Genomic DNA, 56,015 nt, shown 5'->3' with positions numbered 1-56,015 from the left:
GCGGGTCCGGGGCGGCCGTGAAGACGACGCGCGTCCCGGCCCTGCGAGCGGCCTCGGCCAGGGCGAGCGAGCCGTCGTCCGCGTAACGGACGTGCAGGACGTCGATCCGGGGAGCCCGCGAGGCGAAGAGCGCGGTGGCCCACCAGGCCATGGCCTCCCGGTGTCTCCCGAACTCGTCCGGGCGGAGCTCGTCCTCGCTGTCCACCGGGATCCTGAGGACCCAGTGCCCCGGGGCGCGCCACCGCAGCAGCACGGGGTCCGCCTCCAGCTCCGGCGTACAGGCCGTGACGACGGTGATCACGCGGGCGACGGTCCCGGTGCCCGCGAGGGCGTCGCCGAGGGAGCCGAGGAGGACGCCCAGGCCTCCGCTCATGCCTTCGCCCGGACGGTCGAGCCTTCCCAACAGCATCGACTGGGCGACGACGAGGCCGGGGCGCGGCTCGGACGGCACGCGGTCGGCCGAGGGCCGCCGGTTCAGCAGGGTGAGGAGAACCCGCTCGTACGCGTCCCCGGCCTCACGGACGCCGGGTATGAGGGACTGTCCGCCCGTCGCGAAGAGGAGACGCCACGCCGCGTGGCGGGTCCGGCGACCGGGCGCCGCGGCGACCTCGCGGAGCTCACCGAGGCGGAGGGGGCGCAACGCGGTCGCCGCGGCCAGGTCCAGCATGGCCGCGACCGCCGCCTCGGAGCCGGCGCCCGTGCGGATGCCGAGGCGCAGGGCGGCCGCCGACCTCGTCGGGCCGAACCGCCGGACGGTTTCCGGCCACACGTCGAAGACGGCGGCCCGCGTGCGGTCGCAGCCGTCGAGCAGCCGGACGCACTCGGCCGGCGTCGGCACGCCGCCCGTGCGCACGCGTCGTCTCAGCCGTGCGAGCGCCAGGTCGCGCGGTGTCGCGAAGACGGCGGGGCCCGTCACGGCGGCACCTCCCCCGTACTCGGCCCGCGTCAGTTCCGCGAGGAGGTGAGGCGTGCCGGACCATCCGGGAGCGTCACCGGGCACGGGCGGGTGCCAGTGGGCCGCGCGGACGGCCAGGAACGGCTCGGGCGGGTCCCCCGCGACCGCACGCGAACCTGCGGGCAGCGGGTGGTGGCCCGCGGCCAGCACGCGAGCCCGGACGGCGTGGGAGCGGTTCATCGCTTCTCCTCGTCGATGACGTTGGGCGCTCGGTTCTTCGCCGACGACGGGGGCTCCGGATGCGCCCACGGCGTACGGCGCGGGTTTGGGGCGGCCACGCCCGATGCCGGTGTCCGCGCATCCGACCGGCGCGGGACGGGCGAATCGCTCGGCATGGAGTCATCAGCAGCCCCCCGGGGGCGCGCACCACGCGTCGTCGTCGTCAGTCCTCCCTTCGCCTCCCACGCCCAGCCGCTCTCCGTGCTCGCGGGCGAGCTGGCCCGCCAGGGCGCCGACGTCTTCCTCGCGTCCGGGCAGTCCTTCGAGGGGTTCGCGGCCCGCGCCGGGGTGGCGTTCGTGCCGCTGACCGTGACGCGGAACGCGAACACCGGCGTGGCGCACGGCACCCGGCAGGCGGTCGGGGAGGCCGAACGGCTGGAGGAGTTCCTCGACTCGACGCGGCGCGGGGCGGTGTCCGCGCTGCTCACCCAGAGCCGTCACCGCGGCCGGGACATGTTGCCCGATCCCGAAGGAACGCTGGCAGAGCTCCGCGCGCTGGACGCACGACTGCGGCCGGACTGGTACGTGGTCGACCAGTTGAGCTACCCCGTCACCCTGGCCATGCACTGCCTCGGCCTGCGCTACGCGACGTTCTGCCCGGGCCATCCCACGTACGTCCCGCCCGACGAGGACGTGCTGTTCGGCGTGCCCTACGCGTGGCCACGAGAGATCAGGCCCCGGGAGGAGCAGCTCGCGGAGCTGCGCGCGGCGGCCGGAGCGGTGGAGGCGGAGTTCACCCGGCGGTTCGCGGCCACGGCGCGCGTCCACGCTCCGGAGTCCCGGCCTCCGGGCCGTGCCTTCGCGCTCACCTCCCCGTACGCCGTGGCGTTCTCCTACCCGGAGTTCCCGTGGTTGCCCCGCTACCCGGCGAACGGCCCGTCGCTCCTCTACGGGGGACACAGCGTGCCCGGCACCGAGCCTGGTCCGGGCCCTGAGTGGGAGAAGGTCGTGAAAGGCCTGAGGGACCGGTACGACCGACTCGTGCTGATCGCCCTCGGCACGTTCCTGTCCGTCCGTGACGACGTCCTCGCGCTGCTCGTGGAGGGGTTGCGCGCCCATGTCCCCGGGGCGGCGGCGGTGGTGGCGGCGGGCGACCGGGTGGCGGCCCTGTCCGCGCTCGCGGGCCCGGACTTCCACGTGGACGCGACAGTGCCGCAGCGGTGGCTGCTGGGAAAGGTGGACGCGATGGTGCACCACGGAGGGAACAACTCCTTCGCGGAGTGTCTGGCCTCCGGTACGCCCGCCCTCGTCCTGCCCTTCTCCAGCGACCAGTTCGCCATCGCCCACGACGCCGAACGGGCCGGTGTCGCCCGCTGCCTCGACCCCTCCCGGCTGGACGGGCCTGCCGCCGGACGGGCCTTGCGGCGGCTGCTCGACGAACCGCTCCCGGGTCTCGGCCGTTGGTCGCGGTGGGTCGGGGACCGTGGTCCGGCGTGGACGGCGCGTGCACTCATTCGGGAGATGTCCGGCCCGGACGCCGTTCCCTCCGCCGCGCCGGCGGACCCGTCGGCTCGGTGGCGACGACGGCAAGCGCCCTCAGCGCCCTCCTGGTGTGGCTCTTGACCGTGCCGAGCGGCAGACCCAGGCGGCGCGCGATCTCCGGCTGGGTGAACCCCAGGTAGTAGGCGAGGAAGAGGACTTCGCGACGGCGGGCCGGCAGGTCGGCCATGCGGGCGGCGGTGACGAGGCGCTCGACGGCACGCGTCGCGGTGTCGGGGCTCGCCGGGACCGGGCCCTGGGTGAGGCGGCGGACCGCCTCGTGCCGTCGTACCAGGGCTCCCGAGGCGTCCGCCGCCTTGTGCGCGGTGATGCCGCGCAGCCACGGTCCGAGGCCGCCGCGGCGGGGGCAGTGCCCGCGGGAGTGCAGCCAGGCGTCCACGAACACCTGCTGAGTCACGTCCTCCGCGTCGTGCGGGTCGACGCACCGGTACCGGGCCCACCCGAGGACCCGTGGGTACCAGTCGGCGAAGAGAACGTCGAAGCTCTCGCGCACGACGTCGCCGTGAGGCGGACCGCCGTCGTTCGGGACCTGGCAGTGGGCACAGGGAGGCAGGGGGGCGTTTTCGGGCACCGGTCGTCTCCGGACACATCCGGGGGAAGGGGAGGGGTCGCGTTGCCCACCGCCGTATCGGGTCCCTCGGGACGAGGCGGCAGCTAAGGGGTGCCCACGGTCACAGCAGATCACCGGTGTCGGCCGGCCGCCATCCGACGCGGTCCGGCGGTGTCCCTCTCCCCTGCGCCGCCCGCCCGGCGGCGCGCCGCGGCGGGCGGCGGGCGCCGCTGCGAACGGGACGTCACCGGGGCCCTTCGGGGACCGCCGGACCGGACGTGCCGGGAAGTACGGGCGGCGTGGTGCGGGCGGCTCCGGGCGGGAGGGCCGCGGTGGCGAGGCGGCGGCGGGCGAGGGACTCCGCAGCGGCCTCGCGCGGGTGGCGCCTGCGCCAGTAGGGGTTGTCGTGCGACAGCTTGCTGGACACCCGCCCGTACATGCCGAACGTGAGGATCAGCAGCCCCATGAGGAAGCTGAACATCACGTTGGTCATGCCGAAGTCGAGGAAGTTCGCGGGCCGGTCGAGCACGAACAGGTGGTAGAAGCCGCTGAGCAGGAACGAGCCGCCCACGAGCATGTTCACGGTGGAGGCGACGTTCCCGCCCACGGCCGCGCCGGCCAGGAGGCCGAGTCCGGTGACCACCGAGATCCAGCTCAACGCGGTGTTGGTGGTCATTCCGGCGATCCGCTCACCGGACGTGTCGAAGGGGCTGAGCGCGTCGGCGAATCCGAGGCAGCCGAATACGAGCAGGACGCAGCCGCAGAGGGCGGCGCCCCATCGGTACACGGTGGCGAGGTGGTGGTCCACGGGAAGTTCGTCTTTGAGTCTCACGGTCGTTCCCCAGTCTGTCCGCGGTTCCGGCTGTCGGATTTGCGGTACTTAACCGCCTTTCCGTCGCGGCGAGGGTCGACGGATGCGGCTCGCGGCCGGGGAGCGGGCCGTTCACCCGTCCGCCGTGGTCCCGCGCGCACCCGAGGAGCGCTGGCGGATGGTGGCGCACCTCTCGGGCCCCACTCAGGCGAGGCGGCCAGTTCGGCCTCCACTCAAGCGTCGATGCTCGTGTCGAGTTCCTCATCGTACGTACTCACGCGGCTACCCCCTGACAAAATCCCAGGTCAGGACTACCTGGTTGTCTAAGTACCTTGGCACCAGTGACAGGCGGAGTACCCGACCGACAGCAGGATGGGAACGTCGCGCCGTCGCGCCTCCTCGAACGCCTCCGGTCCCCACGGCCACCAGTCGACCGGGTTGTCAGCGTGCTGCAGCAGGTACGGGGAGGTCGCGTGAGCCAGCCGGTTCATACGAGCCAGCCCCTCACAGGGCTTCGCGCGACCGGCGGAAGCCTGACGGGACCGGGCGGTCCGACGGGTCGGAACAGTACGTGGGGCGCGGCGGCGCCGGACCTGCGGAGAGGAACAGCAGCCCGCGTGGAGCGGAGGAGGCCGCCCGTCCTTCGGGGGGGGGCGTCACGGTGCGCGGTCGGGTGGGATCACGGAGCTGGAGGTCAGGATCACGACGCAGTCGTCCGGGGAGTAGGCCAGGGGGGTCTCCTTGTCCGGGTTCAGCGCGACTCCGTGGTGGGGCGGTTCGCCGACGCGGTGGGCGAGGCGGTGGCCGATGGCGAGGTGGCCCTGGCGTCGAACCGCTTCGACCACGGCGCCGAAGGTCACGGGCCGCCAGGGCGGAACGTAGTGGGTCGCCGGGCTCAGCGTGATCTGGCAGCCGGAGGGGGCGAAGAGTTCGTCGAAGATCCGGTCCAGGTGCGGATTCTCGGAGATCTGGGAGAGGCGCAGGCTGAGAAGGTTGGCACTGACGATGAGGTCGTCGGGACGGGCGGCCTGGGCGAGTTCACGGTTGCGGTCGTCGGCCATCTCGGTCACCAAGGTGTAGGGCGCCGGACCGCCCTGGGCCAGGTCCCGGAGGTTGAGCAGGGTGGTGAGCGTGCCGGCATCCGCTCCCTCCGGGTCCTGGCCGTCGGGGCTGAGGACCATGACGTGGTCGTACTTGTCCACGAGGAGGCTTTCGAGCACTCGGCGGCGGGTGGTGTCGGCCTGCTCGACGGTCAGTTCGAGTCCGCCTTCGCTCCCCTTCCCGATCGGGGTCGGTTCGCCGGTGACCACGTGGACGCGGGAGCCTGCGGGCAGGTGGGCGTCGAACTGCTCGACGATGTCGGCGAGGTGCTGGTTGCTGCCGAGTACGAGAACGTTCCTGCCGCGCTCCACCGCATCGGGCGCGAGGGGGTAAGAGATCTCGGGGAGTTCGGGGACGTCGGGCACCAGGGAGATGGTGGCGGCCGACTCGCTGATGAGGACGATCCGGTCGTCGTGACCGATGCGGGTGTCACCCGGGGGGTTCATCAGAATGTGGCCGTCCGGTCGCATCAGGCCGATGACGGTGGATGCGCGGAAGGCCCGTAGCGTGTGGTCGAACCGCAGTCCGGTGAGGCCGGGCTGGTGGCTCATGTAGATCTCGTGGTCGGCGAAGTCGAGCAGCTCGGTGTACACGTTGGACAGTCCGGACTGCAGGCTGCTGTGGACCATGAGCCGGGCGATGAAGCCCTGCGTGCTGATGACCCGGCAGCGGGGGCCGCCGGCCAGTCGGGCGGCGGCGAGGTTCTGGTGGTCCTCGATCCCCGCGACGACGTACGGGCCGGTGTCCGGGTCCTGACGCGTCCTGGCGACGGCGAGCAGCGACTTGATGACGCCGAGGTCGGGGCGTTCGTCATCCGACGGCAGGACGATCACCGACCGGGCCTGCCGCGGGTTGACGAGGGACACGTCCCGGGGGTCCGCCGGGCTGCCGGTCCGGCAGACGACGCGGGTGCCGGCCAGGGTGGTGATCCTTTCGCGGATCTCGGTCTCCATCTCCGTCCGGTCCTTCTCCGCGAGGACGGCGATGCAGGCGTGGCGACGGCCGCGGTTGGCCTCGACCAGTTCGGCCACGACCACGTGGATCTGGGAGGACCAGCCGAGGATCACGGTGTGCCCCGATTCCAGGACGGGGGACCTGCCTGCGCGCAGCCGGGCGAGTTGGTTGTGCAGTCCCGTGCTGATGACGGGGACGATGGTGCTCATCAGGACGACGCCACTGAAGGCCATCACGACCGCCAGCACCAGGAAGGGCGCCGGCCCCCGGTCCCTCAGCAGGAGGGCCGGGCTCATCACCCGCAGGAGTCCCGCCCACAGCGACGAGCGCGCGCCCCGAGGGCGGATGTCATCGGGTGCGAACAGGAGCAGCATCAGTCCGTTCAGCAGGGCGAGCGCACAGCAGAGGGCGGCGAGCACGAGGAAGAGGGCGGGGGCACCACGGCCCATCAGGGTGTCGATCCGGTAGCGGAACCTCTGCAGCACAAGCGCTCCCCGTCTTTCCGTGTCCGTCCGCAGACAGCAGATGGATCATGATGCGATTCCCGCCGAACCGATCGGAGCAGGCCGGCCGGGCGCGCCGCCGTCAACACGCCGCGGCCCCGGGCCGAGGCCGGAGTGGAACGGTCCGCGGGGGGGACGCGGTCCACGTAAAGGTGAATTCCCACGCGGCGTGTTGTGTCTCGTGGACCGCAAGGACTCCGGGTCGCGAGAGTGCGCGTATGGATGCCCGGTTCACGAGGCGCGCCGTGTTCGCCACGGCGGGCGCCTCCGCTGTCCTCACCGCACTGCCCGCAACGGCCTCACCCGGCGCGCTGTCGCGGCTCCCCTCGCCGCAGTCCACGGACAACGCGTCCCGGGAGCGGTGCCTCGCCGTCGCCCGGGCCATCCTGGTCCTCGACGAGAACGACGAGCCGCTCGTACCTCAGTACACCCGGATCCTCCTGGACACCGGCCTTCCTCGGGGCAGGGGCCCCGGCAAGCGGGTCCTCGTCGTCGGGGCGGGTCCGGCGGGCCTCGTCGCGGCCGATCTGCTGCGGCGGGCGGGCCACGAGGTGACGGTGATCGAGGCCAACGGCAACCGGGTCGGCGGCCGGATCAAGACCTTCCGGACCGGCGGCCACGAGGGCGCCGGGCAGCCCTTCGCCGACCCCCGCCAGTACGCGGAGGCGGGGGCGATGCGCATCCCCGACAGCCACCCGCTGGTCACCGGCCTGATGGACGGCCTCGGCCTCCAGCGGCGCCGCTTCCACCTGACCGACGTGGACACCGGGGGCAAACCCGCGAACCGGACGTGGATCCAGGCCAACGGCGTCCGGATCCGCCGCTCCGAGTACGCGCGTCGGCCACGTCTCCTCAACCGGACCTTCGCCGTCCCGGAGAAGTACCTGGACACGACGGCGGCCGACATCTACCGGGAGGCGCTCGCGCCCGCCCGCGCCCTCGTCGACGGCAAGGAGGGCCGCGCCCTGGTGGAGGGCTGGGCCACGGTGCTCCAGCGGTACGGGGACTGGTCGATGTTCCGCTACCTGACGGAGGAGGCGGGGCTGGACGTCCACACGGTCGACCTCGTCGGCACCGTCCAGAACGTCACGTCCCGGCTCCACCTCTCCTTCCTCCACAGCTTCCTCTCCGCCACGCTGATCAGCCCCGACACCGCGTTCCACGAGCTGCCGGGCGGCACGGCGACGCTGGTCGACGCGCTCTACGCGCGGGTGAAGGACCTGGTCCGGCTGGACCGGCGGGCGGTTCGGATCGAGCACTCCGAGGAGGGCGGGGTCACCGTCCACACGGTCTCCGAGGGACGCGGCGGCCCGGTCGTCCGGGAGAGGTTCACCGCCGACGAGGCCGTCGTCACCGTTCCGTTCTCGGGCCTCCGCCACGTCGTGTTCACGCCCCCGCTCTCCTACGGGAAGCGGCGCGCCGTGACGGAGCTGCACTACGACGCGGCGACCAAGGTGCTGCTGGAGTTCTCACGGAGGTGGTGGGAGTTCTCCGAGGACGACTGGAAGACCGAACTCGACGCCGTCAGGCCGGGGTTGTACGAGCAGTACCGGCGCGGCACCACCCCCGCCGACGGTTCCCTCCTCGGTGCCCACCCGTCGGTCCCGCGGGGCCACATCTCCGACGCGCAGCGCGAGCACTACGCCGCGCTCCGCTCGGCCCTGCGCGACCAGCCGGAGGCCGCCCGGGTGATCGGCGGCGGCTCGACCACCGACAACGCCAACCGCTTCGTGTTCCAGCCCTCCCATCCCGTCGAGGGGAGCGAGGGGGGTGTGCTGCTCGCCTCCTACAGCTGGGCCGACGACGCACTGAAGTGGGACTCCCTGGACGACGAGGAGCGCTACCCGAGGGCCCTCGGCGGGGTCCAGGACGTGTACGGCCAGCGCCTGGAGGTCTTCTACACCGGGGTGGGCCGCACGCAGTCCTGGATGCGCGACCCGTACGCGTACGGCGAAGCCTCCGTCCTCCTTCCCGGCCAGCACACCGAACTCTTCCCCGAAGTCCCCGCGGCCGAAGGCCCGCTCCACTTCGCGGGCTGCCACACCTCGGTCAAACCGGCCTGGATCGAGGGTGCCCTCGAATCCGCGGTCCGCACCGCGCTGGAGGTCCACACCCGCGCGTAGCCGTCCTGACCGCGTGGACCTGGTCTGCCCGGTCGGCCGTACCACCGTCCCCCGCCCCTCAGCGGCGGCAGCCGGTTCGCCGCCCTGCGGAAGCCGGCGCATCCCGGTGGCCCGCTCCGGCCCCCGCGGCCGCCGGCCCGGGGCGGGCGGCGAAGCCGTGGCGTGCCCGCCGCGCTTCACCGCAGGGCCCTGGCTCGTGCGGTCAGGCGGGCGGCTACGCCGAGGAGGAGCAGGGCGAGGGAGCCGAGGAGCCACGGGGCGGAGGTCGAACCGGTGTCGGGGAGCTCGGGGGGAACGGGCGGCGGGTTGGTGGAGTCGAACCGGTTCGTGACGAGCAGGCGGGCCGGGTCGGTGCCCAGGGTGAGCGCCTCGTCGGCGGTGCCGTGGTCGATGACGACCCGGTCAGCTCCGGCGGGGTCCGGCTCGGTGAGCCAGCACCGCGCGCCGGCCGGAAGCGGTTCGGGCAGGTCGTCCACGGCGTGGGTGACGCCGGGGCGGAGCCGGTAGCGGCGGCGGTCCACCAGGACGAGCGGTTCGGCGCCGGGCGAGGTGGTGAGGGTGCAGCTGAGCTCGACCGTGAACTCGCGGTCGGCGACAGCCGCCGCTCCGGGGCCGGTGGTCCGCTTGAGCAGGGCGAGCGTGGCGGGCCGGTAGGTGTTGGTGGCGGTGATCGTGAGGTCGGGGGTCTTGGCGGTGACCTCGGCGGCGTGGCGTTCGTCGGGGTGCGAGAGCGTCACCTCGTCCGCCCCGCTCGCGAGTTCCCCGGCCCAGCAGCGGGTCCCGGTGCGCAGCCGGTCCGGCAGGACGACGGGCTTCCCGGGCCGGAGGGTGACGGTTCGGTTGAGGACGTCCGTGCCGTCGCGGCGGCAGATCACGTGGAGCTGGAAGGCGGCTCCGTCCAGGTAGGAGGCCCCGGTCAGAGGACCGTCGAGCTGCTTGGCGAGGGTGATCCGTCCGGCGTGGAAGGTGTTGGTCAGTTCGGCGGTGGCCAGATCGGTGACGCCGGCCTTGATCTCCACCTGGCGGACCGGCTCGGCCGGCACGTCCGCGCCGCCGTCGGCGGTCTCGGTGACCGTGCACGTCGCGCCGACCGGGAGGTCGTCCACGCGGCCCGTCAGGTGGTCGGGCGCGGTGAGTTCCAGGTCCCGGCTGAGCACGGCGGCACGGCCGTTGAAGTCGCAGACGACCCGGAAGCGGAAGGGTCCGGTCGCCAGGGCGCTTCCGTTGCCCGCCAGTCGCTTCGTGACCTGGAGGGAACCGACGGCGAACTCGTTGGTGACGATGACGGTGGCGGTCTTGCCCCGTTCGTCGACGGCGTCCGGTCCTGCGGTGGGCACCGTGGCGTCCACCTGGTCGGAGTCGACGAGCTGGTAGTCGACCCGGGTGGCTCCGCCGTCGTCGGTCTCGTCCACCGAGCAGAGGCTGCCCTTGGGCAGGTCGGTGACGGCCTGGGAGCCGTCCCGGGTGAAGACCAGGCGCTGCGGGAACCCGGGCAGTCGGCTGCCGTTGAACGAGCAGTCCACGGTGACCGCGAACGGGCCCTGGCCGACCGCTTGCGCGGCTTCGCCGGTGACCCGCTTGGCGATGATCAGGTCCTTGCGCGGGTACTGGTTGCCGATCTCCGCCTCCTGCCAGTCGGTCGCGCCGTCGGCCCGGGTGACGGTGACCACGATCGCGTTGGCCTCGCCCTGGTGGTCGCTGTGCGCCCCCGCCGAGTCGGTCTCCCAGATCCGGCAGACCGCGCCGACCGGTACACCGGACATCTCGAAGGGCTGGTCGGGGCCGAACGGCGCCTCTCCGCCGCGGACTTCGACGGCGTCGCCGCCGTCCGTGGTGAGCAGGCAGGAGTACGCCACCGTGAACGGGCCCACCGTGACGCCGTCCGGCGGGTCGAGGACGTTCTTGAGGACGCGGACGTTGCCGAAGACCAGGCCGATGCCGGCCTTGGGCGGTTCGGTGACCGGCAGGACGGTGGTGTTGCCGCCGACCTTGACGGTCTCGGTGTGGGCGAAGGAGTTCCAGGCGATCGAGGGGTAGCCCGGAACGGTCAGGTCGGCCGGGGCCCGGAACGGCAGGGTGAAGGTGACGGCGTCGCCGGGGGCCAGCCCCTCGGGGAAGGCGGCGTCGGCCTCGAAGGCCGTCGCACGGGTGGTTCCCTCTCCCCAGGAGGCCGCCGCGCAGGCGCGCTTGGGGGTGGCGACCTTGCGGCCGCACGGGTTTCCGGTGGTCGTGTAGGTGGTCTCGACCGTGCCGGGGCCGTCGTAGCGGACCGGGCCGGTCAGTGTGGGAATGGTGTCCCACTGGGTGCCACGGTGCTCGTCGCCGAGGAGGACGCCGGTGTCCTCGGGAGCGGGGAAGACGTCGAGGAGCTGCAGCGACCGGGCCGGCTCGGTGCCGGTGTTCTCGATGCGGACCAGGAAGGAGAAGTCCTTGCCCGGCCTGGTGAGCGCCACGCAGGGGTAGCGCGTGTAGACGACACCGCCGGTGGTGAGCTCGGGGCAGCGGGGGTCGCCGGCCGGGATCGGCTTGCCGGTGTTCGCGTCCTGGTAGCCGAGCGCGCGGTCGCCGGTGACCCACTTGGCCGCGTCGAAGGAGACCCCGGAGCGGGTGGACACCTGGGCCGACGACGTACAGAAGGTCCCCTCTCCGTAGCGCGGATCGTCCGTGACGACGCCGAGACGGGGCGAGCTGCGGTCGCAGTTCACCGCGGCCACGGACTCGGAGCCCGCGCCGAAGACGTTGGTGATCGTGGCGCCGGCCGCGACACCGCCGTTCAGCTTCACCTGGTAGCCGATGACGACCTCGCTGCCGGGGAAGAAGGTCCAGCCGGTGAACCGCCAGCGCAGCTTGACGATCCGCCCGTCGGCGTCGCGCTCGGGCTCGAAGTCGACCCGGGCGGGCTTGGTCGCGCCGTCGGGCAGGGTGTAGCGGACGGTGTACGGGCGGCCCTGGTCGCCCTGGAAGGAGTCGTCGAAGCGCAGGCCGGAGGGGACCTCGTCGACCACGACCAGGTCGGGAACGGGTGCGGTGCCGGTGTTGCGGACGTGCAGGTTGAACGGGGCCACGGAGCCCGGGCTGAGGACGGTGGTCGCGGGTTCCTTCTCCACCCGGATCAGGTTGGCCCCCTCCGCCACGTTGAGCGAGGCGGTGGAGTCGGGGATCGGGAAGGTGGAGCCCGGGTTCTGGAGCCGGCTCTCACCCGCGGCGGAGGCGGTGTCCTCCAGGCGGTCCGGGATCTTGGTACCGGGAGAGGAGCGGAGTCCTTCGCGCGGGCGGACCGTCAGGCAGACGCTGCTGCCGGGGCAGTCCCCCCAGGTGGGAGCGGCGGTGGCGGGCAGGATGTCGTAGCCGCCGGCCGCGCTGGTGAAGACGACCCGCAGGCCCCGGATGTCGGCCGGGTCCACGCCCGCGGGGAAGCCGGGTTTGGTGCTGCCGGTGGGGGTTCCGGTGACGAAGACCGGCGGGTTCGCGGCGCAGCCCGTGGTGCAGACGTCGACGCGGACGCGGTCGGCTCCGTTGGGGAAGGTGATCCCGGTCAGGCCGGTGACGGTGACGGCGTCGAAGAAGTCCGGGTCGGTGTCGGTGACGAGCAGCCGCTTCAGCCCGACGTTGCCGGTGTTGACGGTCGTCAGCCGCAGGGTGACGTCCTGGGGGGTGACGCCGGTGACCGGGCGCAGCACGGTGGCCGGGGACAGGGTCTTCTGCAGCGAGGCGGCGGCCTTGGCGGGTTTGACCTCGACGGTCGGGGAGCAGTTCGGGTCGCCCGTCACCGTACCGTCGATCGAGACGGTGGCGCAGTTGGACACCGAGCCGGAGGTGACGCCGGGGCGCAGGCGGACGGTGATGGTGGCCCGCATGAAGCCGTCGGGCGGAATGCCGTCCTTCTCGGTGATCCGCACCCCCTTGGCCCGGGCGAGCAGTGCGGTGTCCGGCGGCACGTACGCGACCCAGGACTTCACGCTCGGGTCGTAGAGCTCCAGACCGATGTGCAGGGTGCGCGGGTTGCCGTCGGTGCGGACGTCGACGATCTCCAGCCGGTCGAAGGGGTTGCCGGCGGCGGTCGGGTCACCGGGGTCGGTGACCTGGACGTTGGGCCGGGTCACGTTTCCGGTGTTGGAGTAGCCGATGCTGAAGGTGAGGTCCTGGCCCGGTGGGATCTCCGTCCACGAGGCGGACTTGAAGCCGTTGCCCTCCGGGCGGCGTTCCTGCACCTTGAGCGCGGCGCAGTCGGTGACGGCGGCCGAGCCGGAACCGTTGGCCGGGTTGGCGGCGGAGGCGTCGGCGCAGTCCCGCACCCCGTCCTTGGTGTCCTGGGCGGTGACCTTGTCGTTGAGGGTGCCGTTGACCGCGAGTTTGCCGACCGCACCGGGCTTGATGGTGCCCGCTCCGTTCTGCTCGCCCTTGTACGTGAGGGAGATCCGCTTCGGCGGGCTGCCGGCGGGGCAGCCGGTGGAGGTGCGGACCTGGGAGGCAGGGGGGTTGGCGAGGGTGACGGGTGCGGGGACGGAGCCGTCCCGGCAGGTCACGGTCAGTGTCGCGCTGGTGGCCCCGTCCGGGAAGTCGACCTTCACCTTGGTGACGTCGAACTTCTCGAACTCGTTGGCGGCGGAGCCGGACGGTTCGGTGAGGGTCAGCGACGAGACCGCGAAGGGCGAGTTGTTGGTCGCGGTCAGCTGGGCCGTGGCACCGGACGTCTCGCCGTGGATGACGGTGCCGTTCTGGGTGAAGTCCCCCCGGTTGTCGGGGAAGAAGAGCTTGTCGAGGTCGACCGTGGCGACGTTGGGCAGGATGTCGTGGTCGGCGCACCCGGGCACACCGATGACCGTGAAGCGGCTCGCGGCGTCCTTGACGGAGGAGTCGGCGCAGTTGCGGATGGTCTCGCGGGTGGCGGGACTGATCTGGGCGCCGCTGGTGCGTTCGGTGCGGCGCAGCTTCACCTGCATCGGTACGGCGGCGCCCGTGGCGTCGTAGGGCAGGGCGGCGCCGGTGGAGTCGGTGAACTCGAACCGGACGCCGGTGACCTGCCCCGCGGACACCCCGGCCGGCAGGGACAGGTCCGGTCCGGCCGTGGCGGGGGCGGCCACCCATTCGCTCTCGGCGCAGCGGTTCCCCGGGGGCTTGGTGCACACCAGCACGGTGACCCGGTCCGCGCCCGCGGGCATCCGGGTCACCGGTCCCAGGGAGACCAGGTCGAAGTTCTCGTAGAGGTCGGCCGTGTCGTCCTGGACGTCGAGCTTGGAGACGCCGTCGGGCGTCGCGGAGGTGTTGGCGGCGGTCAGGGTGACGGTCGAGACGCCGTCGCTCTGCGCGACGGTGGAACCCGGCCGCCAGCTCTTGGTGGCCTTGGCGTCCAGGTTCTTCGGGACGGTGACGGTCTGGGTGACGCTGCCGACCACCTCGGTCGCGTTGTCGGCCCGTGCGAAGGCGGTGTTGGTGACCGAGTCGCCGTCCTCCAGCGGCCCGGTGGGCGGCACCCTCATCCCGATCGACACGTCGGCCGTGGTCCCGGCCGGAAGGCCGACGGAGCCGGCGGGGTTGGGCGGGGAGGCCAGCGGGCTCGTGAAGTCGATCCTCAGCTTCCTGGTGGCCGGGTCGTACGTCACCTGCCGGGTCGGCGTCGACGGCGGCAGCGCCGTCATGTCGAACTCCGCCGGGAGGACGTCCTCCAGGTGGGCGTTGACGCAGGAGACGCTGAGCGAGGAGCACGACAGGGTGAGTTTGTACGAGAACGCCGACCCCGGCACCAGCGGGTCCGGCGCCCCCTCCACCGCCTTGGCCAACGTCATCACCGGCCCCGCCGCGAAGGCCGGAGGAGCACCCAGCAGCGCGGCGGCCGCTCCCAGCGCGACGCCGACCGCGAGCAGTGCGCGCAAGGCCCCGGAAGCCGAACGAGCGCCGTACACCCTGACCATCCGAGAGCCCCATCCGTAGATCTGAATGATCATCAGATTAGAGACAGGACGCGCACCCTGGGTGACGACACTCCCCGGGCACACCCGGACGGGGCAACGAGCGCGCCCACCGGCACCCGGCGTCACGCATAGGCGGCGGCGTTGCGTCGGGCCCAGTCGGCGAAGGAGGTGGCGGGGCGGCCGAGGATCCTCTCGACGTCGGGGCTGACGGTCCGCTCGCGCGGGGTGGGGGTGCCGATGATGTCGAGGGTGGTGTCGGCGACCGGGGCGGGCATGAAGGCGAGCAGCTGGGCGCGGGCCTCCTCCCGGGTCTGCTCGACGAAGGCGATCTCCTCGCCGAGGGCGGCGGCCAGGGCGGCCGCGCGCTGGACGGGCGTCGTCGGGGCGGGGCCCGTGAGTTCGTAGCTGGTCCCGGCGTGGCCGGGTCCGGTGAGGGCGGCGGCGGCCACGGCGGCGATGTCGTCGGGGTCGACGACCGGGAGGCCGACGTCGCCGAAGGGGGCGGCGACCGTCCGGTTCGCCTTGACCGACGGCACCCAGGCGTAGGCGTTGGAGGCGAAGCCGCCGGGGCGCAGGACGGTCCATTCGGTGCCGGAGTGCATGACGGCCCGCTCGTAGGCGGCGAACGCCCGGCCGTGGGAGAGGGAGTCCGGGCGGGTGACCACGCCCTGGGAGGAGAGGAGCACGATCCTGCCGTAGTCCGCGAAGGGGGCGACGACGACGGCGGGGTCGCCGCTCATCATGAGGTCCCCTCCGACGAGCAGGAAGACCGCGTCGGCCGTGGCGGGCAGGTCGGCGGAGGGCTGGGCGAGGTCGGCGGCCACGGCGCGCACGCCGGGCGGGACGTCGGCCGGGGTGATGCGGCGGGCGACCGCCGTCACCTCGTGGCCCTGTTCGGCGAGGAGGCGGACCAGCGTGCGGCCGACGTTTCCGGTGGCACCCGTGACGACGATCATGTTGCTCCTCGGGCAGAGAGTTAGTTAGTTGGCTGACTGAGAAGGACCGTAGCACGACTTTCGCCGTATAGTCAGTCAGGTGACTTACTCAGAAGAGCCCGTCCGCGCCCGGGTCGCCGGGGCCAAGCGGCGGCGGCTCATGGAGGCCGCGGCCGAGGTCGTCCACCGGCAGGGGGCCGAGCGCACCACCATCGCCGACATCGCGCGCGCGGCCGAGGTGCCGGTGGGCAACGTGTACTACTACTTCAAGACCAAGGACGAGCTCGTCGCCGCCGCGCTCTCCGAGCACGAGCGGCACCTGGACCGGCTCGTCGGTCTGCTGGGCGAGCTCCCCGGCCCCCGCGAGCGCCTCAAGGCCCTCGTCGACGGCTGGGCGGGGCAGCGCGACCTCGCCGTCCGGTACGGCTGCCCGACCGGCACCCTCGCCTCGGAGCTCGGCAAGCGGGACGAGGGCGAGGGCGGCCTGGACGCCGAGGCGGGGCGGGTGGTCCGGCGGCTGCTGACCTGGGTCGAGGAGCAGTTCCGCGAGATGGACCAGGAGGATCCCGAGGGCCTGGCCCTCACCCTGGTGGGCGCCTACCAGGGCATGTCGCTGCTGGCCAACGCGCTGCGGGACCCGAGCGTGATGGAGCGGGAGTGCGCGCGGCTGATCGGCTGGATCGACTCCCTCGGGAACGACCGTCAGCCCGGGAGCGACCGTCAGCCCGGGAGCGATCGTTAGGGCGTGACACGGCCGACGAGGTCGTCCAGGAGGTCGCGGCCCTTCGGCCAGTCGCCGAGGCCGGCGGCGGAGTTGATGTGGCCGTGGCCCTGGACGAGGCGGGTTCGGGACCGCCAGGCGCGGGCGAAGGCGGAGGACGCCTCCGGGGTGCCGTACGGGTCGTCGTCGCTCGCCACCACCAGGCTCGGGCACGGCAGGGGGCGGGCCGTCAGGCCGAGGAACGTCGGGGCGGCCTCGCGAGGGAAGGCCGGACCGGCCGGGTCCGGCGGCGCGACGAGGAGCGCCGCCACCCCGTCCGGTCGCGCCCGCTCCAGCCAGTGCGCGGCCGCCCAGCAGCCGAGGCTGTGCGCGACCAGGACCACCCGGCCGTCGTGACGGGCGGCCGTCCCGTACGCGGTCCCGTACGCCGTCCTGCGCGCGGTCTCGTACGCGGTCTGGATCGAGGCGACCCAGTCGGAGAGGTCCGGCGCGCTCCACGAGGCCGGGGCGATCCGGACCGCCGACGGGCCCCAGTTCCGCTCCCACAGGCTCTGCCAGTGCCGCTCGTCCGACCCGTCGATCCCCGGGATGATGACGTACGCGACCATCGTCCACCGCCGTTCCCATGTCGTGGCCCCCGCTGTGCGCCGGGGCACCTCGCGGCGATTCTCGATGGGCGGGTGGCCTCGATCGGGCCCCGCAAGTGATCTCTAGGCAAACGGGGGCGACAACGATGGAATCACTCGACCAGATCGACCGGGCCATCCTGGAGCTGCTCCAGGCCGACGGCCGGCTCACCGGGGCCGAGGTCGGACGCAGGGTCGGGCTGTCCCAGCCGGCGGCGGCCGCCCGCATCCAGCGCCTGGAGAAGAACGGGACGATCACCGGCTACCGCGCCGTCGTCGCCCCGGCGGCGGTCGGTCTGAACATCCACGCCGTCGTCCGGCTGCGCACCACCCACGCGCAGCTGACCCAGGCCCTCACCCTCGCCGCCCGGACCACCGAGGTCGTGTCGACCCTGCGCGTGACCGGCGAGGACTGCCTGGTGCTCGACGTGCACTGCTCGCACGCCGAGCGCCTGGAGCAGATCGTGGACTCCTTCGCCCGCTTCGGGGCGGTCACCACCGCGCTCGTCCTGCGGAGCTACCCGCCGAAGCCGCTGCCGACGGGGCCGTAGAAGGGTGGAGAGGCGCCGAAGGCCCGTGACCGGGTCGGTCACGGGCCTTCGGGCAGGCGGTTGCTGCCTGGCTACTTGCCGGGTGACGGCGCCTTCGCGTCCGTCGGGGCGGCCGCCGGGTCGGGGGCCTCTTCGAAGGAGACCTTGCCCATGTGGCGGTTCATCGACTTCATCAGGAACCAGACCGCGAGGGCCAGGGCCGCGAAGACGACGAAGCCGAGGACGCCGGGGGTCACCTTGTTCTTGTCCAGCTCTTCGGCGGCGAAGGGGACAAGCTGGGTCAGTGCCAGGTGTGCGCTCATGTCATGCATTCTCGCGGATGCCCGCGAAGAGATCTTCCTCGGGGAGGGAGGTGGGGACGAGGGACTTGCTGAGCTCGTACTCCTCCGTCGGCCAGACCTCCCTCTGGATGTCCAGCGGGACCCGGAACCAGCCGCCGTCGGGGTCGATCTGGGTGGCGTGCGCGATCAGGGCCTTGTCGCGGGTCTCGAAGAACTCGCCGCAGGGGACGAACGTGGTCAGCGTCCGCTCCTTGCGCTGGAACTCGGCCCAGCGCTCCAGCCACTCCCCGTAGGGGGACTCCATGCCGCGGGCGAGGAGCGCCTCGTGCAGGGCGACCGTACGGGGACGGTTGAAGCCCTGGTTGTAGTAGAGCTTCAGGGGCTGCCAGACCGGGCCGAACTCGGCCTCGGGGTACTTCTCGGCGTCGGCCGCGCCGTCGAAGGCCACCATCGTGATCTTGTGGGTCATGATGTGGTCGGGGTGCGGGTAGCCGCCGTTCTCGTCGTAGGTCGTGATGACCTGCGGACGGAAGGAGCGGATCTCGCGGACCAGCGCGCCCGCCGCCGTGTCCACGTCCTCAAGACCGAAGCAGCCCTCGGGGAGCGGAGGCAGCGGATCGCCCTCGGGCAGGCCCGAGTCGACGAATCCCAGCCAGTGCTGGGAGACGCCGAGGATCTCGCGGGCCTCGTCCATCTCCTTGCGGCGGACCTCGTGGATGTTCGCCTCGATGTAGGGGTCACCCTGAAGCCGGGGGTTGAGGACCGAGCCGCGCTCGCCGCCCGTGCACGTCACCACCATGACGTCCACCCCCTCGGACACGTACTTGGCCATCGTGGCCGCACCCTTGCTCGACTCGTCGTCGGGGTGGGCGTGAACGGCCATCAGGCGCAGCTGCTCAGTCAAGACTCGATCCTCAGTGTTTCGACGCGGAGGGTGGTCTCTATAGTGACGGAATCGGGGGAGGGAAAATTCCGCCACCCCCGGCTTCGAGAGGAACCACCATGAGCGCGGTGCGCGAGCAGCTGCCCGAGGGGCGTTACGGACGCTCCGCGGACGAGCGGGCCGACCGCAGGCTCCGGGTCGCCGGAGCGGTTCTGGGGGTCGTGGGCCTCTGCCTGATGGGCTGGTTCGGCTGGTACTACGTGGTCGACAACAAGATCAGCGCCGAGATGATCAAGTTCGACGTGGTGAGCGCGAACGAGGTGCAGGTGCACCTGGAGATCCGCAAGGACGAGGGCCTCAAGGGCGTCTGCACGCTCCGCTCGCGCGCCGAGGACGGCACCGAGGTCGCTCGCAAGGATGTGCGGATCGACGACCCCGCCGCCCGCGTCGACAGCGTCTTCTCGCTGCGGACCACCGCCCGTGCGACGAGCGCCGAGCTCGTGGGGTGTACGACCTCGTAGCGGTGGGTAGGGAGCCGGTGACGAGTCCTGGCGGGTCACCGGTGTGACCTGGGGCGACGCCATCCCGATGGTTTATGTCCTCCCGCTTTCCGCCACTCATTGTTAGGCTCGTGGTTTCGCCCGCCCGGACAGCGCACGCCGTCCGTGTAGGGCGATGCTTTGTATTCCCAGTACCTACGAGGAGCACCTGTGACCCAGACCAGCGACAACGTCACCTGGCTCACCCAGGAGGCGTACAACAAGCTCAAGAGCGAGCTTGAGTACCTGTCTGGTCCCGCGCGTACCGAGATCGCGACGAAGATCGCCGCCGCGCGCGAAGAGGGAGACCTGCGCGAGAACGGCGGGTACCACGCGGCCAAGGAGGAGCAGGGCAAGCAGGAGCTCCGCGTCCGCCAGCTCACCCAGCTCCTGGAGCACGCCAAGGTCGGCGAGGCGCCGGCGGACGACGGCGTCGTGGAGCCCGGCATGGTCGTCACCATCGCCTTCGACGGCGACGAGAACGACACGATGACCTTCCTGCTCGCCTCCCGCGAGTACGCGAGCGGCGACATCGAGACGTACTCGCCGCAGTCGCCGCTCGGCGTCGGCGTCAACGGCAAGCGGGCCGGTGACGACGCGGAGTACGAGCTGCCGAACGGCAAGAAGGCCTCCGTGAAGATCCTCAGCGCCAAGCCGTACACCGGCTGAGAGCCGGCAGGAATTCGGAAGGGCCGGACCCCCTGTTTCGGGGGTCCGGCCCTTCCGCTTTCCCTGTCTTCTCTGTCTTCTCTGCCCTCAGACCGACGCCGAGCGGTACTTGCGGACCGACAGCGTCCTGAAGACCGCGACGATCAGGACCGACCAGAGGATCGACGCCCATACCGGGTGCTGCATCGGCCACGCGTCCGACTGCACCACGCCCGGGTTGCCGAAGAGCTCGCGGCAGGCCTGGACGGTCGCGCTGAAGGGGTTCCACTCGGCGATCGGCCGGATCCAGTCGGCCATCTGACTCGGGTCGACGAAGGCGTTCGACACGAACGTCACCGGGAAGAGCCAGATCAGGCCGCCCGAGGTCGCCGCCTCCGGCGTGCGGACCGAGAGGCCGATGAGCGCGCCGATCCAGGAGAAGGCGTAGCCGAGGAGCAGCAGCAGGCCGAAGGCGGCGAGGGCCTTGGGGAAGCCGTTGTGGATGCGCCAGCCGACCATGAGGCCGACGGCCGCGAGGACCACGAGCGTCAGGGCCGTCTGGACGAGGTCGGCGAGGGTGCGGCCGGTGAGGACCGCGCCGCGGGCCATCGGCAGCGAGCGGAACCGGTCGACGAGGCCCTTGTGCATGTCGTCGGCGATGCCCGCGCCCGCGCCGGCCGTGGCGAAGGTGACCGTCTGGGCGAAGATGCCCGCCATCAGGAAGTTCCGGTAGACGACGGGGTCCGTGTTCCCGCCGACGCTCATCGAGCCGCCGAAGACGAAGCTGAAGAGGAGCACGAACATCACGGGCTGGATGAGCCCGAAGATGACCATCTCCGGGATGCGGCTCATCCGGATGAGGTTGCGCTGGGTCAGGACCAGGGAGTCGCTGATCGACTGGGCGATGCCGCCGCGTGGTTTCGGCGGGGCCTTGACGGTGTCGGTCAGGGTGGTCATGAGGCCCTCTCCTTCCCGTTCCCCGAGCGCTTGCCGTTCCCCGAGCCCTTCCCGTTCTCCGTTCCCTCGTCCTCCTCGCGGTCGGCCGCGTGGCCGGTGAGGGAGATGAAGACGTCGTCGAGGGTGGGGCGGCGCAGGCCGATGTCGTCGATCTCGACGCCGACGGCGTCCAGGTCGCGGATGACCTCGGCGAGCAGCTTCGCGCCGCCGGCGACGGGGACGGTGAGCTTGCGGGTGTGGTTCTCGACGGACACCTCGCCGTGGCCGAGGCCCTCGACGCCGTAGCGGGCCAGTACGACGCGGGCGTCGGCGATCATCTCCGGTTCGTGGACGACGACCTCGACGCGCTCGCCGCCGGTCTGGGCCTTGAGCTGGTCGGAGGTGCCGCGCGCGATGACCCTGCCCCGGTCCACCACGCAGATGTCGTGGGCGAGGTGGTCGGCCTCCTCCAGGTACTGGGTGGTGAGGAGCAGGGTGGTGCCGCCCGCGACGAGTTCCTTGATGACGTCCCACAGGGCCTGGCGGTTGCGGGGGTCGAGGCCCGTCGTCGGTTCGTCCATGAACATGACCGGCGGGGCGACGACCAGGGCCGCCGCGAGGTCGAGGCGGCGGCGCATGCCGCCGGAGTACGTCTTCGCCGGGCGGTCGGCGGCGTCGGTGAGGCTGAACCGGTCGAGGAGCTCGCCCGCCCGCTCCTTCGCCGCCTTGGACCGCATCTGGTAGAGCCTGCCGACCATCTGGAGGTTCTCGCGGCCGGTGAGGTACTCGTCGACGGCGGCGAACTGGCCGGAGAGACCGATCGAGCGGCGCACCTCGTTGGGGTGCCTGAGCACGTCGATCCCGGCGACGGCGGCGGTGCCGCTGTCGGGTCTGAGGAGCGTGGTGAGGACCCGCACGGTGGTCGTCTTGCCCGCGCCGTTCGGGCCGAGCAGGCCCAGGACCGTCCCCTCCGGCACGTCGAGGTCGACGCCGTCCAGAGCTCGTACGTCGCCGAAGGTCTTCACCAGACCTTCGGCGTGGATCGCGCCTGGCATGGTCATACTCCCGCAGTAGGGGGTATTTCCTGACGATCCTAGGCTTGTCGGTACGTCCTCGCCCTTCGGAGGACCGGCTCAGCCGAGGACCGTGTAGCCGGCGTCCTTCAGCGCCTCCTCCACCTCGCGGCAGTGCTGCGGGCCCTTCGTCTCCAGGTGGAGTTCGACCTCCACCTCGGTCAGGCCGAGCCGCGGGTCGGTCCGCACGTGGCTGACGTCCAGGACGTTCGCGTCGACCACGGTGAGCACCGCGAGCAGGGTCGCGAGGGCGCCGGGGCGGTCGGTGACGCGCAGCCGCAGGCTCAGGTAGCGGCCGCCCGCGGACATGCCGTGCCGCAGGATCCGCTGGAGCAGGAGCGGGTCGACGTTGCCGCCCGACAGGATCGCGACGACGGGCCCGCGGAAGGCGTCCGGGTCGGCGAGGAGGGCGGCCACCGGGCTCGCGCCGGCCGGTTCGACGACGAGCTTCGCCCGCTCCAGGCAGAGCAGCAGCGCGGAGGACAGGTCGTCCTCGGTGACGGTGCGGACCTCGTCCACGTACTCCTGGACGAGCCGGAACGGTACGTCCCCGGGGCGCCCGACCTTGATCCCGTCCGCCATCGTCACCGGCGAGTCGACGACGACGGGGTGTCCGGCGGCGAGGGAGGGCGGGTAGGCGGCCGCGCCCTCGGCCTGGACGCCGATCACCTTCACGTCGGGGCGCAGCGACTTCACGGCGAGCCCGACGCCGGCCGCGAGGCCGCCGCCGCCGATGCCCACGACGATCGTCCGGACCTCGGGGCACTGCTCCAGGACCTCCAGGCCGACCGTGCCCTGTCCGGCGATGATGTCGGGGTGGTCGAAGGGGTGGATGAAGACGGCGCCGGTCTCCCGCGCGTACTCCTCCGCCGCCGCGAGCGTCTCGTCGACGACGTGCCCGTGCAGCCGGACGTCGGCGCCGTACTCCCTGGTCGCGGCGACCTTCGGCAGCGGGGCGCCGACCGGCATGAAGACCGTCGCGTGCACGCCGAGGAGGCGAGAGGCGAGGGCGACGCCCTGCGCGTGGTTGCCCGCGGAGGCGGCGACGACCCCTGCGGCCCGCTCCTCGGGCCGCAGGCCGGCGATGCGGACGTACGCGCCGCGCAGCTTGAAGGAGCCGGTCCGCTGGAGGTTCTCGCACTTGAGGTGGACGGGCGAGTCGAGCAGCGCGGAGAGGTGCCGGCTGCCCTCCATCGCGGTCACCCGGGCGACCCCGGACAGCATCTTCTGCGCCCCGCGCACGTCGTCCAGCATCAGCCGGTGCAAGGGGTCTGGCGTACGGAAGCTCATGACAGCAAGTCTCGCAGCTCACCGCCCTCGTGGCCGTCCGGCGGGCAGGTGTTCCCGACGTCTCGGAACTGGTTTGCGCAGCCCCGGTACGGACCCCCATTCGGCCGCGTACTCTGTCCCCCACCGAACGACCACCCCCACACGAGAGTGACCATTGCCATGCCCACGACTCAGGACATGACGACAGATCTCGACCCCGGTCTCCTCGACGCCCTCCAGCACCAGGTGGCCGTCTTCGCCCGCCGGGCCGAACAGACCCGGCTCGCCGGCACGGGCCAGCTCCGCAACTCCATGGACCGGGCCGCCTACCTCCTGCTCAACCGGCTCGACCAGGAGGGCCCGATGGGCGTGAAGGCGCTCGCCGCGGGCATGGGGATCGACTCGTCGACCGTGACCCGTCAGGTCGCCCCGCTCGTCGACACCGGCCTGGTCAAGCGGACCTCGCACCCGGAGGACGGCCGCGCGGTCGTGCTCCAGCTGTCGCCGCGCGGCCTCGCGCGCCTCGAAGAGGTCCGCTCCTCGCGGCGGGCGCTGATGGTCGAGGTCACCGAGGGCTGGACGCCGGACGAGCGCGAGTCCTTCTGCACGCTGCTCACCCGCTTCAACACCGCGCTGTCCGAGCGGCAGTCGGGGAGCGCGGGGGGCGCGGGGAGCGCGGTGCAGGCCTCCGCGGGAACCGCCACCGCTTCCTGACCGATGTCTTGACCCCGGCCGCCCGCTGCCCTCCCATGAGGACATGGGAGATCCTCGGAGAGGAACCGGCGTCGACCGCACGGGCGTTGCGGCCGGCGCCGGTGAACGGACGCACGCGGTCAGGGAGTTCGAGGCGTTCGTCGCCGGGGCCTCGGGGCGGCTGCTGCACGCGGCGACCCTGCTGACCGCCGAACCCCGCACCCGCAACCCGCGGGCCAGGGCGCTGCTGACCGCCGCGCTCGCGCAGACGTACGCGGTGTGGTCGCGGCAGCGGGACGAGGACCCGTACGAGCTCACGCGGAGCGACCTCGCGGTCCGCTTCGCCCGCTCCGGCTGGCGGTACCGGCGCGGCGACGGCTCGGGCCCGCTGGCCGCGCTGAGTCCGCAGGAGCGGCTCGTCGTCGTGCTGCGGCTGTACGAGGGCGTGGCCGAGGAGCAGGTCGCGGCGCTGCTCGGGCTCCCCGAGACGCGGGTCCGGGCGGTGTGCGCGCGGTCGGTCGCGGCGCTGCGGGCTTCCGGGGCCGCACGGCGGGGGGTCGCCGCGTGACCCGGCAGGAGGACAAGGAGGCGGCGGTCCGGCGGCTGCTCGACACCCCGCACCCGCCGGTCCCCGCCGACCTCTCCGTACGGGCTCTGGCGCGCGGGGCGCGGCTCGCGCGGCGGGACCGGGCGGTGCGGCGGGTGCTGTGGGCGCTGTTCGTCCTGGCGGCGGTGGCGTTCGTGGTGTGGGCGTCGGTGGCGCGGCCGTGGGAGGCCCTGCCGGTGGAGACGACGCCGCTGTTCGAAGGGGTGTGAGGGACACGCGACGGGGTGCGGGGCGGCGCGGCCGGACGTACGCCGCCGGGCGGCGCGCCACCGGACGGCGCGGCCGCCCCGCACCCCGTACCCGCGACTAGCCCAGCGCCTGGCGCAGGTCCGCGAGGAGGTCGTCGACGTTCTCGATGCCGACGGAGAGGCGGACCAGGTCGGCCGGGACCTCCAGGGCGGAGCCGGCGACGCTCGCGTGCGTCATGCGGCCCGGGTGCTCGATGAGGGACTCGACGCCGCCGAGGGACTCGCCGAGCGTGAAGAGCTTCGCGCGGTTGCAGACCTCGACCGCCGCCTCCTCGCCGCCCTCGACGCGGAAGGAGATCATGCCGCCGAAGGACCGCATCTGCTTGGCCGCCACCTCGTGGCCCGGGTGCTCGGGCAGGCCCGGGTAGAGGACCTGGGTGACCTTCGGGTGCTGGACCAGCATCTCGACGATCTTCGCCGCGTTCTCGCTGTGGCGGTCCATGCGCACCGCGAGGGTCTTGATGCCGCGCAGCACGATCCACGAGTCGAAGGGACCGGCGACCGCGCCCATCGCGTTCTGGTGGTAGGCGAGTTCCTCGCCGAGCGCCTCGTCGGCCGTCACGAGGGCGCCGCCGACGACGTCCGAGTGACCGCCCATGTACTTGGTGAGCGAGTGCACGACGACGTCCGCGCCGAGCGCCAGCGGCTGCTGGAGGTAGGGCGAGGCGAAGGTGTTGTCGACGACGAGCTTCACTCCGGCCTGGCGGGCGACGCCCGCGACGGCCTCGATGTCGGTGATGCCGAGGAGCGGGTTCGAGGGGGTCTCGACCCAGATCAGCTTGGTGCGGTCGTTGACGGCGGCGCGCACCGACTCGACGTCCGAGGTGTTCGCGACGGAGAAGTCGACGCCCCAGCGCTCGACGACCTTGGCGAAGAGCCGGAAGGTGCCGCCGTAGGCGTCGTTCGGGATGACGACGTGGTCGCCGGGCTTGAGGAGCGTGCGCAGCAGGCAGTCCTCGGCGGCCAGGCCGGAGGCGAAGGCCAGGCCGCGCCGGCCCCCCTCCAGCGCCGCGAGGTTCTCCTCCAGCGCCGTACGGGTGGGGTTCGCGCTGCGGCTGTACTCGTAACCGCCGCGCAGCCCGCCCACACCGTCCTGCTTGTAGGTGGACACCTGGTAGATGGGCGGGACGACCGCGCCGGTCAGCGGGTCGGCGGTGTTGCCCGCGTGGATCGCGCGGGTCTCGAAACTCTGGTGGGAGTGCTGGTCGCTCATGGGTCAGGAGCGTAGTGCCGCGCGTGACCCGCCGCCGCGAACGTCTCACACAGTGTCCTGAACAGTCCTGGACAATGGACACATGGAGATTGTGTTCATCCTCATGTCGCTGGTGCTGCTCATCAGCATCCTCGGCCCCTACCTGCGGCGCCGCGCGGGCGGCGGCGGGATCCGGCAGGTCGCGCCCGGGGCTCCGGACGCGGCCGACCCGGAGGCGTACGGCTTCGTGCGCCAGGAGGACCAGGACGTACGGCTGCCGGGCGCTGACGACGAGCTGCTGCACGTCCTCGACGTCGTGCAGGCGACGCAGGACTGGCGGGCGGCCTCGCGGCTGCTCGCGGAGACGGGCAAGGACGGCGAGGTGCGCTGGCAGCGCGTCCAGGCCTTCGCGGGCGCGGCCTCCCTGGAGCTCCAGCAGCGGCCGGGCGTCGGCGGCGCGTGGCTGCGGGCCTGGCGGGCGGACTCGCCGAAGGACGCGGGGGGCGCGGCGGTGCACGCCGAGTTCCTGGCGCAGCAGGCCTTCCGGACCGCGCAGGTGGGGACGGACGAGTTCCGGATCATCCTGGAGGAGGCGCGGAAGGTCACCGAGGAGGCGGCGCTGCTCGCCCCCGGCGACCCCGTCCCGTACATCACGCAGCTGGCCGTGGCGCGTGGGCTCGGCTACGGGCACGAGCAGTTCGACCAGGTGTGGGCGCAGGTCATCGACCGGGCGCCGCAGCACATGGGGGCGCACCTGGCGGCCCTGCGCTACTGGTGCGAGGCCTGGCACGGTTCGCGCGAGGAGGCCGACCACTTCGCGACGACGGCCGCCGCGCGCGCCCCGCAGGGCTCGCTCCTCGCGGCGCTGCCGCTCTTCGCGGTGTACGAGCACGTCCCGGAGCTCGTGATCGTGCAGGACTTCTTCCGTACGGCGGTCGTGTCGAAGGCGATGGAGGGCGCGCTGTACGCGGTGCACTCGGCACGGCCCGACGACCCGATGCTCGCGCACGTGCGGCACCTGCTGGTGTGGTTCCTGGTGCGCGGCGAGCGCTGGGCCGAGGCGATGCACCAGATCGTGCGGGTGGACGGGCACGTCGGCGCGGTGCCGTGGACGCTGAGCGCGGACCCGGCGGCGGAGTACACGGTCTTCCGGAACCTGGCGGTCGCGGGGTACGAGGCGAACGGCGGGAGCCCGGCGACGCTGCCGCGTTGATCACCGCCGGGCCGGGTGGCGAGTTGGTCGCCGACGGCCGGGGCGGCGAAGGGCCCGGAGGGAATCCTCTCCGGGCCCTTCGCGTTGTCACCGCTGCAGACCGTCGAGGAGAGATGCCGCATGTTCCTGTCCCGAACCCCCGTCCTCCCCACCCCCGAGGAGGCCCTGCGCGGCCGCCCCGCGCCGGAGTTCTCCGTCCCCGACCGCCACACCGTCCTCGGCAACCCGCTCGTCGGGCCCTACCCGGAGGGCCTGGAGGTCGCCGACTTCGCCCTGGGCTGCTTCTGGGGCGCCGAGCGCAAGTTCTGGCAGACCGAGGGCGTCTGGACGACCCTCGTCGGCTACCAGGGCGGCTACACGCCGAACCCGGCGTACGAGGAGGTGTGCTCCGGCCTGACCGGCCACACCGAGGTCGTCCGGGTCGTCTTCGACCCGGCGAAGGTCTCGTACGAGACGCTGCTCAAGCTCTTCTGGGAGTCCCACGACCCCACCCAGGGCTTCCGCCAGGGCAACGACGTGGGCACCCAGTACCGCTCGGCGGTGTACACCCACTCCCCCGCCCAGGCGGAGGCCGCCGAGGCCTCCCGCGCGGCCTACCAGAAGGTCCTGGCGGGCTCCGGCTACGGCGAGATCACCACGACCGTCCTGCCGGCGGACGACTCCCGGCCGTTCTACCCGGCGGAGCCGTACCACCAGCAGTACCTGGACAAGAACCCCGCCGGGTACTGCGGGATCGGCGGGACGGGCGTCTCGTGCCCGATCGGGGTGGCGAAGGCCGGGTGAGCGGGGCGGCGAAGGCCGAGTGAGCGCGGTGACAAGGACCGAGTGAGCGCGGTGGCAAGGGCCGGGCAGGACCGTGGGTCACGCCCGCTCGGCCTGGAGGGCGCGCAGGGCGGCGGCCGTCCCCGCCGCCTCGTAGCCCTCCGGGGTCCCGTCGACGAGCAGGACGTCCCCGTCCATGTGGCGGGCGCGGAGGGGTATCAGGGCCTGGTACGGCGCGGAGTCGTACCAGGCCCTCGCGTTCTCGTACGTCGGGAAGCCGATGATCACGAGGGCGCCGGGCCACTCGCCCTCGCGGACCTCGCGGGCGCGGGCGCCGTGGACGAGGAAGCGGCCCCCGAAGGGGTCCAGGGTGGCCTGGATGCGCTCCATGTACCGGAGGACCTCCTCGTCGAGGACGGGCTTCGGGTGCAGGTTTCCGATGGCGTATGCGGTCATGGGGACAGCGTGGCGGGGCACGGCCGCCGGGTCGATTACTCCGGAGGTCATGCCCCGCACGCTCATGCCCGCGCGCTGCTCAGATCGTGCTCGTGTCGATGACGAAGCGGTAGCGGACGTCGCTCGCGAGGACCCGCTCGTACGCCTCGTTGACCTGCTCGGCGGAGATGACCTCGATCTCGGCGCCCAGGCCGTGCTCGGCGCAGAAGTCGAGCATCTCCTGGGTCTCGGCGATGCCGCCGATCATCGAGCCGGCCAGGGTCTTGCGGCCGCCGATGAGGGAGAAGAGGTTGAGCGCGACGGGCTCCTCGGGCGCGCCCACGTTGACCAGGGCGCCCTCCGTCTTGACCAGGCCCAGGTAGGCGCTGAAGTCCAGCGGCGCCGAGACCGTGGAGACGATCAGGTCGAAGGTGCCGGCGAGCTTGGTGAAGGTCTCCGGGTCGCTCGTGGCGTAGAAGTGGTCGGCGCCCAGCTTGAGGCCGTCCTCCCGCTTCTTCAGCGACTGGCTGAGCACGGTCACCTCGGCGCCGAGCGCGTGGGCGATCTTGACGCCCATGTGGCCGAGGCCGCCGAGGCCGACGACGGCGACCTTCTTGCCGGGGCCCGCCTGCCAGTGGGCGAGCGGCGAGTACAGGGTGATGCCCGCGCAGAGCAGCGGGGCGGCCTCGTCGAGGGCTATGCCCTCGGGGATGCGGAGGGTGTAGTTCTCGTCGACGACGATGTGGGTCGCGTAGCCGCCGTAGGTCGGCTCGCCGTTCTTGTCGAGGCCGTTGTACGTGCCGGTCATGCCCTGCGTGCAGTACTGCTCCAGGCCCTTCAGGCAGTACTCGCACTCGCGGCAGGAGTCGACGAAGCAGCCGACGCCGACCCGGTCGCCGACCTTGAACCTCGTCACGCCGGGGCCGACCTCGGCGACGACGCCGGCGATCTCGTGGCCCGGGACCATCGGGAAGATGCCCTCGCCCCAGCCGTCCCGCGCCTGGTGGATGTCGGAGTGGCAGATGCCGGCGTACTTGATGTCGATGAGGACGTCGTGCTCGCCGACCGCACGGCGCGGCACGGTGGTGCGCTCCAGCGGGGCGTTCGCCGCGGGGGCCGCGTAGGCGGCGACGATGCCGGGGGTCGTCGTGGTGGGGGCCGTGGGGGTGGCGGCCGTGGGGGTGCTCGTGCCGTTCGTGGTCATGTCCCCCAGCGTGCAGGACGGCACGGACATCACCCAGGCACCTGTTCTTCCTACGACCGGCGTTCCTACCACTGGCAGGGACAGGAACCGCCGCCCGCGCGCCCGTGCGGCCTGGGATAATCGGAGCACATGGACCTCAGTGCAGAGCTCAGCGAATTCCTGCGCTCCCGACGCGCCCGCCTCAAGCCCGAGGACGTGGGTCTCCCCGACTTCGGACGCCACCGCCGCGTGCCCGGCCTGCGCCGGGAGGAGATCGCGCAGCTCGCGGGCGTCTCCGTCGCGTACTACACCCGCCTCGAACAGGGCAACGGCCGCAACGTGTCCACCGAGGTCCTCGACTCCATCGCGCGCGCCCTGCGGCTCAGCGACACCGAGCGGGCGCATCTGACGCATCTCGCGAAGCCGACGGTGAAGAAGCGGCAGCGGGCCGCCATCGCCCGCCCCCAGCGCGTCCGGCCCGGTGTCGCCCACCTGCTCGACGCGATGGACGGGTTCCCCGCCTTCGTCCTGGGCAGGCGCCTCGACATCCTCGCCTGGAACCGCATGGCGCGGGCGCTCGTCGGCGACTTCCCCGCCTGGGAGCCCGAGGACCGCAACATGGCCCGGATGGTCTTCCTCGACCCGAACACGCGCGATCTGTACGTGGACTGGGAGTGCAAGGCCATCGAGGTCGTGAGCGCGCTCAGGCTGTACGCCGGGTGCTATCCGGACGATCCGCTGCTGCTCGCGCTCGTCGGCGAACTGTCGGTGAAGAGCGAGGAGTTCCGCTCCCTGTGGGCCGCCCACACCGTCACCGACAAGGGGCACGGCGCCAAGCGGCTGCGGCACCCGCTGGTGGGCGAGCTGACGCTGTCGTACGAGTCCCTGAAGGTGGCCGGCGACGATCCGGACCTGGTGCTCGTGACGTACCACGCGGAGCCGGGATCGGCCTCGGCGGACGCCCTGCGGCTGCTCGCCCAGTGGGGAGTGGACGAGGCCGTGGAGCACGTGCAGGACTGATCGCGCGAAAGGGAGAGGCCCCCTCCCACGGAGGGGGCCTCTCCCTTGGGACCGCTGGTGTCAGACCGCCGAGCCGGCCTTCCAGTCCGCCCAGCTCATGTTCCAGCCGTTGAGGCCGTTGTCCGGGGCGATCGTCTTGTCCTTGGAGTTCTTGACGATCACGACGTCACCGACGATCGAGTGGTCGTACAGCCAGGCGGCCTGCTGGTTCGGGTCGCCCGCGCCCTTGACGTCGTTCAGGCCCACGCAGCCGTGGCTGGTGTTGGCCGAGCCGAAGACCGAGTCCGGGCCCCAGTAGTTGCCGTGGATGAACGTGCCGGACGTCGAGAGGCGCATGGCGTGCGGGACGTCCTTGATGTCGTACTCGCCCTTGCCGTCGGAGTCGGTGAAGCCGACGGTGGCGCCGTTCATCCGGGTCTCCTTGTACTTCTCGGAGATCACCATCTGGCCGTTGTAGGTCGGGTTCTCCGGGGAGCCGGCGGAGATCGGGATCGTCTTGATCGTCTTGCCGTCCTGCTTGACGGTCATCGTCTTGGTGGCGACGTCGACGGTCGAGACCTGGTTGCGGCCGATCTTGAAGGTGACGGTCTTCTGCTGGACGCCGAAGACGCCGTCGGCGCCCTCGACGCCGTCGAGGTCCAGCTTCAGCGTGACGGTCGAGCCCTCGGCCCAGTAGTCGTCCGGGCGGAAGTCCAGGCGCTGGGAGTTGAACCAGTGGCCGACGACCTCCTGGCCGGAGCTGGAGGTGACGGTGATGCCGCCCTGCACGGCCGCCTTGTCGGTGATCGCCTTGTTGAAGTTGATCGAGACGGGCATGCCGACGCCGACGGTCGAGCCGTCCTCCGGCGTGAAGTTGCCGATGAAGCTGTTGGCCTTCGAGACCGTCGTGAAGGACGAGTTCTCGTGGGCCTCCAGCGCCTCGGCGTCCGCCGCGGTGGCGGCGATCTTGTAGACCGTGCCCCGCTCCAGCTGCTCGGTCGGCTTCCAGCTCAGGCCGTCCGCCGCTATCTCGCCCTTGACCCTGGTGCCCTCGGCCGAGGTCAGGGTGACGTCGGTGAGCTTGCCCTCGGTGACGGTGACCTTGACGCCGTTGTTGATCGAGACGTTCTCGGCACCGGCCTTCGGCGCGATGACGATCTGGGCCTTGGAGGTCTTCGCCGCCTCGGCCGCCTCGTCGACCTGGGCCTGTGACTGCGCCGTCGGGGAGCCGGTGGCACTGCCGCCCTTGTCTCCGTCGTTGCACGCCGAGAGCACCAATACGCCACCGAGCACCGCGGCGGCGGCCGCCAGGCTCCTGCGGCGCTTGCTGTCCTTCATCACACGCATCTCCATCGTCGCCGATTCCCTGCCAACGCTTACCTAAATACCCATCACACCGCTTCCGGTTCCGGAACCGGAAGCTTTGTGGGCAACACCACTGGTCGACACGCACGGGTGGAACGTTCGGTTCCCGGGACCGGACGAAAGGCCCCGGGACCATGTCCCGAGGCCTTTGAACAGGGCGTTTATCGACCGCTAGGGCCTGACGTCCTCCTGCTCGCCTTCCTCCCCCTCATCTTCCTCCCCGAGGTCCCACTCCAACGCATCGGGGTCGTAATCGACCTCCTCCGTGCTCCAGGAGGCCTGGACCATCTCGATCCCGGGGACGTCCCTGATGAGGTCGAAGGGCTCGACGAGGTACGCGAGGGCCTCGGCGCTGTCCTCGCGCGCGGCGGCCCGGGCGTGGACCCGCTCCTCCTCCGGCATGAACTCGTCGCCGTCGATCCGGCCCTCGGCGGCGTCGGCCAGGGCCTCGGGTCCGTCGATCTCCAGAACCACATCGACGCGAAGCCGCACATAACGTGATGTCTCGGAAGTGCTCATGACTCGGAGCGTAGGGGTCGGGGGGCTCTCGGCTTTCCCGCGACCCGCTGTGTTCATTAGCATCTGCGGCACCGACCGATGCGCGGTTTCCGCAAGGGAGATCGAAATTTCCGTGTCCTCCGCCCGACGCCCCCTCCTGACCGCAGCCGCGGCGGGGAGTCTGCTGTGCGCCCTGTGGTTCGTCCCCTCCGCGAACGCCACCGACAAGGCCGTCGGGGGCGGTGCGGGCGGCAGCGGCGTGCGCGTCGGGGCCGGGATCGTGCACGAGGGGACGGGCGCGGACACGGCCGACGACCGGCTCGCGGACACCGGAAACCCCGACACCACGCCGTACCTGATCGGCGGCACGGGGTTCCTGGGCGTCGGGGCGGGGTTCGTGGCGCTCGCGATGCGGCGGCGCGGCCGGGCTTCCTGAGGCCTCGCCTACTCCCCCGGTCCCTCTTCCGGCTCCGGCTTGGTGTGCAGGACCTCGCGGGCCTGTTCCGCCGCGCGCATGATCGCCTCCGAGACGAAGTCGACGAAGCGCGCGATGTTCTCCAGGCGGGCGGCGGCCGGTGTGCCGCGGCCGAGGACGTCGACGCCCTCGCGGGCGGTCTCGACGAGCTGGGCGCTGGCGCGGGCGCCGGCCATCATCGACTGGTACCAGACGTCGTCGTCGACGATGTAGCGCTCGCGGCGGCGCTCGTCGCGCTCCCGCCGCACCAGCCCCTGGCCTTCGAGGAACGCGATGGCCTTGGAGACGGACGCCGGGCTGACCTGGAGGCGCCGGGCGAGTTCGGCGGCCGTCGTGCTGCCCGCGTCGGTCGTGTAGAGGCACACGAGGACCCTGGCCATCATCTTCGGCAGCCCCGAGGCCATGAGGACGGTCGTGAACGTCTCCTCGTACGCCCGCACGGCCTCGGGATCGCGGCCGTGGGCGTTGCCGTGGGCCTGCGGGGCCGCCGGGGAGCCGCTCCGGGGCGCGCCCGCGGCGGTACGGCGCTGGGTGCGGCGTTCCGTGGCGCGCTGGGCGAGGTCGGCGCGGTAGCCGGTGGGGCCGCCGTTGCGCATGACCTCGCGGGTGATCGTCGAGGTGGGACGGTCGAGGCGGCGGCCGATCTCCGCGTAGGCGAGGCCGTCGGCCAGGCCCAGGGCGATCTGGCGGCGCTCGGCCTGGGTGAGTCTGCCTCCCGGCATCGGGGTCTCCGTCTCGCTCGTAGCGTTCGCGTTCAATTCATTGCAACGATACATGCTGGTGCGTTGCATTGCCACACAGGATCACCGCAACGAATTATCGCCTCTGACCTGCGTTTACTAATCCAGTACGCAACGAAGCTGTTGCCGACTCCGTGAATGCAACGTAGCGTTTCTCTTGTCAGAAACAAGGAAGCGCACAGAGAGACCACGGAGAACACGATGCAGAAGTTCGCCACCACCGCCCCGATCCTCGCCGTCCTCGACATCCACGCCGGGCGCATCCAGCTCATCGCCGCCGACCGGGCCGACGCCACCGTCGACGTCCGCCCCGCCGTCCCCGGCAAGGGCCGCGACGAGAAGGCGGCCGAGCAGATCACCGCCAGCTACACCGACGGCGTCCTGCGGGTCGAGGCCGCCGAGCCGAAGAACCAGCTCTTCGGTGCGACCGGTTCCGTCGAGGTCACCGTCCAGCTCCCGGCCGGCTCCCGCGTCGAGGCCAAGGCCGCCGCCGCGGACCTGCGGGGCGTCGGCCGCCTCGGGGACGTCGCCTTCGACGGCGCGCAGGCCACGGTCAAGCTCGACGAGACCGCCGGCGCCCGTCTGACCGTCCAGGACGGCACGGTGACGGTCGGCCGGCTCGACGGCCCCGCCGAGATCAGCACCCAGAAGGGCGACATCCGGATCACCGAGGCGGTCCGGGGCGCGGTCGCCCTGCGCACCGAGCACGGCGACATCGCCGTGGGCGCCGCCCGCGGGACCTCGGCCACGCTCGACGCCGGCACCGCCTACGGCCGGGTCGAGAACACGCTCATGAACGCGGTGGGCGCGGGGGCCGAGCTGGCCGTCACGGCCACCACCTCGTACGGCGACATCACCGCCCGCAGCCTCTGAGCCCGAGGCGACGGGCACCCGGGAGGCCGCGGCCCCACGCGCCGCGGCCTCCCCACCACCCGCACACCACCCGCACCACCCCGTGAAGACCGTCACGACACCGGAAGAAGGCGCACCATGACCAGCAGCATCATCAACACGCCGAACACCCTCCCGTCCCCGTCCGCCTGGACCGGCATGGTGTCGATCGACGACACGGCCCTCGCCGTCACCGACACCGGCGGCCCCGGCCGCCCGGTCGTCTACCTGAACGGCTCGTACGCCGACCAGTCCCACTGGAAGCGCGTCGTCGCGGCCCTGGGCGGCGACGAGTACCGCCACATCACCTACGACGAGCGCGCCCGCGGCAAGTCGCGGAAGTCCTCGGACTACTCCTTCGAGGCCTGCCTCCGCGACCTGGACGCGGTGCTCGCCGCCCGGGGCGTGGAGCGGCCGATCCTGGTGGGCTGGTCGTACGGGGCGATGCTCGCCGTGCACTGGGCGGCGAGGAACCCGGAGCGCGCCGCGGGTGTGGTGTCCGTGGACGGGGCCATGGCGCACGAGTGGCTGGACGAGGCCGCGAAGGAGCAGGTCAGGAAGCTGTTCAAGAAGATGAGCCCGCTGTTCCCGATCGCCCGGCCGCTGGGTCTGGCGGCGCGGATGAGCGCGGCGCAGCACGCCGAGATCAACATCGAGATCAACGAGCTGTGCGCGCCGGCCGCGCTGGACCCGGTCTTCGACCGGCTGACGGTGCCGACGCGGTACGTGCTCGCGAGCGGCGGCAACCTGGGCGGCGACCCGGTGCTGATGGAGAAGATCCGCGCCGACCTCCAGCCGGTCCTCGACCGCAACCCGAACATCCGGGTGAGCGCGAAGGTGCCGAGCAACCACTCGAAGATCCTGCGCAAGGACTTCGGCGCGGTGGCGGACGCGGTGCGCGAGATCGCGGGGAACGCCTGAGGGCCCGCGCCCCCGAGGGGACACAGGCCCTCAGGGCACGCGGAGGGACGAGCGGCGGTTACGCCAGGGGCCCGGTGACGGGCTCGACGGCGGCGACGAGCTTCCCCTCGCGGACGAAGGTGTCGGCGGCGGCCAGGTCGGGCGCGAGGAAGCGGTCCGGGCCGGGGCCCTCGACGCCGGCGGCGCGGAGCGCGTCGATCGCCGCCTGGGAGGCGGGGGCCGGGGTGAGGCCCTCGCGGAGCTCGATGCCCCGGGTGGCCGCGTACAGCTCGACGGCGATGATCCGGGCGAGGTTGCCGATCGCGATGCGGAGCTTGCGGGCGGCGGACCAGCCCATGGAGACGTGGTCCTCCTGCATCGCCGAGGACGGGATCGAGTCGGCGGAGGCCGGGACGGCGAGCCGCTTCATCTCGCTGACCAGGGCGGCCTGGGTGTACTGGGCGATCATGAGGCCCGAGTCGACGCCGGCGTCGTGGGCGAGGAAGGGCGGAAGGCCGTGCGAGCGGTTCTTGTCGAGGAGCCGGTCGGTGCGGCGCTCGGCGATCGAGCCGAGGTCGGCGGCGGCGATGGCGAGGAAGTCGAGGACGTACGCGACGGGGGCGCCGTGGAAGTTGCCGTTGGAGCGGACCTGGCCGTCGGCGAGGACGACCGGGTTGTCGACGGCGGCGGCGAGCTCGCGCTCGGCGACGAGGCGGGCGTGGGCCATGGTGTCGCGGCCGGCGCCGGCGACCTGCGGGGCGCAGCGGACCGAGTAGGCGTCCTGGACGCGCGGGGCCTCGCCGGCCTGGGCGTGGCCGGTCAGGCCGGAGCCCTTGAGGACGGCCAGCATGTTGGCGGCGGAGGCGAACTGGCCGGGGTGCGGCCGGATGGCGTGCAGCTCGGGTTCGAGGACCTTCTCGGTGCCGAGGAGGGCTTCGAGGGAGAGCGCGGCGGTGACGTCGGCCGACTTGTAGAGGGTGTCGAGGTCGGCGAGGGCCATGACCAGCATGCCGAGCATGCCGTCGGTGCCGTTGAGGAGGGCGAGGCCCTCCTTCTCCTTGAGCTCGACGGGCGCGATGCCGTGGGCGGCGAGCAGCTCGCCGGCGGGCTTCACCTCACCGTCGGGCCCCTCGGCGTCCCCCTCGCCCATGAGCGCGAGGGCGCAGTGGGAGAGCGGCGCGAGGTCGCCGGAGCAGCCGAGGGAACCGTACTCGTGCACGACCGGGGTGATGCCGGCGTTGAGGACGTCGGCCATGGTCTGCGCGACCTCGGGGCGGACGCCGGTGTGGCCGGAGGCGACGGTCTTGAGCCGCAGGAACATCAGCGCGCGGACGACCTCGCGCTCGACGCGCGGGCCCATGCCGGCGGCGTGCGAGCGGACGATGTTGCGCTGGAGCTGGGCACGGAGCTCGTGGCTGATGTGCCGGGTGGCGAGCGCGCCGAAGCCGGTCGAGACGCCGTAGACGGGCTCGGGCTTGGCGGCGAGCGCGTCGATCACCTCACGCGCGGCGGCGAGAGCCTCCACGGCCTCGGTCGACAGCTCGACGCGGGCGCCGTGACGGGCGACGTCGATGACGTCCTGCGGGGTCGTGCCGGACGTGCCGAGGACGACTGTCTGCATATCCATATTCAGCACCCTACGGATTGAAGACCGACCTGTCACTAGGTGATTTCGTCACGACCCCGGGGGCGGACGGACCCTTACCGCGTCGGATCAGGCGCCCGGGCGGAAGCGGAGGGCCGACCAGGTGCCGTCGACGGCGATCTGGCGTACGGGCCGGACGCCTCGCTCGGTCAGCGCGGCGGCCAGCGAGTCGCGGTTCAGGTCGGTGCCGAGCTTTCCGGCCTTCGGGTAGGCCACCCAGGACAGGGCGTCGCGGCGGGCGGCCTCCAGGGCCGTCTCCACGTCGGCGCCCGCCAGGTCGCCGGCCCCGCGCACGAAGACGATGACGGCGTCGGCGGCCCCGGCGTCGGAGGCGTCCTCGACCTCCAGGTCGACGTCGCCGGGCTTGCCGAGGACCATCGCCGTCTGGCCCGGCTTGATCTGCAACTTACTGATCACGGACATGGTCCGATCCTGCCACCCGACGGGTCCGACGGCCCCTGGGGCGCGTGTCGAAGGCGGCGCCGTCCGACGGACGCCGTAGGCGCGGGAAGGCTCCGCCCCGGCTGCTCAGTCCGGGTCCGACGGGCCCTCCGGCGGGTCGGCGCGTCCGCCTTCCGGCAGGCCACCGCGTCCGCCTCCCGGCGGGCCGCCGCCCAGCCCCCCGCCTTCCCCCGGTGCCTCGGTCGGCAGTTCCCGTGTCGGTGCGTCGCGGAAGCGGCGGCGGTCGCGGGCGCCCGGTGGGGCGTCGGCGAGGCGGATGACCGTGCCGTCGCGGCCCGCCACGACCGGCTTCACCGAGCGGGCCGCCTTCGCCTGGTACTGGGCCGCGTCCGCGAGGCGGAAGAGGCGGCGGGCGGACCTGAGGGGGCCGATGGGGTCGCCGGTGGAGGCGACGCCGCAGGCCACGCCCTCGCCGAGTTCCAGCTCCGCCGCCCGTCCGCAGAGCTCCTCGGCGACCGCGACGACCTCGTCGGCGGTCGGGCCGACCGTCAGGAGGCAGAACTCGTCGCCGCCGAGGCGGGCCGCGAGCGCGCCGGGAAGTCGCGCGGCGCAGCGGGAGAGGACGGAGCCGAAGCGTTCGAGGAGGCGGTCGCCGACGGCGTGGCCGTGGGTGTCGTTGACCCGCTTGAGGCCGTTGAGGTCGCAGACCACGAGGCTGACGACCGAGCCGTCCGCACGGTAGCGCTCGATCGCCTCGTCGAGGCGGGTGTCCACGGCCCGGCGGTTGGCGAGGCCGGTGAGGGGGTCGGTGAAGGCGAGCTTGCGGACCTCTTCCAGGCGCTCGGCCTGGGCGATGCCGGCGGCGACGACCGCCGCGAGGACGGTCGCGAAGTCGGCGTCCCCGCGGGCGAAAGGTTTCGCCTCGCCCGGCCTGGCCACGTACAACTCGCCCCACGCGCGCCCGTGCAGCACGATCGGCGCGACCACGCAGCTGCCGCGCCCCCGGATGCGCAGGCGGGCGACCCGGCCGGTGGTGACGCGGTCCGTGGCGGTCTCCACCCAGGCGTCGGGCTCGCCGCCGCCCGCCCAGCGCTCGTGCAGGAACTCGGTGATCTCCGGGAACTGGTGGACGGGGTACGTCTCCGACTCGGGGAACTCCTCCTCGCCCGCGGCCCGTTCGCCCGCGTTCACCAGGACCTTGAGCCGGCCGTGGTCACGTTCCCAGACGGACAGCGCGGCGAAGCTCCCGTCGAGCCCCTCGCAGGACTTCAGCGCAGCGGCCCGCCAGAACTCGCGTGGAGTGTGCGCCGCCGCCATCGCCTGCGCCAGTGCCACTACGGCCCGCAGCCGCCCGTCCTCACCCATTCCACCAGTTTAGGTAGTTTTGATCCTTTTTCTCTCGCGAGACGTCACGGAAAGTGACATCAAATGAAATCGGGAGGATAGGGCTAAATCGGGCGGAGGCTCACTGCCCCGGCCACTCCGGCTTCCGCTTCTCGTTGAAGGCCGCCACGCCCTCCGCCCGGTCCCCCGAGAAGGCCACCGCGCGCCAGGCCGCGTCCTCGACCTCCAGGCCCGCCCGCAGGTCGAGGCCCTGACCGAGCCGCATGGCCTTCTTCGCCGCGCGCAGGCCGACCGGCGAGTTCGCCGCGATCCGCCCGGCCAGCTCCAGGGCGCCGGTCCGCGCGTCCTCCTCCAGGAGGTCGACGAGGCCCAGCTCGCGGGCCTCCGCCGCCTCGACCCGGCGCGCCGTGAAGACCAGCTCGGCCGCGCGCGCCGCGCCCACCCGGCGCGGGAGCAGCTGCGTACCGCCGCCGCCCGGGATGACGCCGACGGAGACCTCGGGCAGGCCGACGACGGCGGTCGCGTCGGCGACGATCACGTCGCAGGCGAGCGCCAGCTCGAAGCCGCCGCCGAGGGCGAAGCCGTGGACGGCGGCGACCGTCGGCATCGGCAGCTCCAGGACGCCGGTGTAGGCGGCACGGGCGGTGGGGCGCTGGCGGACGAGGTCGGCGTCGCTGAAGGAGTTGCGCTCCTTGAGGTCGGCGCCGACGCAGAAGGCCCGGTCGTTCGAGGAGGTGAGGACCGTGACGCGGACGGAGGCGTCGGCGGCGAGCGCCTCACAGGCCGCGCCGAGCGAGCGGGCCATCTCGGAGGAGACCGCGTTCATCGCCTTGGGCCGGTCGAGGACCAGCTCGGCGACGTGACCGTCCCCTTCGCGACGGACCACCACGAACTCACCAAAACGCTGCTCGGACATGCCGCAGACCCTCCCGACCGACTCAGCCCGGATGCGGGCTCAGGCTCGACCCCGTCAACGGTGGTTAACGGGCGTTCACCCGAGATCTTAGGGCCTGTCCGGCGGATCAGGGTCGGATAGGACGCGGGCCTGGTGCGGTACATCGCAAGGCGCCGAAACGCCCCGATAGCGGAGCTGTCAGGGCGTTTCGGCAACGCGGCGAGGTGCCGTGCCAGGCCCGGCGCCCCCGGCCATGATCCGCCGGACAGGCCCTAAGTCGGGCGGCGGCTCAGGAGCCAGGGCTCCACGACCCCGAGTCCGCGCACCGGCCGCTGCCACATCGGCTGGAGCGCGAAGCGGTACGTGGTGACCGGGCGCCCCTCCTTCTCCGCGCGGGCCGCCTCCTCGGCCGCCTCCGCCTCGGAGACGGGCGCCTCTCCCGTACGCGAGAGCTCCTCGGCGAGCGCGCCGTCGACGAGGACGGCGTCCTTCGGCGCTATCGAGGTGAGCCGGCTCGCGAGGTTCACGGTGGTGCCGAAGACGTCGCCCATGCGGGTCGTGACCGTGCCGAAGGCGATGCCGACGCGCAGTGCCGGCATCGTCTCGTCGTGGCTGAGCGTCTCGATCAGCCGGAGCGCGATCTCGGCGGCCGTGCCGGGGTCGTCGGCGCAGTACAGGACCTCGTCGCCGAGTGTCTTGATGAGCCGGCCGCCGTGCGCGGCGACGAGGTCGGCGCAGGTCGTCTCGAAGGCCTCGACGAGCTCGCCGAGCTCCTCCTCCTCCAGCCGGCGGGTGAGCCGGGTGAAGCCGACGAGGTCCGCGAAGCCGACGGCGAGCCGCCGGTCGACCATCTCCTCGTCGTCGGCCGCCTGCACGACCCGGCCGGTGGCCGCGGCGAGCTGCCTGCGCCACACGTAGATGAGGAACTCCTCCAGCTCGGGCAGGAGCAGCTCCACGAGCGGGTACGTGACCTCGGTGCGGGTCATCCCCGCCTCGGGCGGCTCGGTCAGGCCCTCCAGGAAGGAGTCGATCTGCCATTCGGCCAACCGGGCGGTGGTCTGCCCGGTGGACCGGGCGACCTGGACGGCCATCGGCTCGCTGAGCAGCCCCGCCTCGACGAGACCGGCGAGCCGCCGCAGGGCGAGGACGTCGGCCTCGGTGAGCGCCTTGGCCTGGCCGATGTCGGCGAAGCCCATGGCGCGCCAGAAGCGGGAGGCGAGTTCCATGGAGACGCCGGCGGTGCGGGCGGCCTGGAACGGTGTGTAGCGGCGGTCGGCGCCGAGGATGAGCTGTTCCAGGCGGATCGCGAGCGGGTCGTCCGTCGGCTCGGCCGTGTGGTCGACCTGGTGGTGCGGGGTGGGGTACGTGGGCGGTTCGGGCGGGCCGGGCGTCTGGGACCCGCCGCCCGTGTTCGCGTCGTCGACGGTCACCGGCCGCCTCCCGCGCGTTGCCGTTCCGTGCCCACTTGTCCTGCCGATCTGTCGCCTGGATCGCGCTCCACGATACGGCAGCTGTGGAATGGCTCACGCCGGAACGGCGAGCCATTCCGGCGAAACGGCGAGCCATTCCGGCGAAACGGCGGACCGTTTCGGCCAAAGGCCGGATGGGGACGGTGGGGGCCCGGTCCCCGGCGCACGGTCCGCCTCTCCCCTCAGGTCCTGAGGTGGACGATGTCGCCCGCCCCGACGGCCTCGGTGCCGCCGCCCTCCGTCGCGACCACCAGGCGTCCGTCGCCGTCGAGGGAGACCGCCTCGCCCTCCAGGGTCCGCTCGCCGGGCAGCTCGGCCCGTACGCGGCGGCCGAGGGTCGCGCAGCGGAGCTCGTACGCCTCCTGGAGGCCGGAGGCCACGGGGTCGCCGCCGGCCCGCACCCACGTCCCGTACCACTCCTCCAGGGAGCGCAGGACGGCCCGCAGGAGGGGGTCGCGGTCGGGGAACTCGACCCCGGCGAGGCGGAGGGAGCCGGCCGTGGGGACGGGCAGCTCGTCCGCGCCGAGGCTCACGTTGAGGCCGAGACCGACGACGACGCCGTCGTCCCCGGCGCGCTCGGCGAGGATCCCGCCCGTCTTGCGCTCCTCGCCGCCGACAGAAACGAGCAGGTCGTTGGGCCACTTGAGGGAGACGTCGACCTTGGCGGCCTTCGAGACGCCGGAAGCGGCGGCCACGCCGGCGAGGAGCGGCAGCCAGCCCCAGCGGTGCACCGGCACGCCCGGCTTCAGGAGGACGGAGACGAAGAGGCCGGAGCGGGCGGGCGCCGTCCAGGTCCGGTCGAGACGGCCCCTGCCCTCGGTCTGCTCCTCGGCGACGAGCACCGCGCCCTCGGGCAGCCCGTCGGCGCGGGCGGCCAGGTCGGTGTTGGTGGAGCCGGTGGAGGCGACCACGTCGAGGGAGGTCCACAGCCCGTCGGGCCGGACCAGCGCGCCGCGCAGGTTGGCGGCCTTCAGCGGGGGCCGGTCGAGGTCTGACCAGGGGCGGTCGAAGTCATCGGAGGACGTCATGCAAGCCAGAGTAGGTGTGGCAAAGACCGCAGTGCCGAACCGTATCCGCGTGGATACGCTACGGGGCAGTAGACGGGCAGTAGCCCATTCGCAGTCAACGAACCCCCCGTGACCAGGCAGGGAGCCGCATCCCGATGTCCGAGCCGGCAGAGCAGTACGAGATCGACATTCACACGACCGCAGGCAAGATCGCGGACCTCAAGCGCCGGGTCGACGAGGCCACGCACGCCGGCTCGGAGCGCGCGGTCGAGAAGCAGCACGCCAAGGGCAAGCTGACCGCCCGCGAGCGGATCGCGCTGCTCCTCGACGAGGGCTCCTTCGTCGAGCTGGACGAGCTGGCCCGGCACCGCTCCACCAACTTCGGTCTGGAGAAGAACCGTCCGTACGGCGACGGCGTCGTCACGGGCTACGGCACGGTCGACGGCCGTCCGGTGGCGGTCTTCTCGCAGGACTTCACGGTCTTCGGCGGCGCGCTCGGCGAGACGTACGGGCAGAAGATCATCAAGGTGATGGACTTCGCCCTGAAGACCGGCTGCCCGGTCATCGGCATCAACGACTCCGGCGGCGCCCGCATCCAGGAGGGCGTGAGCGCGCTCGGCATGTACGGCGAGATCTTCCGCCGCAACACCCACGCCTCCGGCGTCATCCCGCAGATCTCGCTGATCGTCGGCCCGTGCGCGGGCGGCGCGGTGTACTCGCCCGCGATCACCGACTTCACGGTGATGGTCGACCAGACCTCGCACATGTTCATCACGGGCCCCGACGTCATCAAGACGGTCACCGGCGAGGACGTGGGCTTCGAGGAGCTCGGCGGCGCGCGGACGCACAACGCGACCTCGGGCGTGGCGCACCACATGGCGGGTGACGAGAAGGACGCCATCGAGTACGTGAAGTCGCTCCTCTCCTACCTGCCGTCGAACAACCTCTCCGAGGCACCGGCCTTCCCGGAGGTCGCGGAGACCGAGGCGACGGACGAGGACCGCGAGCTCGACACGCTGATCCCGGACTCGGCGAACCAGCCGTACGACATGCACAGGGTCATCGAGCACGTCCTCGACGACGGCGAGTTCCTGGAGACGCAGGCGCTGTTCGCGCCGAACATCCTGACCGGCTTCGGCCGCGTCGAGGGCTTCCCGGTCGGCGTGGTCGCCAACCAGCCGATGCAGTTCGCCGGCTGTCTCGACATCAACGCGAGCGAGAAGGCCGCGCGGTTCGTCCGGACCTGCGACGCCTTCAACATCCCGGTCCTGACCTTCGTCGACGTGCCGGGCTTCCTGCCGGGCGTGGACCAGGAGTACGGCGGCATCATCCGGCGCGGCGCGAAGCTGATCTACGCGTACGCCGAGGCGACGGTCCCGCTGATCACGGTCATCACCCGCAAGGCCTTCGGCGGCGCGTACGACGTCATGGGCTCGAAGCACCTGGGCGCGGACCTCAACCTGGCGTGGCCGACGGCGCAGATCGCCGTCATGGGCGCGCAGGGCGCGGTCAACATCCTGCACCGCCGCACGATCGCGGAGGCGGAGGATCAGGACGCGGAGCGCGCGCGGCTCATGCAGGAGTACGAGGACGCGCTGCTCAACCCGTACATCGCGGCCGAGCGCGGCTACATCGACGGCGTCATCCTGCCGTCGGACACCCGCCCCCAGATCGTGAAGGGCCTGCGTCAGCTGCGGACGAAGCGGGAATCCCTTCCTCCGAAGAAGCACGGCAACATCCCGCTCTAGCCCTCGGGAGGGACAGCACGATGATCAAGGTCGTACGAGGAAACCCGACGCCCGAGGAGCTGGCCGCCGCACTGGCGGTGGTCCAGGCCCGGGCCGCGGCCACGGCGGCGGCATCCGCCTCCGGCGGCGGCCCGGCCGCTCCCGAGGGCTGGTCGGACCCGTCCCGCATCGCGCGGTCGGTACGGCACCGGCCGGGCCCGCGTGCCTGGGCCCGGTCGTACTGGCCGGTGTGAGCGAGGCCTGAGTCCGAGGAGGCCGGATCCCGTGTGCGGGGGATCCGGCCTCGCTCTTCTCCGGCGTTGTTGAGTATCCGTACTCAGGTGTTCCGGTCCCTCCTGGGGGGAGGATCAGCGCATGCTCTGGTCCGACCCGAAGAACAAGCCGCCACGGTTCCTGCGCGAGATGCAGTCGATGCTGTCGCGCGGCGGCGTGGTCCTCGCGCTCGCGATGGTCGTGGTGATGTTCGTGGCCGGTACGAGGTGACCTGCGCCGGGTGTACGCGGTGAGGGGCGCCGGCACTGGCTACGCTGCCCCCATGACTGCTGATCCCCGCCGCCTCGTCCTCGCCTCCGCCTCCCCCGCCCGGCTCGGGCTGCTCCGGCAGGCCGGTCTCGCCCCCGAGGTGATCGTGAGCGGCGTCGACGAGGACAAGGTGAAGGCCCCGACCCCGGCGGAGCTCGCGCTCGCCCTCGCCGAGGCCAAGGCGGCCCATGTGGCCGCGAAGCCCGAGGTGTTCGGGGCGCTCGTCATCGGCTGCGACTCGGTCCTGGAGCTCGACAAGCAGGCCCTCGGCAAGCCGGCCGACGCCGCGGAGGCCACGGCCCGCTGGCAGGCCATGCGCGGCCGGACCGGCGTCCTGCAGACCGGTCACTGCGTGTACGACACGGCCGCCAAGCGCTTCGAGTCGGCGACCGCCTCGACCGTCGTCCGCTTCGGTCACCCGACGGACGAGGAGATCGCCGCGTACGTGGCGACCGGCGAACCTCTGCACGTGGCGGGCGCGTTCACCCTGGACGGGCGGTCCGCGCCGTTCATCGACGGCATCGACGGCGACCCGGGCAACGTGATCGGGCTCTCGCTGCCGCTGCTGCGCCGGCTGCTCGCGAAGCTGGACGTGCGCATCACGGACCTCTGGGCCTGAGGGACCGCGGCCCTGGGGGTCAGTTGACGGCCGGCGCCTCCTCGGGGGCGCCGTTCTCCTTCCCGTACGGCTCCTCACGCGACTCCCCGTACGCCACCAGGGTGAGGACCACGAGCCCCAGGACGACCATCAGGAAGGCGAACGCCTGCCAGCCGAGCAGTCCGACGGCGACCGCGCCGAGGACGCCGTGGACGACGGCGCAGCCCACGAGGAGGCCCCGGCCCACACGCCCGGGGCGGCGGTCGCGGACGCCCGCGAGGAGGGCGACGAGTCCACAGAGGAGGAGCGCGAGGCCGGAGGCGATGCCGAGGCCCCAGGTCCCGGCGGCCATCGCGCCCGGGTCCATGCCGTCGAGGGACATCGACTGGGCCTCGACGAAGCTCGCCATGACGGCGTTGACGAGGACGATGCCGGGGGCCTCCAGGAAGAGGACCGCGGCCGTCACGAGAGCTATCGGTCTGCGGGCCACGTGGGCCACCCCCTGGATTCGCCTGTTACCGACAGTACGATCGACAGCGCGAAGGCTACTGGCGAGTAAACCCTCGGACAAGGGTTCGCACACGCGAGACTGGCCCTGACCGCGCGGCAAAGAATCGTTGAGCCATTCGTAGGGACCCGACAAAGAAACTCGAATCGCGATTGACCCAGGGAACAGAGACCTGCGCCACACCTCAGAGCTACTGTGCCGTAAAGGAACCCTGCGTACCGTGGTGCGACAAGGGAATTCACGGCCCGAGCAGGCCCGGGGTCACCCTCCGTGTGGGCAAGCTCACCAATGGGGACGGGTCGAAAGGCCGTGTCGGCGGTCCCTAAACTCAGCTTGTTTCAAGGAGGGAGCCATCGTGCGCAAGGTGCTCATCGCCAACCGAGGCGAAATCGCTGTCCGTGTGGCCCGGGCGTGCCGGGACGCGGGTATCGGCAGCGTGGCCGTGTACGCCGAGCCGGACCGGGACGCCCTGCACGTCCGGGCAGCCGATGAGGCGTTCGCTCTGGGCGGTGACACTCCGGCGACCAGTTACCTGGACATGGCCAAGGTGTTGCAGGCCGCGAAGGACTCCGGGGCGGACGCCGTCCACCCGGGATACGGATTCCTTTCCGAGAACGCCGAGTTCGCGCAGGCGGTCCTGGACGCGGGTCTGACCTGGATCGGCCCGCCGCCGCAGGCCATCCGCGACCTGGGCGACAAGGTGGCGGCCCGTCACATCGCGCAGCGCGCGGGTGCCCCGCTCGTCGCCGGCACGCCGGACCCGGTCTCGGGCTCCGACGAGGTCGTGGCGTTCGCGGAGGAGCACGGCCTGCCGATCGCGATCAAGGCCGCCTTCGGTGGCGGCGGTCGCGGCCTGAAGGTCGCCCGGACGCTGGAAGAGGTCCCGGAGCTGTACGACTCCGCCGTCCGCGAGGCCGTCGCGGCCTTCGGTCGCGGCGAGTGCTTCGTCGAGCGCTACCTCGACAAGCCGCGTCACGTCGAGACCCAGTGCCTCGCCGACCAGCACGGCAACGTGGTCGTCGTGTCCACCCGTGACTGCTCGCTCCAGCGCCGCCACCAGAAGCTCGTCGAGGAGGCGCCCGCGCCGTTCCTGAGCGAGGCGCAGAACGCCGAGCTGTACGCGGCGTCGAAGGCGATCCTGAAGGAGGCCGGCTACGTCGGCGCGGGAACCGTCGAGTTCCTCGTCGGCGCCGACGGCACGATCTCCTTCCTGGAGGTCAACACCCGCCTCCAGGTCGAGCACCCGGTCACCGAAGAGGTCACCGGCATCGACCTGGTCCGCGAGATGTTCCGCATCGCCGACGGCGAGGAGCTCGGCTACGGCGACCCCGTCATGCGCGGCCACTCCTTCGAGTTCCGCATCAACGGCGAGGACCCGGGCCGGAACTTCCTCCCGGCGCCCGGCACCGTCACGCTCTTCCAGCCGCCGAGCGGCCCCGGCGTCCGCCTGGACGCGGGCGTCGAGTCCGGCTCGGTCATCGGCCCGGCGTGGGACTCGCTCCTCGCCAAGCTGATCGTGACCGGCGCGACACGCGAGCAGGCGCTCCAGCGTGCCGCCCGCGCGCTGGCGGAGTTCAAGGTCGAGGGCATGGCCACGGCCATCCCGTTCCACCAGGCCGTCGTGGTCGACCCGGACTTCACCGCCGACCCGTTCCGCGTCCACACCCGGTGGATCGAGACCGAGTTCGTCAACGAGATCAAGCCCTTCGCGCCGGCCGGTGCCGACGCGGAGGAGGACGAGTCGGGCCGCGAGACGATCGTCGTCGAGGTCGGCGGCAAGCGTCTCGAGGTCTCCCTGCCGTCCTCGCTGGGCATGACCCTGGCCCGTACCGGTCTCGCCGCCGGCGCGAAGCCGAAGCGCCGCGCGGCCAAGAAGTCCGGCCCGACGGCCTCCGGCGACACCCTCGCCTCCCCGATGCAGGGCACGATCGTCAAGGTCGCGGTCGAGGAGGGCCAGGAGGTCAAGGAGGGCGACCTCATCGTCGTCCTGGAGGCCATGAAGATGGAGCAGCCGCTGAACGCCCACCGCTCCGGCACCGTCAAGGGCCTGAGCGCGGAGGTCGGCGCGTCCGTCACCTCCGGCGCGGTCATCTGCGACATCAAGGACTGACCTCGTCAGACCATCGAGGGCCCGCAGGCAGCCGCCTGCGGGCCCTTCGTCGCCGGTCGAGATCCGTCGACGGCCGAGAGAGGACCGGGGGACCCGACGCCATGCGAGCCGACGCGCGCCGCAACCACGAGCGGCTTCTCACCGAGGCCAGGGCCGCCTTCGCCGAACTGGGCGCGGACGCGCCCCTGGAGGAGGTCGCCCGTCGGGCGGGCCTGGGGATCGGGACGCTCTACCGGCACTTCCCCACGCGGGCCGATCTGCTCGGCGCCGTCTTCCAGGAGGCGCTCGAGGCGCTCCTGCGGCGCTCGCGCGAGCTGGCGGGCGCGGAGGAGCCGTGCCGGGCGCTCGTGGAGTGGCTGCGCGCCCTCGTCGCCCACGCGGGCGAGTACCGGGGGCTCGCGCACGCGCTGATGTGCGCGTCGTCCGACCGGAGTTCGGCGCTGGCCTCGTGCAGCGAGCCGCTCCGCGCGGCGGGCGAGACGCTGCTCGGGCGCGCCCAGGAGGCGGGTGCGGTGCGCGCCGACGTGTCGATCGGCGATCTGATGCAGCTCACGAACGCGATCGCGCTCGCGGCGGAACAGTGCCCGGAGGACGGGGAGTTGGCGGACCGGCTGCTGGCCCTGACGCTCCGGGGCATCAAGGACTGAGCACGCGCGCACGGGGCGCGGCCAGGGGCCCCCTGGGGGAAGGGCCCCTCGGGTGCCGTCAGCGGCGCCGCATGTCCGCGACGCGGGCCGTGCGTTCCAGCGTCTCCGCCGTCATCCCGCCGCCGGGACCGCGGAACTGGCCGCCCGCCATGCGCCCGCGCTGGACGGGGAGCGGCATGTCGCGGCGGTGCCGCACGCCCGGGGGGAGCGGCTCGCCGCCGGCCGCGCCGGGTCCCGCTCCCGTACCGGCGACGGCGATCTGCACCCCCTGGTCGGCGAGGGCCTGGAGCTCGGAGGCGGCCCGCTCGTCGTGGGCCGGGGGCTCGTCGGTGACCAGGCGGGTGATGACGTCCGTCGGCACCGTCTGGAACATCGTGTCGGAGCCGAGCTTGGTGTGGTCGGCGAGGACCACGACCTCCGCCGCCGCCTGCACGAGGGCCCGGTCCACGCTCGCGGAGAGCATGTTGGACGTGGAGAGCCCGCGCTCGGCGGTGAGCCCGCTCCCGGAGAGGAACGCCCGGGAGACCCGGAGCCCCTGGAGGGACTGCTCGGCCCCGCTGCCCACGAGGGCGTAGTTGGAGCCGCGCAGGGTGCCTCCGGTCATGACGACCTCGACGCGGTTGGCGTGCGCGAGGGCCTGGGCGACGAGCAGGGAGTTGGTGACCACGGTCAGGCCGGGCACGCGGGCGAGCCGGCGGGCCAGCTCCTGCGTGGTCGTCCCGGCGCCGACGACGATGGCCTCGCCCTCTTCGACGAGGCTCGCGGCGACGTCGGCGATGGCCGTCTTCTCCGCGGTCGCGAGATGGGATTTCTGCGGGAAGCCGGATTCTCGCGTGAATCCACCCGGCAGCACCGCACCGCCGTGGCGGCGGTCGAGGAGTCCTTCTGCCTCGAGGGCCCGTACGTCTCTCCGTACGGTCACTTCCGAGGTCTGGACGACGCGGGCGAGCTCGCGGAGCGACACGGCCCCATTGGCTCGCACCATTTCGAGGATCAACTGGCGACGTTCTGCAGCGAACACGAAACTGACAGTAACGCGAGCTGGCGATAGTTTTCAGCACTATGCGCCGAATTGCAGAAGATGCGCACAGACGGGGCCTCCAAGTGCTATGGGAGGCCCCGTCATTGATCGTTCTATGCCCGGTCTTGCCGGGGGTTGTCCGAGTCGGCGAACCGTTCCCGCAGGCGGGACCGGTGCCGCGACGGGGTCCTAGACCTCGCCCGCCGACTTTCGGGTGTGCAACTGTCGTGCCACTTCGGCGATCGAGCCCGACAGGGAGGGGTACACGGTGAAAGCATTTGCGATCTGCTCGACCGTCAGATTGTTGTCGACCGCGATCGAGATCGGGTGAATCAGTTCGCTCGCCTTCGGGGCGACGACACAGCCGCCGACCACGATGCCGGTGCCCGGGCGGCAGAAGATCTTCACGAAGCCGTCCCGGATGCCCTGCATCTTCGCGCGGGGGTTGCGGAGCAGCGGCAGCTTGACGACCTTGGCGTCGATCTTGCCCGCGTCCACGTCGGCCTGCGTGTAGCCGACGGTGGCGATCTCGGGGTCGGTGAAGACGTTCGAGGAGACCGTCTTCAGGTTCAGCGGGGCAACCGCGTCGCCGAGGAAGTGGTACATCGCGATGCGGCCCTGCATGGCGGCGACCGAGGCGAGCGCGAAGACACCGGTGACGTCACCGGCCGCGTACACGCCCGGGGCGCTCGTACGGGAGACCTTGTCGGTCCAGATGTGGCCGGAGTCCTTCAGCTTGACCCCCGCCTCCTCCAGGCCCATGCCCGCGGAGTTCGGGATGGCGCCGACCGCCATGAGGCAGTGGGTGCCGGAGATGACCCGGCCGTCGGCGAGGGTGACCTCGACGCGGTCGCCGACCCGCTTGGCGGACTCGGCGCGGGAGCGGGCCATGACGTTCATGCCGCGGCGGCGGAAGACGTCCTCCAGGACGGCGGCGGCGTCCGGGTCCTCGCCGGGCAGCACGCGGTCGCGGCTGGAGACGAGGGTGACGCGGGAGCCGAGGGCCTGGTAGGCGCCGGCGAACTCGGCGCCGGTGACACCGGAACCGACCACGATGAGCTCCTCGGGGAGCTCCTTGAGGTCGTAGACCTGGGTCCAGTTGAGGATCCGCTCGCCGTCGGGCTTGGCGTCCGGGACCTCGCGCGGGTGGCCGCCGGTCGCGATGAGCACGGCGTCGGCGGTGAGGGTCTCCTCGGTGCCGTCGGCCGCGGTCACGATCACCTGGCGCGAGCCGTCCACGGCCTGGCGGCCGGAGAGCCGGCCGCGGCCGCGCAGGACGCGGGCGCCGGCGCGGGTGACCGAGGCGGTGATGTCGTGGGACTGGGCGAGCGCGAGGCGCTTCACCCGCCGGTTGACCTTGCCGAGGTCGACGCCGACGACGCGCGCGGCCTGCTCCACGTGCGGCGTGTCGTCCGCGACGATGATGCCGAGCTCCTCGTAGGAGGAGTCGAAGGTGGTCATCACCTCCGCCGTGGCGATCAGCGTCTTCGAGGGCACGCAGTCGGTCAGGACCGACGCTCCGCCGAGACCGTCGCAGTCGACGACGGTCACCTCCGCGCCGAGTTGGGCGCCCACCAGGGCCGCCTCGTATCCGCCGGGTCCGCCACCGATGATCACGATCCGGGTCACTGGGATCTACGCCTCGCGTCTCGTTCTGCTGGGGGGTCACCCCGACTGGGTGCAGTGCGTACGCCATTGTCCCGCACGCTTCAAGTGCGTACCCCATTCTCCCGCACGACCGGCGCGGCCACGCGCCGGGGCCGGATTGGCGCGCCGCGCACGCCCCCGGGAGCCCCCGCGGGCCCGTCCCCACCGTCGCCACCTCGGAGTTCGCCGGACACCCCGCCCCCTCCCGTACCCTCGGTGCCATGTCGCTCTACGCCGCTTTCGCCGGCAACCTCGACGCACGGCTGATGAGCCGCCGCGCACCGCACTCCCCGCTGCGCGGCACCGGCTGGCTGAACGGCTGGCGGCTGACCTTCGGCGGCGAGCAGATGGGCTGGGAGGGCGCGCTGGCCACCATCGTGGAGGCCCCCCGCTCGCAGGTCTTCGTGGCGCTGTACGACATCGCGCCGATGGACGAGGAGTCCATGGACCGCTGGGAGGGCGTCGGCCTCGACATCTACCGGCGGATGCGGGTGCGCGTGCACACCCTCGACGGCGAGGAGCCGGCCTGCGTGTACGTGCTGAACGCGTACGAGGGCGGGCTGCCGTCCGCCCGCTACCTGGGCGAGGTCGCGGACGCGGCCGAGTCGGCGGGCGCGCCGCACGACTACGTGATGGAGTTGCGCAAGCGCCCCTGCTGACCCCTGTGGCTCCGGCCGGGGGCGAACGGCCCGCCCGTTCGTCGGAAACGACAAGACAACGATCGCATGTCCGTCACCATCGTCATCTACGCGCGTAGGAATTCTCCGGCTACGCTTCTGCGCGTGACAAATCCGTCCGGGGCTCCCCTCGGACCCCCCTCCCCGAGGCGAGAGAGACAGTGAACGCAACTGCCACCCCGTACGAGGCCGCCGAGGCCGCTGCCGCCCGTCTTCGCGAGCTGACCGGCGTCGAGAACCACGACGTCGTCCTGGTCATGGGCTCCGGCTGGGCGCCCGCCGTCGACGCGCTCGGCGCCCCCGAGGCCGAGTTCCCGGTCACGGAGCTCCCCGGCTTCCCGCCGCCGGCCGTCGAGGGCCACGGCGGCAAGGTCCGCTCGTACAAGATCGGCGAGAAGCGCGCCCTGGTCTTCCTCGGCCGCACCCACTACTACGAGGGCCGGGGCGTCGCCTCCGTCGTCCACGGCGTCCGCACGGCCGTCGCCGCGGGCTGCAAGACGGTCGTCCTCACCAACGGCTGCGGCGGCCTCCGCGAGGGCATGCGCCCCGGCCAGCCGGTCCTCATCAGCGACCACCTCAACCTGACGGCGGCCTCGCCGATCGTCGGCGCGAACTTCGTCGACCTCACCGACCTGTACTCGCCGCGGCTGCGCGCGCTGTGCAAGGAGGTCGACGAGACGCTGGAGGAGGGCGTGTACGTCCAGTTCCCCGGCCCGCACTACGAGACCCCGGCCGAGATCAACATGGTCCGCGTCATGGGCGGCGACCTCGTCGGCATGTCCACGGTCCTGGAGGCCATCGCGGCGCGCGAGGCCGGGGCCGAGGTCCTGGGCATCTCGCTCGTCACCAACCTCGCGGCCGGGCTCTCCGGCGAGCCGCTCAACCACGAAGAGGTCCTGCAGGCGGGCAAGGACTCGGCCGCGCGCATGGGCGAGCTCCTGACGAGCGTCCTCGACAAGATCTGACCCTCCCGTCTCGACGGGGGCCGCTGCGCGGGGCCTCCTCCCCCACCCCGCCCCTTCCCGAAACCGGGGGCTCCGCCCCGGACCCCCGCGCCTCACACGCCGGCGGGGCTGGATTTCCCGCCCTGCGGGCGGAAAATCGGCCCGCCCGGCGTTCGAGGCCACGGCCGCCAGGCCGAACGGGGTCCGGGGCGGAGCCCCGGGGCCTTTCAGCCCGTCCGGCGTTTGAGGACCGGGGTCCGGGGCAGCGCCCCGGTTTCGGGAAGGGGCGGGGTGGGGAACAGCTCCGCGCAGCGGCCCCACCACCCCACCGGCCCCCGCCGCTCCCCGAAAGGCACACCGTGACGCAGGACGACCTCCTCACCCGGGCCAACGCCTGGCTCGCCGAGGACCCCGACCCGGAGACCCGCGAGGAACTCGCCGCGCTGATCGACGCCGGCGCCACCGACGAGCTCGCCGCCCGTTTCGGCGGCACGCTCCAGTTCGGCACCGCCGGTCTCCGCGGCGAGATCGGCGCCGGGCCCATGCGGATGAACCGCTCCGTCGTCATCCGCGCCGCCGCGGGCCTGGCCGCGTACCTCAGGGCGAAGGGCCAGGACGGCGGCCTCGTCGTCATCGGCTACGACGCCCGCTACAAGTCCGCGGACTTCGCCCGCGACACCGCCGCCGTGATGACCGGCGCGGGCCTGCGCGCCGCGCTCCTCCCCCGCCCGCTCCCGACGCCCGTCCTCGCGTACGCCATAAGGCACCTGGGCGCCGTCGCCGGCGTCGAGGTCACCGCGAGCCACAACCCGCCGCGCGACAACGGCTACAAGGTCTACCTCGGCGACGGCTCGCAGATCGTGCCGCCCGCCGACGCGGAGATCGCCGCCGAGATCGACGCGGTCCGCTCGCTGAACGACGTCCCGCGTCCGGCGGACGGCTGGGAGACCCTCGGCGACGAGGTCCTGGACGCCTACCTGGCCCGTACCGACGCCGTCCTGACCGAGGGCTCCCCCCGTACGGTCCGGACCGTCTACACGGCCATGCACGGCGTCGGCAAGGACGTCCTGACCGCCGCCTTCGCCCGCGCCGGCTTCCCGCCGCCCGCGCTCGTCGCCGAGCAGGCGGACCCGGACCCGGCGTTCCCGACGGTCGCCTTCCCGAACCCGGAGGAGCCGGGCGCCATGGACCTCGCCTTCGAGGCGGCCAGGGCCGTGGACCCCGACATCGTCATCGCCAACGACCCGGACGCCGACCGCTGCGCCGTGGCCGTGCCCGACGCGTCCGTCGAGGGCGGCTGGCGCATGCTCCGCGGCGACGAGGTCGGCGCGCTGCTCGCCGCGCACCTCGTGCACAAGGGCGCCACGGGCGTCTTCGCCGAGTCGATCGTCTCGTCCTCGCTGCTCGGCCGGATCGCCGAGGCCGCCGGTGTCGGGTACGAGGAGACGCTGACCGGCTTCAAGTGGATCGCCCGGGTCGACGGCCTGCGGTACGGCTACGAGGAGGCGCTCGGCTACTGCGTCGACCCCGAGGGCGTCCGCGACAAGGACGGCATCACGGCGGCGCTGCTCGTCGCCGAACTGGCCTCGGTCCTCAAGGAGCAGGACCGCACGCTGCTCGACCTGCTCGACGACCTGGCCGTGGCCCACGGGCTGCACGCCACCGACCAGCTGTCGGTGCGCGTCGAGGACCTGAGCATCATCGCGAACGCGATGGCGGCGCTGCGCGAGCGCCCGCCGGTCTCCCTCGCGGGCCTCACGGTCGTCTCGGCCGAGGACCTCACGAAGGGCACGGAGTCGCTGCCGCCCACGGACGGCCTGCGCTACCACCTGGAGGGCGACTACAAGGCCCGTGTGATCGTCCGTCCGAGCGGCACCGAGCCCAAGCTCAAGTGCTACCTGGAGGTCGTCGTCCCGGTCGCCGACGCGAGCGGGCTGGCGCCGGCGCGGGCGAAGGGCGCCGAGCTGCTCGCCGCGATCAAGCGCGACCTGAGCGCGGCCGCGGGGCTCTGACCCGTACACAGCGACGAGGGCCGGTGCGGAAGCGATTCCGCACCGGCCCTCCCGCGTGGGCGCGCGGGTGTGTCAGCCGATCGCGATCAGGATCACGAGCAGCAGCAGCCCGGCCGCGGCCGGGGCGAGGATCTCGTACGCCCACCGCACCTGCGGCTCCCCCTGCGCCTCGGGGTCGCGGCCGTGCCGCTCGGCAAGTTCGCGCAGGTCGGCGATGGTCTGGTCGGCCGGAGCCGTCCGCGAGCCCGTGTCCCGGACGTCGGCGGTGGTGGAGGTGCGGCCGTGGGGGTCGTCCTGCGAGGCGCGGGCGGCCTTGCGGGCGGCCTTCTTGCGCTGGCGCAGCGAGACGGGGATCGCCCACAGCTGGTACTTGGCGCCGTCCTGGGTGAAGACCTCGCTGGAGTAGCCGGCGCGGACGTCGGCGACCGTGCCCCAGGGGAGCGTGATCGAGCGGAACGGGTTGCGGATCCGGAGCCGCTGGTTGTTGACGTACACCGCCGGGCGGATCGTGAAGGCGACGATCAGCGGCACGGCGAGGACGAATCCGGCGAGCGCGACCCAGGGCGCGTTGTCCTTCCCGCGGATCATGGCGTCGCCGGCGAACCCGGCCGCGAGGAGCACGAGGAACACCCCGCTCGCGATCCCCAGGGGCGAGCGGAAGACTCGGTCGGCGAAGGGCTGTTCGGCCGTCGGCCGATCGGGGGTCGGCTCGGAGCCGGGCTCGGGGGTCGTCATGCCGCCGATTGTGCCTCAGGGCGCCGTCGGCGGCTCAGGCGGCCCGCGTGGCCACGAGGTCCGCGTACAGGATGATGTTGTCGGGCCGGTGGCCGTCGACGAGCTCGCCGCCGCAGGTGATGATCCGCAGCTCAGGGCGGGTGGTGTCGCCGTACACCTTGGCTGTGGGGAAGGTCTTCTTGTCCACCTGTTCGAGCTCCCTGACCCGGAAGACGGCGGTCCTGCCGTCCGCGCGTGTCACGGTCACCTCGTCGCCGACCCGGACCTTGGAGACGTTCCTGAGGACGGCCGGGCCGCGTTCGGTGTCGAAGTGGCCGATGAGGATCGCGGGGCCGGTCTCGCCGGGCGTGACGCCCTTCTCGTACCAGCCGACGCGGTCGGCGTCCGCGACCGGGGGCACCTCGACGGTGCCGTCGGGGTTGAGCCCCAGGCTGAGGATCGTGCCGGTGCCGGTGTCCACCCCGGCGGACGGCAGTGTGACGCGTACGGGCAGGGAGCGGGCGAGCGGGGCGACGGGGGCCGCGCTCTTCGTCGGCGCGGGCGCGGTGGCCTCGGCCACCCGGGCGGGGAGGGTCGCGTCGGGGGCGGGGGTGGTGCCGGCGGAGCAGCCGGTGAGGGCGACGGCAGCGAGGAGGAGGGCTGCGGCGGTACGGGTGCGGGTGCGGGCGCGGCTAAAGGTGCGGCTGCGGGTCTTCATGACGGCTCCTTGAGCTCGACGAGGCGGGCGTACTTCTCGTCCCCGTAGGAGGCGCGGAGCCGCGCTCCCTCGTCGGCGCCGATGAAGTTGGGCACC

The 56,015-nt window shown here is 72.4% G+C and carries 51 protein-coding genes and 2 pseudogenes; 24 read left to right on the top strand and 29 right to left on the bottom strand.

Annotated elements, in window-relative coordinates; genetic code table 11:
* Positions 1-1,288 precede the first annotated feature (1,288 nt).
* A complete protein-coding gene (locus AB0G79_RS21670) occupies positions 1,289-2,737 on the top strand; it encodes a glycosyltransferase (protein ID WP_360808790.1) in 1,449 nt (482 codons plus the stop codon).
* Here AB0G79_RS21670 and AB0G79_RS21665 read toward each other — a convergent pair.
* The 4 genes and pseudogenes from AB0G79_RS21665 to AB0G79_RS21650 form a co-directional block, all read right to left on the bottom strand.
* Positions 2,625-3,167: an RNA polymerase sigma factor gene (locus AB0G79_RS21665; RefSeq protein ID WP_360808788.1), complete on the bottom strand. Its 543-nt coding sequence runs from the start codon at positions 3,165-3,167 to the stop codon at positions 2,625-2,627. The genes AB0G79_RS21670 and AB0G79_RS21665 overlap by 113 nt on opposite strands.
* A gap of 301 nt (positions 3,168-3,468) precedes the next feature.
* Positions 3,469-4,056, bottom strand: a complete 588-nt coding sequence (locus AB0G79_RS21660) for a DUF4383 domain-containing protein (protein WP_360808786.1) — start codon at positions 4,054-4,056, stop codon at positions 3,469-3,471.
* A 314-nt stretch (positions 4,057-4,370) separates the two neighbouring features.
* A pseudogene (locus tag AB0G79_RS21655) lies at positions 4,371-4,526 on the bottom strand (DUF255 domain-containing protein); the annotation flags it as partial.
* Between the two features lie 165 nt (positions 4,527-4,691).
* Complete coding sequence (locus AB0G79_RS21650; RefSeq protein ID WP_360808784.1) at positions 4,692-6,575, bottom strand: potassium transporter TrkA; 1,884 nt, start codon at positions 6,573-6,575, stop codon at positions 4,692-4,694.
* A 236-nt stretch (positions 6,576-6,811) separates the two neighbouring features.
* Here AB0G79_RS21650 and AB0G79_RS21645 point away from each other — a divergent pair, with 236 nt between their 5' ends.
* The gene (locus AB0G79_RS21645) at positions 6,812-8,716 is read left to right on the top strand and encodes an FAD-dependent oxidoreductase (protein WP_360808782.1); all 1,905 of its coding nucleotides are present in this window, start codon (positions 6,812-6,814) and stop codon (positions 8,714-8,716) included.
* Positions 8,717-8,892: 176 nt separating this feature from the next.
* Here AB0G79_RS21645 and AB0G79_RS21640 read toward each other — a convergent pair whose 3' ends face one another.
* Positions 8,893-14,589 carry a DUF5979 domain-containing protein gene (locus AB0G79_RS21640; protein WP_360808780.1) on the bottom strand — a complete coding sequence of 1,899 codons (5,697 nt, stop codon included), beginning with the start codon at positions 14,587-14,589 and terminating at the stop codon, positions 8,893-8,895.
* A gap of 161 nt (positions 14,590-14,750) precedes the next feature.
* Positions 14,751-15,584, bottom strand: a complete 834-nt coding sequence (locus AB0G79_RS21635; RefSeq protein WP_360808778.1) for an NAD(P)H-binding protein — start codon at positions 15,582-15,584, stop codon at positions 14,751-14,753.
* Positions 15,585-15,723: 139 nt separating this feature from the next.
* On the opposite strand from AB0G79_RS21635, the gene AB0G79_RS21630 reads away from it, so the two are divergent.
* A complete protein-coding gene (locus AB0G79_RS21630; protein WP_360808988.1) occupies positions 15,724-16,305 on the top strand; it encodes a TetR/AcrR family transcriptional regulator in 582 nt (193 codons plus the stop codon).
* On the opposite strand, the gene AB0G79_RS21625 is transcribed toward AB0G79_RS21630, so the two are convergent.
* Positions 16,302-16,892 (bottom strand): alpha/beta hydrolase, encoded by a 591-nt coding sequence (locus AB0G79_RS21625; RefSeq protein ID WP_360808776.1) that lies wholly within the window; start codon positions 16,890-16,892, stop codon positions 16,302-16,304. The two genes, AB0G79_RS21630 and AB0G79_RS21625, sit on opposite strands and share 4 nt — an antisense overlap.
* 125 nt (positions 16,893-17,017) lie before the next feature.
* On the opposite strand from AB0G79_RS21625, the gene AB0G79_RS21620 reads away from it, so the two are divergent.
* Complete coding sequence (locus tag AB0G79_RS21620; RefSeq protein ID WP_360808775.1) at positions 17,018-17,461, top strand: Lrp/AsnC family transcriptional regulator; 444 nt, start codon at positions 17,018-17,020, stop codon at positions 17,459-17,461.
* Positions 17,462-17,532: 71 nt separating this feature from the next.
* Here the strand turns inward: AB0G79_RS21620 and AB0G79_RS21615 are convergent, their stop codons facing one another.
* Together AB0G79_RS21615 and mca are read right to left on the bottom strand one after the other, a co-directional pair.
* Entirely contained in the window at positions 17,533-17,763 is a 231-nt protein-coding gene (locus AB0G79_RS21615) for a hypothetical protein (protein ID WP_360808773.1), read from the bottom strand.
* Position 17,764: 1 nt separating this feature from the next.
* Positions 17,765-18,646 (bottom strand): mycothiol conjugate amidase Mca, encoded by an 882-nt coding sequence (gene mca / locus AB0G79_RS21610; protein WP_360808771.1) that lies wholly within the window; start codon positions 18,644-18,646, stop codon positions 17,765-17,767.
* Between the two features lie 98 nt (positions 18,647-18,744).
* Between mca and AB0G79_RS21605 the strand changes: the two genes are divergently transcribed.
* Together AB0G79_RS21605 and greA are read left to right on the top strand one after the other, a co-directional pair.
* Positions 18,745-19,146, top strand: coding sequence for a DUF4307 domain-containing protein (locus tag AB0G79_RS21605; RefSeq protein WP_360808769.1), 402 nt, complete (start codon positions 18,745-18,747; stop codon positions 19,144-19,146).
* Positions 19,147-19,335: 189 nt separating this feature from the next.
* On the top strand, positions 19,336-19,833 hold the full coding sequence (greA, locus tag AB0G79_RS21600; RefSeq protein WP_360808767.1) for a transcription elongation factor GreA: 498 nt from the start codon (positions 19,336-19,338) through the stop codon (positions 19,831-19,833).
* Positions 19,834-19,920: 87 nt separating this feature from the next.
* Here greA and AB0G79_RS21595 read toward each other — a convergent pair whose 3' ends face one another.
* The 3 genes from AB0G79_RS21595 to ilvA form a co-directional block, all read right to left on the bottom strand.
* Entirely contained in the window at positions 19,921-20,769 is an 849-nt protein-coding gene (locus AB0G79_RS21595; protein WP_360808765.1) for an ABC transporter permease, read from the bottom strand.
* On the bottom strand, positions 20,766-21,803 hold the full coding sequence (locus AB0G79_RS21590; protein ID WP_360808763.1) for an ATP-binding cassette domain-containing protein: 1,038 nt from the start codon (positions 21,801-21,803) through the stop codon (positions 20,766-20,768). Before AB0G79_RS21590 ends, AB0G79_RS21595 begins: the two co-directional genes overlap by 4 nt.
* Positions 21,804-21,881: 78 nt before the next feature.
* Positions 21,882-23,111: a threonine ammonia-lyase gene (gene ilvA / locus AB0G79_RS21585; protein WP_360808761.1), complete on the bottom strand. Its 1,230-nt coding sequence runs from the start codon at positions 23,109-23,111 to the stop codon at positions 21,882-21,884.
* Positions 23,112-23,270: 159 nt separating this feature from the next.
* Between ilvA and AB0G79_RS21580 the strand changes: the two genes are divergently transcribed.
* From AB0G79_RS21580 to AB0G79_RS21570, 3 genes are read left to right on the top strand one after another with little or no spacing between them, the layout of a single operon-like run.
* The gene (locus AB0G79_RS21580; protein ID WP_360808759.1) at positions 23,271-23,804 is read left to right on the top strand and encodes a MarR family transcriptional regulator; all 534 of its coding nucleotides are present in this window, start codon (positions 23,271-23,273) and stop codon (positions 23,802-23,804) included.
* 43 nt (positions 23,805-23,847) lie between these two features.
* The gene (locus AB0G79_RS21575; RefSeq protein ID WP_360808757.1) at positions 23,848-24,351 is read left to right on the top strand and encodes a sigma factor-like helix-turn-helix DNA-binding protein; all 504 of its coding nucleotides are present in this window, start codon (positions 23,848-23,850) and stop codon (positions 24,349-24,351) included.
* A complete protein-coding gene (locus AB0G79_RS21570) occupies positions 24,348-24,599 on the top strand; it encodes a hypothetical protein (protein WP_360808755.1) in 252 nt (83 codons plus the stop codon). Before AB0G79_RS21575 ends, AB0G79_RS21570 begins: the two co-directional genes overlap by 4 nt.
* Positions 24,600-24,696: 97 nt before the next feature.
* Here the strand turns inward: AB0G79_RS21570 and AB0G79_RS21565 are convergent, their stop codons facing one another.
* On the bottom strand, positions 24,697-25,851 hold the full coding sequence (locus AB0G79_RS21565) for a cystathionine gamma-synthase (protein ID WP_360808752.1): 1,155 nt from the start codon (positions 25,849-25,851) through the stop codon (positions 24,697-24,699).
* A gap of 82 nt (positions 25,852-25,933) precedes the next feature.
* Here AB0G79_RS21565 and AB0G79_RS21560 point away from each other — a divergent pair, with 82 nt between their 5' ends.
* A complete protein-coding gene (locus tag AB0G79_RS21560) occupies positions 25,934-27,043 on the top strand; it encodes a hypothetical protein (RefSeq protein ID WP_360808750.1) in 1,110 nt (369 codons plus the stop codon).
* A gap of 120 nt (positions 27,044-27,163) precedes the next feature.
* Positions 27,164-27,826 carry a peptide-methionine (S)-S-oxide reductase MsrA gene (msrA, locus tag AB0G79_RS21555; protein ID WP_360808748.1) on the top strand — a complete coding sequence of 221 codons (663 nt, stop codon included), beginning with the start codon at positions 27,164-27,166 and terminating at the stop codon, positions 27,824-27,826.
* Positions 27,827-27,904: 78 nt separating this feature from the next.
* On the opposite strand, the gene AB0G79_RS21550 is transcribed toward msrA, so the two are convergent.
* Together AB0G79_RS21550 and AB0G79_RS21545 are read right to left on the bottom strand one after the other, a co-directional pair.
* Positions 27,905-28,261, bottom strand: coding sequence for a DUF1330 domain-containing protein (locus AB0G79_RS21550; RefSeq protein ID WP_360808746.1), 357 nt, complete (start codon positions 28,259-28,261; stop codon positions 27,905-27,907).
* A 79-nt stretch (positions 28,262-28,340) separates the two neighbouring features.
* Positions 28,341-29,444 (bottom strand): NAD(P)-dependent alcohol dehydrogenase, encoded by a 1,104-nt coding sequence (locus AB0G79_RS21545; protein ID WP_360808744.1) that lies wholly within the window; start codon positions 29,442-29,444, stop codon positions 28,341-28,343.
* A 129-nt stretch (positions 29,445-29,573) separates the two neighbouring features.
* Between AB0G79_RS21545 and AB0G79_RS21540 the strand changes: the two genes are divergently transcribed.
* Positions 29,574-30,443 carry a helix-turn-helix transcriptional regulator gene (locus tag AB0G79_RS21540; protein WP_360808742.1) on the top strand — a complete coding sequence of 290 codons (870 nt, stop codon included), beginning with the start codon at positions 29,574-29,576 and terminating at the stop codon, positions 30,441-30,443.
* 60 nt (positions 30,444-30,503) lie between these two features.
* Here AB0G79_RS21540 and AB0G79_RS21535 read toward each other — a convergent pair whose 3' ends face one another.
* A complete protein-coding gene (locus AB0G79_RS21535; RefSeq protein ID WP_360808740.1) occupies positions 30,504-31,775 on the bottom strand; it encodes an Ig-like domain-containing protein in 1,272 nt (423 codons plus the stop codon).
* A gap of 183 nt (positions 31,776-31,958) precedes the next feature.
* Positions 31,959-32,306, bottom strand: a complete 348-nt coding sequence (locus AB0G79_RS21530) for a hypothetical protein (protein ID WP_360808738.1) — start codon at positions 32,304-32,306, stop codon at positions 31,959-31,961.
* A gap of 112 nt (positions 32,307-32,418) precedes the next feature.
* On the opposite strand from AB0G79_RS21530, the gene AB0G79_RS21525 reads away from it, so the two are divergent.
* On the top strand, positions 32,419-32,721 hold the full coding sequence (locus AB0G79_RS21525; RefSeq protein WP_360808736.1) for a hypothetical protein: 303 nt from the start codon (positions 32,419-32,421) through the stop codon (positions 32,719-32,721).
* 8 nt (positions 32,722-32,729) lie between these two features.
* Here the strand turns inward: AB0G79_RS21525 and AB0G79_RS21520 are convergent, their stop codons facing one another.
* A complete protein-coding gene (locus tag AB0G79_RS21520) occupies positions 32,730-33,482 on the bottom strand; it encodes a helix-turn-helix domain-containing protein (protein WP_360808734.1) in 753 nt (250 codons plus the stop codon).
* Between the two features lie 219 nt (positions 33,483-33,701).
* Between AB0G79_RS21520 and AB0G79_RS21515 the strand changes: the two genes are divergently transcribed.
* Both AB0G79_RS21515 and AB0G79_RS21510 read left to right on the top strand, forming a co-directional pair.
* Positions 33,702-34,373 carry a DUF4097 family beta strand repeat-containing protein gene (locus tag AB0G79_RS21515; protein ID WP_360808732.1) on the top strand — a complete coding sequence of 224 codons (672 nt, stop codon included), beginning with the start codon at positions 33,702-33,704 and terminating at the stop codon, positions 34,371-34,373.
* 117 nt (positions 34,374-34,490) lie between these two features.
* Positions 34,491-35,312 carry an alpha/beta hydrolase gene (locus AB0G79_RS21510; protein WP_360808730.1) on the top strand — a complete coding sequence of 274 codons (822 nt, stop codon included), beginning with the start codon at positions 34,491-34,493 and terminating at the stop codon, positions 35,310-35,312.
* 58 nt (positions 35,313-35,370) lie between these two features.
* Here the strand turns inward: AB0G79_RS21510 and hutH are convergent, their stop codons facing one another.
* The 6 genes and pseudogenes from hutH to AB0G79_RS21480 form a co-directional block, all read right to left on the bottom strand.
* The gene (gene hutH, locus AB0G79_RS21505) at positions 35,371-36,912 is read right to left on the bottom strand and encodes a histidine ammonia-lyase (RefSeq protein WP_360808986.1); all 1,542 of its coding nucleotides are present in this window, start codon (positions 36,910-36,912) and stop codon (positions 35,371-35,373) included.
* 93 nt (positions 36,913-37,005) lie between these two features.
* Entirely contained in the window at positions 37,006-37,359 is a 354-nt protein-coding gene (locus tag AB0G79_RS21500; protein ID WP_360808728.1) for a hypothetical protein, read from the bottom strand.
* Positions 37,360-37,596: 237 nt separating this feature from the next.
* A pseudogene (locus AB0G79_RS21495) lies at positions 37,597-38,703 on the bottom strand (sensor domain-containing diguanylate cyclase); the annotation flags it as partial.
* A 100-nt stretch (positions 38,704-38,803) separates the two neighbouring features.
* Complete coding sequence (locus AB0G79_RS21490; RefSeq protein ID WP_360808726.1) at positions 38,804-39,598, bottom strand: enoyl-CoA hydratase-related protein; 795 nt, start codon at positions 39,596-39,598, stop codon at positions 38,804-38,806.
* Between the two features lie 251 nt (positions 39,599-39,849).
* Positions 39,850-41,007, bottom strand: a complete 1,158-nt coding sequence (locus AB0G79_RS21485) for an adenylate/guanylate cyclase domain-containing protein (RefSeq protein WP_360808724.1) — start codon at positions 41,005-41,007, stop codon at positions 39,850-39,852.
* A gap of 221 nt (positions 41,008-41,228) precedes the next feature.
* Positions 41,229-42,074, bottom strand: coding sequence for a biotin--[acetyl-CoA-carboxylase] ligase (locus AB0G79_RS21480; protein WP_360808722.1), 846 nt, complete (start codon positions 42,072-42,074; stop codon positions 41,229-41,231).
* A 134-nt stretch (positions 42,075-42,208) separates the two neighbouring features.
* On the opposite strand from AB0G79_RS21480, the gene AB0G79_RS21475 reads away from it, so the two are divergent.
* The 4 genes from AB0G79_RS21475 (at position 42,209) to AB0G79_RS21460 (ending at position 44,942) form a co-directional block, all read left to right on the top strand.
* Complete coding sequence (locus tag AB0G79_RS21475; RefSeq protein ID WP_360808721.1) at positions 42,209-43,801, top strand: acyl-CoA carboxylase subunit beta; 1,593 nt, start codon at positions 42,209-42,211, stop codon at positions 43,799-43,801.
* Positions 43,802-43,821: 20 nt separating this feature from the next.
* A complete protein-coding gene (locus AB0G79_RS21470) occupies positions 43,822-44,034 on the top strand; it encodes an acyl-CoA carboxylase epsilon subunit (RefSeq protein ID WP_360808719.1) in 213 nt (70 codons plus the stop codon).
* A gap of 121 nt (positions 44,035-44,155) precedes the next feature.
* Positions 44,156-44,284 (top strand): hypothetical protein, encoded by a 129-nt coding sequence (locus AB0G79_RS21465; protein WP_360808717.1) that lies wholly within the window; start codon positions 44,156-44,158, stop codon positions 44,282-44,284.
* 52 nt (positions 44,285-44,336) lie between these two features.
* Positions 44,337-44,942 carry a nucleoside triphosphate pyrophosphatase gene (locus tag AB0G79_RS21460; RefSeq protein ID WP_360808715.1) on the top strand — a complete coding sequence of 202 codons (606 nt, stop codon included), beginning with the start codon at positions 44,337-44,339 and terminating at the stop codon, positions 44,940-44,942.
* Between the two features lie 19 nt (positions 44,943-44,961).
* Here the strand turns inward: AB0G79_RS21460 and AB0G79_RS21455 are convergent, their stop codons facing one another.
* Complete coding sequence (locus AB0G79_RS21455; protein ID WP_360808713.1) at positions 44,962-45,411, bottom strand: hypothetical protein; 450 nt, start codon at positions 45,409-45,411, stop codon at positions 44,962-44,964.
* Positions 45,412-45,784: 373 nt separating this feature from the next.
* Between AB0G79_RS21455 and AB0G79_RS21450 the strand changes: the two genes are divergently transcribed.
* Complete coding sequence (locus AB0G79_RS21450) at positions 45,785-47,539, top strand: biotin carboxylase N-terminal domain-containing protein (protein WP_360808711.1); 1,755 nt, start codon at positions 45,785-45,787, stop codon at positions 47,537-47,539.
* A gap of 101 nt (positions 47,540-47,640) precedes the next feature.
* Positions 47,641-48,186, top strand: coding sequence for a helix-turn-helix domain-containing protein (locus tag AB0G79_RS21445; protein ID WP_360808709.1), 546 nt, complete (start codon positions 47,641-47,643; stop codon positions 48,184-48,186).
* A gap of 58 nt (positions 48,187-48,244) precedes the next feature.
* Here AB0G79_RS21445 and AB0G79_RS21440 read toward each other — a convergent pair whose 3' ends face one another.
* Both AB0G79_RS21440 and AB0G79_RS21435 read right to left on the bottom strand, forming a co-directional pair.
* The gene (locus AB0G79_RS21440; protein ID WP_360808707.1) at positions 48,245-49,207 is read right to left on the bottom strand and encodes a DeoR/GlpR family DNA-binding transcription regulator; all 963 of its coding nucleotides are present in this window, start codon (positions 49,205-49,207) and stop codon (positions 48,245-48,247) included.
* Positions 49,208-49,396: 189 nt separating this feature from the next.
* Positions 49,397-50,836 (bottom strand): NAD(P)H-quinone dehydrogenase, encoded by a 1,440-nt coding sequence (locus AB0G79_RS21435; protein ID WP_360808705.1) that lies wholly within the window; start codon positions 50,834-50,836, stop codon positions 49,397-49,399.
* Between the two features lie 239 nt (positions 50,837-51,075).
* Between AB0G79_RS21435 and AB0G79_RS21430 the strand changes: the two genes are divergently transcribed.
* The 3 genes from AB0G79_RS21430 (at position 51,076) to AB0G79_RS21420 (ending at position 54,487) form a co-directional block, all read left to right on the top strand.
* Complete coding sequence (locus tag AB0G79_RS21430; RefSeq protein WP_360808703.1) at positions 51,076-51,513, top strand: gamma-glutamylcyclotransferase; 438 nt, start codon at positions 51,076-51,078, stop codon at positions 51,511-51,513.
* 179 nt (positions 51,514-51,692) lie between these two features.
* Positions 51,693-52,496: a purine-nucleoside phosphorylase gene (locus AB0G79_RS21425; RefSeq protein ID WP_360808701.1), complete on the top strand. Its 804-nt coding sequence runs from the start codon at positions 51,693-51,695 to the stop codon at positions 52,494-52,496.
* 338 nt (positions 52,497-52,834) lie between these two features.
* Positions 52,835-54,487, top strand: coding sequence for a phospho-sugar mutase (locus AB0G79_RS21420; RefSeq protein ID WP_360808699.1), 1,653 nt, complete (start codon positions 52,835-52,837; stop codon positions 54,485-54,487).
* Between the two features lie 72 nt (positions 54,488-54,559).
* On the opposite strand, the gene AB0G79_RS21415 is transcribed toward AB0G79_RS21420, so the two are convergent.
* Together AB0G79_RS21415 and AB0G79_RS21410 are read right to left on the bottom strand one after the other, a co-directional pair.
* Positions 54,560-55,222, bottom strand: coding sequence for a PH domain-containing protein (locus AB0G79_RS21415; RefSeq protein ID WP_360808697.1), 663 nt, complete (start codon positions 55,220-55,222; stop codon positions 54,560-54,562).
* Between the two features lie 34 nt (positions 55,223-55,256).
* Positions 55,257-55,919, bottom strand: a complete 663-nt coding sequence (locus AB0G79_RS21410; protein WP_360808695.1) for a class F sortase — start codon at positions 55,917-55,919, stop codon at positions 55,257-55,259.
* Between the last annotated feature and the right edge of the window lie 96 nt (positions 55,920-56,015).

This window comes from Streptomyces sp. NPDC020807 (assembly GCF_040641575.1).
Classification (GTDB): Bacteria; Actinomycetota; Actinomycetes; order Streptomycetales; family Streptomycetaceae; genus Streptomyces.
This window is presented reverse-complemented; position numbering and strand designations above follow the sequence as displayed.

Coding starts and splice junctions, on each gene's coding strand:
- AB0G79_RS21670 (WP_360808790.1), top strand. CDS start 1,289: ATGGAGTCATCAGCAGCCCCCCGGGGGCGCGCACCACGCGTCGTCGTC.
- AB0G79_RS21645 (WP_360808782.1), top strand. CDS start 6,812: ATGGATGCCCGGTTCACGAGGCGCGCCGTGTTCGCCACGGCGGGCGCC.
- AB0G79_RS21635 (WP_360808778.1), bottom strand. CDS start 15,584: ATGATCGTCGTCACGGGTGCCACCGGAAACGTCGGCCGCACGCTGGTC.
- AB0G79_RS21630 (WP_360808988.1), top strand. CDS start 15,724: ATGGAGGCCGCGGCCGAGGTCGTCCACCGGCAGGGGGCCGAGCGCACC.
- AB0G79_RS21625 (WP_360808776.1), bottom strand. CDS start 16,892: ATGGTCGCGTACGTCATCATCCCGGGGATCGACGGGTCGGACGAGCGG.
- AB0G79_RS21620 (WP_360808775.1), top strand. CDS start 17,018: ATGGAATCACTCGACCAGATCGACCGGGCCATCCTGGAGCTGCTCCAG.
- AB0G79_RS21615 (WP_360808773.1), bottom strand. CDS start 17,763: ATGAGCGCACACCTGGCACTGACCCAGCTTGTCCCCTTCGCCGCCGAA.
- AB0G79_RS21605 (WP_360808769.1), top strand. CDS start 18,745: ATGAGCGCGGTGCGCGAGCAGCTGCCCGAGGGGCGTTACGGACGCTCC.
- AB0G79_RS21595 (WP_360808765.1), bottom strand. CDS start 20,769: ATGACCACCCTGACCGACACCGTCAAGGCCCCGCCGAAACCACGCGGC.
- AB0G79_RS21590 (WP_360808763.1), bottom strand. CDS start 21,803: ATGCCAGGCGCGATCCACGCCGAAGGTCTGGTGAAGACCTTCGGCGAC.
- ilvA (WP_360808761.1), bottom strand. CDS start 23,111: ATGAGCTTCCGTACGCCAGACCCCTTGCACCGGCTGATGCTGGACGAC.
- AB0G79_RS21580 (WP_360808759.1), top strand. CDS start 23,271: ATGCCCACGACTCAGGACATGACGACAGATCTCGACCCCGGTCTCCTC.
- AB0G79_RS21575 (WP_360808757.1), top strand. CDS start 23,848: ATGGGAGATCCTCGGAGAGGAACCGGCGTCGACCGCACGGGCGTTGCG.
- AB0G79_RS21565 (WP_360808752.1), bottom strand. CDS start 25,851: ATGAGCGACCAGCACTCCCACCAGAGTTTCGAGACCCGCGCGATCCAC.
- AB0G79_RS21560 (WP_360808750.1), top strand. CDS start 25,934: ATGGAGATTGTGTTCATCCTCATGTCGCTGGTGCTGCTCATCAGCATC.
- msrA (WP_360808748.1), top strand. CDS start 27,164: ATGTTCCTGTCCCGAACCCCCGTCCTCCCCACCCCCGAGGAGGCCCTG.
- AB0G79_RS21550 (WP_360808746.1), bottom strand. CDS start 28,261: ATGACCGCATACGCCATCGGAAACCTGCACCCGAAGCCCGTCCTCGAC.
- AB0G79_RS21545 (WP_360808744.1), bottom strand. CDS start 29,444: ATGACCACGAACGGCACGAGCACCCCCACGGCCGCCACCCCCACGGCC.
- AB0G79_RS21540 (WP_360808742.1), top strand. CDS start 29,574: ATGGACCTCAGTGCAGAGCTCAGCGAATTCCTGCGCTCCCGACGCGCC.
- AB0G79_RS21535 (WP_360808740.1), bottom strand. CDS start 31,775: ATGGAGATGCGTGTGATGAAGGACAGCAAGCGCCGCAGGAGCCTGGCG.
- AB0G79_RS21530 (WP_360808738.1), bottom strand. CDS start 32,306: ATGAGCACTTCCGAGACATCACGTTATGTGCGGCTTCGCGTCGATGTG.
- AB0G79_RS21520 (WP_360808734.1), bottom strand. CDS start 33,482: ATGCCGGGAGGCAGACTCACCCAGGCCGAGCGCCGCCAGATCGCCCTG.
- AB0G79_RS21515 (WP_360808732.1), top strand. CDS start 33,702: ATGCAGAAGTTCGCCACCACCGCCCCGATCCTCGCCGTCCTCGACATC.
- AB0G79_RS21510 (WP_360808730.1), top strand. CDS start 34,491: ATGACCAGCAGCATCATCAACACGCCGAACACCCTCCCGTCCCCGTCC.
- hutH (WP_360808986.1), bottom strand. CDS start 36,912: ATGCAGACAGTCGTCCTCGGCACGTCCGGCACGACCCCGCAGGACGTC.
- AB0G79_RS21500 (WP_360808728.1), bottom strand. CDS start 37,359: ATGTCCGTGATCAGTAAGTTGCAGATCAAGCCGGGCCAGACGGCGATG.
- AB0G79_RS21490 (WP_360808726.1), bottom strand. CDS start 39,598: ATGTCCGAGCAGCGTTTTGGTGAGTTCGTGGTGGTCCGTCGCGAAGGG.
- AB0G79_RS21480 (WP_360808722.1), bottom strand. CDS start 42,074: ATGACGTCCTCCGATGACTTCGACCGCCCCTGGTCAGACCTCGACCGG.
- AB0G79_RS21475 (WP_360808721.1), top strand. CDS start 42,209: ATGTCCGAGCCGGCAGAGCAGTACGAGATCGACATTCACACGACCGCA.
- AB0G79_RS21470 (WP_360808719.1), top strand. CDS start 43,822: ATGATCAAGGTCGTACGAGGAAACCCGACGCCCGAGGAGCTGGCCGCC.
- AB0G79_RS21465 (WP_360808717.1), top strand. CDS start 44,156: ATGCTCTGGTCCGACCCGAAGAACAAGCCGCCACGGTTCCTGCGCGAG.
- AB0G79_RS21460 (WP_360808715.1), top strand. CDS start 44,337: ATGACTGCTGATCCCCGCCGCCTCGTCCTCGCCTCCGCCTCCCCCGCC.
- AB0G79_RS21445 (WP_360808709.1), top strand. CDS start 47,641: ATGCGAGCCGACGCGCGCCGCAACCACGAGCGGCTTCTCACCGAGGCC.
- AB0G79_RS21430 (WP_360808703.1), top strand. CDS start 51,076: ATGTCGCTCTACGCCGCTTTCGCCGGCAACCTCGACGCACGGCTGATG.
- AB0G79_RS21415 (WP_360808697.1), bottom strand. CDS start 55,222: ATGACGACCCCCGAGCCCGGCTCCGAGCCGACCCCCGATCGGCCGACG.
- AB0G79_RS21410 (WP_360808695.1), bottom strand. CDS start 55,919: ATGAAGACCCGCAGCCGCACCTTTAGCCGCGCCCGCACCCGCACCCGT.